Genomic DNA, 46,491 nt, shown 5'->3' with positions numbered 1-46,491 from the left:
CTGGGTGGTTGGCGGTGTGCATGCTGATGGCTGCCGGGCTGTGGTTCTTGGCCACGGTGACTGGTCGGCCCAGGCCCATCTCCAGCCCGGTACCGGCGCCGCCGCCACCGCAGAAGAAGTCCACCACTATCTCATCGTCCTGAGGGTCGAAGCCGAGGCCGTACTGGGTTTTGAAGTCGAGAGGGTTCTTTTTCTGAAATGCAGACATGGGCGGTCCTCGCCGGTGTGGCGTGATCGTTACCGTTGAATAGGGGAAGGCGCTGGCTGGCAGCGCGGGTCAGGCGTTGGCGAGCAACAGCAGCCCGGTGTCGTCCGGGTCGTCGCCGAGCATCAAGTCAGGCGCGCGTAGCTCTCGGCCGATGCGGAACTGGTCGAGTCTTCGCGCCACAAAATCCGACACAACGATTTCGTGGCGCGGAGCACTGAGGAAGTGGCGGGCCGCTTCAGGCCCTAATTCATGGATGCGGTGGATGAGCAGGGTCATGGCTTCGCCGTTTTCCTCGACGCTGGCCCAGGCCTTTATCTCGGCTAGTGCCTGTCTAGTCCCTGGTCGAACCTTCAAGCGCAGGTCTTCTTCCTGCAGGCGCTCGGCCTTGGCCCTGCGCTTCTCGTCACGCTGCTGCTGCGTCAGAGCCATCATCGCCTCCATTACGCACGAAGGCGGCGCCCGGCCCGATGTCGAGCAGGTCGCAAACCCGGTTGATGATCTTGAGCGCTGCGTCGAACACCTTGGCGTCGTCCGGCTCGCGGGCCAGGCGCTTCATGTTTGGCTGATGCTCCAAACAAACCTTGTCGACCAGGCGCCGGGCCAGCCTGCGCAGGTGATCGGCGCTGTCGTGCTCCCGTAGGCTCAGCGCGAAGGCCAGGGCCACATCATCAGGCCGGTACTGGCCGCCGCTGCGGGTGTTGTACAGCTTCTTGACCGGCCGATTCATCCAGGCCGGCAGGGTTACCACTCCAGAGGGTGCTTTCTGCATGTCTGTGCTCCGTGAGGCCGCTTGGCGGCAGGTGGAACTGTTCTTGCCGCCGACGCTGGCGGACCTGGTGCTTCAAACTGGACCGTCGCATCGCTTGCCCTCAACCTTCGGGTAATCGACGCCGAACAGATGGATGACCCGGCAGAACTTGCGGTCGGAAATGTTGAGCTTGGCCTTGGCCTGGGCGCGATTGAGGCCGGCGTCGCGAAGCTCGGCGATCTTGGCTGCGAGCGCTTTGTCCTCGGCAGGGTCTGCATAGGCCCTTTGCTTTTCGCCATGGAATCGGCGCGGGTCAGGCTTGAAGGCAAACCCTCCGTCCTGCGCTGCCCGGTAGAGCGTTGTCTGTGCCAACCCGGTTTCAGCCATGGCCTGGGCGTAGGTCATGGTCTTGGCCAGCTCTCGCAGTTCGGCAAGCTGCTTTTGGCGCTTCTGTGCCTTCTGGTTCAGTGGCTTGGGCTGTGCAGCGCGAACCTGTTCAATGTCACGGTGCGGCCTGTGTGGCACATACTGGTACCCGTCAAGCACGATGATGCTGCCTCCAGAGGCAAGGAAGGCCGCTTTTGCGGCCTCCAGGTCGATTGATGGGTTCATGCTGACCTCACTTGATGCGGATTGAGCTCTCGCCGCGCTCCAAATGCGCCCAGGCTGGCTCAGGAATCAGTTCGTGTTCGCAGTCTTCGCCGGCGGCCATGCGCTTGTGGACGGCTTCGTTGTGCTCGCGATCGGCCTTGAGCTTTGCGGCGATGGCGTTCTTATCCGGCGCGATCTTGGTCTGCACTGATGTCAGGTCGTCCGGCACCGCCTGCTCGTTGTCGACGATGACCCGCTCCTTGCCGGCGACCAGACTGATGGTGAAAAGCGGGCGCTTGATCGACTTGATGTTGGCTGCATCCATATTGCGCCGCAGGTAGTCGGTGATCGCCGTCACGCTGTTGGCCTTGATGCGCTTGAGTTCGTTGAGGCGGTCGATTTCCGCGTCGATCGCGCTGATGTCGCCCTCAATGTTCCGCCGCAGCATGACGATGTTGTCGGCCTTCACCTCGAACTCGCCCTGGATGCCTGCCATGGTGTCCTGAATGGCCTGCTTGAGGCCTTCGTCGTCGGTGTCGCACATGGCGGCCAGTTCGGCCATCTGGCCGGTGAGTGCGTAGAGCTGGGTCATGCTGCAGCCTCCTGCGGCTTGTCGGCTTCGAGGTTTTTCAGTTCAAGGGAGATTCGCGCGGCGCCTTTTTCGTCCTTGCGGCCGATGAGCTTGCGTACTGCGTGATCATGGATTTTCTTGCGCTCATGCGGCGTCACCGCATTCTGCATGGTCTCGATCGTGTCCTTGATGAAGTCCAGGCGCTCCTGCTGTTGGCGCTCGATCTCCGCCTGGCGGTCTTCGGCCTGCTCGATGGCCTGCTCGGCCTGCAGCTGCTGCACGTAGTTCACATCGTCGAACATGCCCAGGAACACATCGGCGCTGAAGCCAAGCATGGAGAGAGCTTTCTTGATGGCGTCGGTCAGCGATTTCTTCGGTGCCTCGCCATCAGTGGTGGTTCCGTACTTCGACTTGTAGAGGTACTGGGTGCAACCGTACTGCTCGATCTCGCCACGCTGGCCATCGAGCATGAACCAGAAGGTGATCTTGATCGTGTGGTTGAGCTCGAAGCCCAGGCTGACGCGCTTGTCGCCTTCGCCGCTGAACATCTCGGCGCCCTTGTCGAAGCGCTCCTCAACCACATTCCAGCCAAAGCCGATGCCGGCCGGCCCGAAGACCTCAGTGGCCTTCATGATCATCGCGGTGCCGTTCAGGCTTGTGATCTGCTGGCCGCCGACCTTGGCTTCTTTGGTGAATTGGGTGTTGGTCGTCTGGACCTTCTCCCAGATGCGCATGTTGGTAGTGGACATTGGAAAACCTCGCGCCAGGCCGGCGCCGTCAGTTGAAAGGGGAAATGCCGGGTCACCCAGGCACGGAGGTACGCTCCAGGCCCTGGCTGCGGTGGATGGTTGCGCGCTCTCGCCGCTTACGCTCCGGGTAGGTCCGGTTATCCCCTAAGGGCCCGCCGGGCTCGGGTGCGTGTGATTCAGATGTACTCGATCTCTTCCTCGTCCACGCTGATTGCGTAGGCGGGATAGAAGTCGCTCAACTCGTTGCGGCGCGCGGCGGCGATGGCTTCTTCACGAGTTGGGAATTTGGCGATGTTTTCGTTCTCATCAACGAGGTTGATGAAGTGGCCGTTGTTCTCGCGCAGGTCGATCAGGACAATCCAGGACATGCGAAACTCCCGCGCCATCCATGCGGTGGGCGCTGACGTGTTGGTTATTGGGTGATAGAGCCAGCCAGTGCGCTCAGAAGGAGCCAGCCGGTGCAGAAGGTGAGGGCGATGAAGGAGCCGCGAAGTGATGACCAACTAACGAATGGTTTCCAATCCATTGCGGATATCCTCTTCGATCATGGCGGCGTGACGAATAAGACCCTGCGCGACATGCTGCATTTCATCGGGAAGCAATAAGGCCTCTTCTCGAATGATCCGAGACTTCTCCTCCTGCCAAGCTCTGTGCGCATCGATAGCGGACCTGAATATGCCAAGGTGCTTGCTTTTACCATTTCCGATGCGAATCCTGGCTCGTAGAACCTTGGGATCACCTTTGAATGGGCTCACCCCCAGAGGCAGATCGCCACGCATCTTTGATGAAAATGTGAAGAGGCTATTTATTCTGCGAGGCACAAAGCAGCAGAAATCCGGCCCGTATACTCTATTGCCAGGAACAAGGATGTCCTTGTCTATCTCCCACTTCATGTCGTTTTGATCGCGAAAACCATACCCGTACTGCGAATTACACCAAGCTGCAAATTCTTGAAAGCATTCAAAGCCAAGCGTGCAACCTTGATAGCGAGGATTGTTTCTTTGCTGGGTACCGCGCTCATCGCATCGACCCTTAACCGCGTGCCATAGACGACCAGCAAGGCTGTAGTTGTCTTCCAAGAACTCCCCGTGATCAACCGTCCATGTATCGAGCCATAAGCCTTCAGGCGACATCCTGTCTGGTTGATCGCGAACGCTTATGCGAGGCCTTCTGATGCGAACTAGCTCCCCTGGTGCGTATTTTGGCTTGGTCATAAGCGCACCTCGTAGCCCAGCGTCCACTCGCCACACATCCACCAGCTGCGGGTGACAGCCTCTGGGTTCTCGATGAAGGCCTCGGCAGCGGCCTTCTTGGCGTCGAACAGGGTCGGACCCTTGAACAGCATCAGCACCCGGTCAGCCGGCATGGCCTGGGCCTCGGGCAGTTCGGCGATCTGCTCGTCGATTAGTGTTTGAACGATTGGCGTGGTCATGACGCCTCCTGCTTGCAGTAGCCAGCGTCGATCATTGCCTCGATAACAGCCCTGGCCGCTGATTGTCCCGGGATGTCCTGCTTGAACTGGTCAAGCGTTCTTGCAATGCGGGTGTGGGCGTTCCTGATCTTGTGCAAGCGCTCATCGGCTGCTATCTGTTCTGGGGTTCGGCGAGGGCGAATGCGCTTGGCTTCGTCTCTGTACATGGCAATCTTCTTGCCGCACTGGACCACGCAGAAGTCTTCTCTTCCTTCTGGGTCCTCGCCAACAGCAACGCAAACCCCGTTATGCCAAGCCTCGAAGTCCTCACAGGCAAATGAAGCTTCTACCAGGGTGCCAACTGGCGGAAGGCCTTCGCCATCCCATCGATCAGGTCGAGGGGTGATGTACTCGACCTGGCCGCGCGTATGGTTGTGCCTGGTGTCGCCAGTGCCGCCGCCCCATGGGTAAGGGCCACCTTCACGACCAACCACCGCATACTGATCGGCGTTGATCCAGACTTCGGTGAATCCTTGCCAGGAAATCAGGCCGTGGCCGTCTGCCCATTCAGGCGCCATGCGCCAGTCGATCTTGATCACGCGACCTCCTTGCGCCCATCAACGATCTTGTTGAGGCGCCCGCAGTAGTGGTTGAACTCTTCGATGGTGATGCGCTGGTCGGCCAGCATTTCGGTGAGGAGCTTCTGCACCATCACTTGCCAGCTCAGGTCGGTGCCGGGGTGTGCCAGGGCGTCGAGCTCTTCGTCGATCAGGACGTGCGGGCTTCTCATTGCGCGTCCTCGGCCTGGGCCAGCACTCCCTCTTTGGCGAAGGGCTTGAGCAGCGTGCGAGCGATTTCCTGCAGCATGGCCTCAGGGCTGGCGACGCTCATGATTTCGTCGGCCGCCGCCGCAGCATCGGTGCTGGACTTGCAGCGAGCGGCAAGTACCAGTCGACCGAGGACCGAGTTGCTGATTCCGGACAGCCCCAGCTGGCCCATCACGAACTCATCCACAGCCTGGGCGAAGCGTTCGAAGGTGACGCCCTGCTGCGGCCGAAGACGGCGCTCAAACACGAAGTCGCGGCGCGCCATCAGCTCAGCGATGCCGTCGTCGATCCAGCGTTCCTCGGGCGAGCTTTCACTCACCGCCGGAGGCATCCGGTTGTCGTACTCAAACTGTGCTGCTCGAAGTGCGCCCATGGCGTCCTCCTGGTGGTTGTGCGGCCGCATTGGTCAGGAGCCAGGCGCGGGTGACCAAACCCACCGTGAAAGGTGGCCTGGCGCCTGCCAATGCGGTCACTTTTGATTTAGGGGAATAGGTGGCTACCCGTGGCAAGTGAACTCGCCATGCAGCCTGGATCGCAGAGATCGAACAGCCTCTGTAGCTTTCTGAAGGTCGTCAAAGTCGCCAGCGCAATGGATGACGCCGCGAAGTTTCACCTGTGCGCGCCACTTTCCCAGACTTGATACCCACGACACGCCCTTTACGCCGCTGGTATTGGTATGCGCACGCTTGGTGTTGTGGCTGTTCTCGGATCCAGTGGCCTCGCGCAGATTCGCCCAAACATTGTTGTTTGGGTTTCTGTCGATGTGATCAACCTGGTCTGCAGGCCATACCCCAGTCATGTAGAACCATGCGAGGCGATGGGCTCGGTAGCCCTTCTTGTCGACCATGATGTAGATGCCTTTCTCGCCGCAGATATAACCGGCAGGCTTTCCAGCAACTCGGGTGCCTTTCGATTGGAGCCAGGTAAAGACCCCGCTTTCAGGGTCGTAAGCCAATAGCTCGCGCAGGCGCTCATGCGTCAGCATTTGCGTCTCCTTGAGTCGAAGTGAAGGGAAGGGGTGCAGGCGGTGAGCGCTACCTCACATGCATCTGGTCTGGCCGGGTAGGCCCCGGATTCGCCTGCGTGTACGTCGATTAATGTTTACTGCGATGAGCCTTAAGTTGCATAAGGCTCACGGTGATGCGCTTTAAATCGATGAAAACTGCATCGGGGTGTGATCTGGCCGGCGCTGATCTCCGGCGTGCTGGCTTGGAAGCGGAGCCATCCAGCTGCTCTAATCACGGCATTTCTGCCTGTGGCCGCTTGTGCCCAGTAAACAGCGCATCAGCCTGCGCATTCAGATCACACTCCGATGCAGCCTGCGATGGGGAGCAGGGCATCGGGCCGTTTTTCCGGCTGTCAGGGAATCAGTCGACGCCGATCTTCCCGCCGCCTGGCTTGGCGATGGTCTTCAGCATCTCGCGTTGCAGCTCGCCAATCGCCCAGGCTGCGGCCATAACTGCAACGTCTCGGCACATCGCGCCCTTAACGCTGAATCCTTCGACGCTGATGCCGTCTTTCGTGATGGTGACGCGCCCGGTCTTTGTGATCTTCATCTCATCATCGGTGCAGTACATGCTGCCCTCCAGGGCGGTTGATTTCCTGTCTGGCCCTGTCGCCAAGGCCAGCCAGTGAAATCAGTGGAAAACGACCGCGCCCCCGTCAGCCGCAACCTCGAAGGCAACTTTCCACTCTTGGTACTTTTCCCAGAAGTAGCCGCCAACGGCCTCGGCCTTCTCCGCGAAGTCGGCGTAGTCCTTGGCCAGCTTCGCGCTGACTACAGGGCCGATGGTGCCGTCGCAGTCCGAGAACAGGATCTGCTCGTAGAACGGGCCTTCACCTGCCTTGTTCGCACCTCCGAAGTAGGGGAAGCGTTTTTCGTATTCGTCGCTTGGGCTGGCATCCGGGGTGTAGCCGGCAAGCTTCGCCAGTTCATCGCGCCATGCGCTGTAGCGACCGTAGCCAGTGCTCAAGCCTGAGCCTTCCTCGCCAAGCTTGTAGGTCATGCCCTCTTTCAGGCCCTCGGCGCGGCCTGGGAAGTCCTTGTTGAAGTAGAAGTCGCGGTAGTTGTCGTAGTCGACCAGGTCGCCGTGTTCATCACGCTCGGCGTCAGGCGCCTCTACCAGTTTGCTGAATGCAGAAACGTCCAAGCCCATTTCGTGTTCCTCCAGTGGATTCCCAAAGCACCCGGTCGCCCAGGTGCTTCAGTGAATACGTGGTCTTGCTCGCTGCTCGCGCTGTGCCAGGCACCGACGCCCGTTCTGAGGGCATCCCGGCAGGGAGCGTTTGCAGCGCAACCCTTGGCCCGCTTGACGCTTTCAGTGAGGGAGCGCGCCGCATGGCTTCGAGCTGGCCAGTTCCAGAGCTGGCATGGGGATCGAATTTATTGCTCGCGCTGTACCGTTGCCGGGATCGATCCGCGAGGTTCCCATCAATGTGAAAGAGCGGCGGCCTGTGAGGGCCTCCCGAGGGGCTGTGTAGCGCCTCGATGGACAAAATATGCACCAGTGCAAATGGGGTGTCAATGCACTAGTGCATAAATTTTTCCATAGGGAATGAAAAGGCCCGCGCTTGGCGGGCCTCGATTGAATGGTTAGAGCGTCCTGCCCTGGCTTAGACGGGCTGACCGTTCCAGACGTAAAGCACGCGTGCCAGGATATGCGTGTCATCCACGCGAATATCCTCGGGATCATGGTGCTTGTTGTCGGAGATCATCTTGAAGCGGTCCTTACCTTTCTTCTGCAAGCGCTTCACGTAAAGCATCTCGTCGTGGGAGAAGAGGTAGATCCCGTCGCCCGTAAACTCACGAATGGTGATATCGACCAGGAGTGGATCGCGGTCCTTGATCGTGGGTGCCATAGACTGGCCCCATCCGGTGATCATCTTCAGGTGGTAGTGCTCTTTGAACGTTACACCCATTTCGCGAAGGTGGCGGGGGCTGACCCTAATGTCTTGCAGCATTTCTGGATAGTCGTGAGGGATCTGGCCGCCACCCATTGCTGCCCGGACGTCATAGTGAGCGATCCAGACCTCGTCGCCGACCTGGCCGGGCCTCGAAAAGTCCACGGTGACTACGTTGGACGAAGCCTGCTGCTCAGAAGATTTTTCCTCGATAGCGTCGGCGATCTTCTGTCGGGCGTCCGAAGACAGGCCTTTGCCATGCTTCGCCAGCATCTGCTTTACGATATCTGCGGTAGATAGAGTTTCACGTCGCTCCGCCTCTGGCTCACCTTCGCCCAGCGGCTCATACCCGCGTAACTGATCGGTGGTGACCCCAAAGAACTCGGCCAAAGGTCTGACCTGCTTGTCGGTCGGCTCCTTGATGCCTTTTGGGCCTTGGGGCTTGAGGATCCTGGAAATGGTCGACTGGCCGACGCTAGTGCGGCTCGACAGCTCAACCTGAGATATGCCGTTTGCGGCCATGAGTTGAGCGAGAATTTTGTCTATCGATTTATGCATAGGTGCAATGCTGCCTCCCGGCAGTGCATAGGGCAATACAGCTGAGCGTTGACAGATATGCACCAGTGCATGATTATGTGCATATCTACAAAGGAGGCAGCCATGAGCGCTACCGATCTTCCCAAAAAACTGGACGAGTTGCTTGGCTCAGGCATGACCTACAAGGCCATTGCAGAGCGCGCCAAGTGCGACGTATCGACGGTTTTCCGAATTCGCAACGGCCAGATCAGCAACCCCAGCTATGTAGCTGGTACCGCTATCGACCAAATGCACGCTGAGCTGGCCAAGAACGGCAAGCAAAGCCTCAAGAAATCTGCCGCTTAAACACTTTTCAATCACAAGGAAATCCCTGAATGCACCTGGACCCCGCCAACAAACGCAGCGAAGTGATCAAGTCGCGCTGGAAGCCTGAAGAGGTTCGAAAGCTGCGTATGGAAGCCCGTATGGCTGGCATGCAGCTGGCCACCTACGTGCACGAACTGGCCAACCTCGGCCGCCGCCTGGGCGCTGCTGATCTGCTCCGAGAAATGAACGGCGCTGGTGAGCAGGATAAAACGGCCTGAAGCCCCTATGGAGGGCCTATGCCTGAAACCACCTTCGAATTGCTGCCAATCGAGGTGAAGGCTGAGGTTCGACAGCTGGCTGCCGACCTTGGCTGGAGCCTGGATAGATCGACGGATGAGTACTTGGAAATGAGTCGCTCACTCGCGGTGCAGGAGCAATTGAGACAAATGCGACACAAGGCCCCCGTGTTGGGGCTGGTAGGGCACAAAAAGGGCCTCGATGTTCCCTGATTGTGGAAACACAGAGGCCCTCTTTCGGGCTTCTTACAAGCACAAAAAAGCCGGGATTGCGGCCCGGCTCTCTGCTTCACATAAAACTCTTGAGGTGAATTATGCATCTGCAGGAATCCAGTATACAAGCCCTATCGAATCTCGCGCCACAAAACGCGAAGTTCGATTTCGTGGCGCGCAATCAAATCGTCGCCATCGTCGACGGTGAGGCGGTGACCACCACCGGGACCATCGCTCACGAAACCGGTAATGAGCACGCCAGCGTGATTGCCTTGGTTCGCAAGTACCAGGCCGACTTCAGCGAATTCGGAGGGGTGCGATTCCAAATCGAACCCTTCGAGACTGCTGGCGGCATGCAATCCCGCGAGATCGCGCTGATGAACGAGCAGCAGGCGACCCTCCTGCTGACCTACATGCGTAACACGGCAATCGTCCGTGAGTTTAAGAAGCGCTTGGTGAAGGAGTTCTGGCGCCTGGCTAAATCCGTCCCGGCCCAGCCCGCCGACCTCAGCAAGCTGGAAATCCTCCAGATGGCCCTGGAGTCGGAGAAGGCCCGCGTCCTGCTCACCGTCCAGGTCGAGGCCCAGGCCAAGAAGATCGACCACCTGGAGAACCTGTTCAAGGAAGGCATGAGCCACGTCCAGTTCTGCAAGGGCCTCAATGGGGTCAACGTGATGCAGGTTGGTCACTTCCTTGAAGGCCGCAACTGGCTCTACAACGAGAGCAAGTCCGGTACCCGCTACCGCGTCGCCGCCTACGCCCGCGACAAGTACATGACCGAGCATCAGCAGACGATCGCCCCGCACGGGAAGGAGTCGTTCATCAGCTACACGCCGATCCTGCTGCGAAAGGGCGCCGCGCGCCTGTACGAGATGTACCTGGCCGGCGAGCTGCCCATGAAGAAGAACTGGGACGGCCTGCACACCCACGACAAGGCCGTGCGGGGTGCAGCATGACCGACATGGACGAAGTGAATATCGGTCTGCCGTATGAACTGGCAATGGCCGACGAAGAGTCGCGCCGCGAGTTCTACGCATCGGCACAGGCCATGCTTACGTACATCCAAAAGTATCGAGCCGATCACACCGCCTTGTGGTTTCGGTTCCTGGCCCTGGAGCGAGAGCGCGACAACTGGAAGGCTTATTCAGCCGACCAGAAAAAGAAGATCGATGTCCTGGCCAGCACTCATGTGCTCTACACCTGGCTGCGCAAGAAGTGCGACGAGACCAGTAACGACACTGTCGCGGTGTACATGAATATCGGGCACGACTGGGCAAAGGTCACCGACCTCGACCGCGATCTGCGCGCCATGATCGAGCAGGAGGAGCCATGAGCATCATCCGCGCACCTCGCCCCGAGGCCAATTTCTACATGCTCAACAAGTCGATCAGCGAGGACGGGCGCCTGAGCTGGGCTGCCCGTGGCCTTCTGGTCTTCCTGCTGGGCAAGCCTGACCACTGGGCTGTGTCCGTCACCCACCTGCGCAACGAGACTGCCAAGTCCTCGAAACCCACCGGGCGTGACGGCGTGTACGGACTGCTGCAAGAGCTGATCGCCGCCGGCTACGTCGAGCGTCGCCAGGACCGTGGCGAGTCCGGTTTGCTGGGCGAAACCCACTACGTCGTCTCGGAAACACCGCTTCCGGCTTTGCCGTATCCGGTTGAACCGCTTCCGGCTCAGCCGTATCCGGCAAATCCGACACTAGTAAGTATTGAAGGTAAGCAAGGACTGAAGGGAGTAAGGACTGACTCTCGCGAAGGCGAGCTGGTCGACTTCGAACGGTTCTGGTCGCTGTACCCGCGCAAGGTGAGCAAGGCCGACGCCAAGAAAGCCTGGGCGAAGCTCAAGGTCACTGCTGACCTGTTCGACCTGATGGCCAAAGCCCTGGCTGCCTGGACCGTATCGACCGACTGGACCAAGGACGGCGGCCAGTTTATCCCGCACGCATCCACCTGGCTGAACGGCAAGCGCTGGGAAGACGAGCTACCCAAGCCAGCAAATGGGAACCAATCCGCGGCCCGCCGCCAGAGCAACGAACCCGACTTCAATGACTCATCCTGGGCCGAAGGGCTGATGGTGCGCACATGAAATCAGCAAACCAACTGATGGCGACGATGCAGAACCTGCCGCCAGAGATGCACGGCGGGCCGGTGGTGGTCTCGCTTGAGACTGCTGAGGTGGTCAATGGCCTGTTCCGCCGCCTGCGTGGGATCTTCCCAGCCTGGCGCCAAGCCTGGCCATCCACTGAGGCTCTGGCGGCTGCCAAGGAGGAGTGGATCAAGGAGTTCGCCGCCGAGGGCATCCGCACCATCGAGCAGATTGAGTTCGGCATCGAGAAGTGCCGCAAGCTCAAGAAGCCTTTCGCACCGAGTGTGGGCGAGTTCATCGCCATGTGCCAGCCGACTCCTGAAGACTTCGGCATGCCGGCGCCGGCCGCTGCGTGGGTCGAGGCCCTACTGGGCGTCTACAGCCACGAGGGCGTGAAGATCGCCGCGGTGGCCACCGGCCTGTTCGACCTGCGCGCCGCACAGCAGAACGACAAAGGCCTGCAGGCGCGCTTCGACCGGGCCTACGACATCGTGCTGCGCCGAGCTAAGGAAGGCCAGCCACTGGACGGCAAGATCGCCACCGGCATCGGCCACGACAGCCAGAAGAGCCTGATTGAGTTGGCCGACGAGTACGCAAGCCAACGCCAGGCCCGCCTGCTGCACCTACAGCAGATCCCATCGAGCGCCGCCGCGTGCCGTGCACACCTGCTGGCCAAGTTGAACATCAAGCGCGCCGGGCAGCCGGCCGGGGAGGGCGTATGAGCCTGTTCCAGTGTTACGCCTGTGGATGCCGAGAGAACACTGCCACCAGCAATTTCTGGCTCCGCATGGAAGGGCAGTGGCGCGGTCTGCCAAGCCAGCCTTGGATGCTGTGCTCCGCATGCGATCCAAGCATCCACGAATGGCATGGCGAGTTCGATCGCCTGTACCTGCCGAAAGGCGAGTTCTGCACCAACGTCCAGGGAAACCTTGAACACATCGCGACCGGGAAATCGGTATCGGACTTTCTGGCCGGGGAGAAGCACTGATGGACACCAACAAGATGCGCGAGCAGTTCGAGGCGGCGCTGGTAAAGCAGGCGGCCGATGATGGTTTCGCGAAGCCATCCCTGCGCCGGAACAAGAACAACGGCGATTACGTCGACCCATTCGAACAGGCTGCATGGTGGGGCTGGAAGGCCTCCCGCGAAGCCGTGGTGGTGGAGCTGCCGGAAGGCCTGACTCTGAACCAGCTGAAATACGGATCTGTCACCGGCAAACCTGAGCATGAGCGCTGGCTCACCCGTCCGGGTGCTGTTCGGGCCATCGAGGCCCAGGGTCTGAAGGTGGCGCCATGAAGCGCGCTGTAGGCGTTATTGGTCTGTTGGTGTCTTGCGCCGCCGCTGGGCTGTTCTTTTCCCATGCGCATGCCTGGGGGCTGGTTTTTTTAGGGGCTGCGTACGCCAATCTCAAAATCATGCAGAGGGTCTGGCCATGACCATCAACCACACGAAGCTTAGGGCCCTCGCCGAGGGCGCGACTATAGGTGATTGGCGCTACGGGCCTGGTGATGGTGACGACGAAAACCCGATTGTCTTCGTTGATCTTCCAACATCCTCTGGCGTGGGCATCTCCATTCTGTTCGAGTCCGACTGGGCTACCGACACGGACGCTGCGTTCGTTGCCGAGGCCTCACCGCAGGTCGTCCTGAGTCTTCTAGCCGAGAACGAAAAGATGCGCAGCTTCCTGGCAGAAGTCAGCAGAACCTCTGGCGACAAGTGGGCCGTCATGGCCGCGCGCAACCTGCTGAAGGAGTTTGGCCGTGACTGAGTTCGCCATTCGCAGCAGCCAGGACCTCAACCGCCTGTACGGCGCCTTGCACGCCATCGACCTCACCAAGCCCAAGGTGGTGGTAATCAAGGACGAGAAGCGGCCCGACGTCTGCAATCGCAAGATGTGGGCAATGCTCCGCGACGTATCCCAGCAGGTGGAGTGGTACGGCCGCAAGCTCACCGACGAGGATTGGAAGCACATCTTCAGTGCGGCGGTGCAGAAGCAGGATGCGGTACCGGGCATCGACGGCGGCTTCGTCGTTCTAGGCGTATCGACCCGCAAGCAGTCGCAGAAGTGGTTCAGCGACCTGTTTGAAGTGATGCATGCCTTCGGCGCCGAGCACGGCGTTCGCTGGACCGAGCCGGATCGGTGGGGAGGGCAGTATTGATGGGCATCTCCAAGATCCTGAAAGTCGTCTGCGGCGGCACGCTCATAACGGCCCTGTCCGCGTACTCCGTCACCGCCCAGGTACACGGCGGCGTGGTGTTCATGCTGGCGGTTGCCATCTTTCTGGTTGGGTTCAGTGCAGGGGATGATTTCTGATGCTTGCCAAGGAGATCAAGCCGAAGAAGTGCAAGGCACCAGGTTGCGGCAAGCTCTTCAAGCCGACCATGACCACGCAGAAGGTGTGCAGCATCGCCTGTGCCAAGGCCATGGCCAAAGATCCGAAGCTGCAGAAGGTCGCGGCCAAGGCCATCACCAAGCAGGCCCGCCAGGACCTCCAGGAGCGCCGGGAGAAGCTGAAGACCCGCCGCGAGCACATGGCCGAGGCACAGACCGCGTTCAATGCCTACATCCGCGAGCGCGACGCCGGCCTGCCGTGCATCAGTTGCGACTCAAGCCCGAGCGACCACGACCTCATTACCGGCAGCCGCTGGGACGCCGGGCATTACCGGTCGGTGGGCGCCTGCCCGGAACTGCGCTTCGAGCCGCTCAACGTCCACCGGCAGTGCGTTAAGTGCAACCGGAACCTGTCGGGCAACGCGGTCGAGTACCGAATCCGTCTGGTGAAGCGCATCGGCGCCGACCAGGTTGAATGGCTCGAAGGGCCTCATAAGCCCCAGCGCCTGACCATCGAAGACCTGCAGGCCATCAAGGCCCTGTACAGGCAGAAGCTTAAAGACCTACGGAGGGCAGCAGCATGAACTGGACACCAATCGACAGCGCCCAGCTGCTGGCTCTGGGCATTTTCATCATCGCCGGCTACTGCGTAGTGCGTGGCATGGTTATCTCGTATCGCCGCAAGAAGGAGCAGGGACAGTGAAATATCAAAGCGTGTTGGCCGCGGTAGTGTGCGCCCTAGCGGCAGAGACCATGAGCGGCGTTGGTGGTGGCGACTTCGAGCCGAAGGTTCAGGCTTCGAAGCTGAAGGGGGAGATCACCGGGAAGGATGCGGCGATGCTGGTGGACTGCTGGGTGCACGCCCGCCTGCACAGCAAGCTGATCCCGCGGCACTGGAATGCATTGACGGCCAGGTTCTCCACCCACAAGGCCAAGAAGGTCGAGGCCATCGGGAAGCTGGTGCCGCTAATCGCCACCCAGGCGCCGAACCTGTTCCGGTACAAGGCGGTAACCGCCTGGGCTATCCCGCCAGTGAAGGGCGTGCAGGCCCAGTCGGGGCATGAGGTGGCCAGCCGGGCGGCCCGTGAGCGTGCTGAGTTCGACTCGCTGCATGCTGGCGTGGTCAAGCACCTGGACGGCGGCGAGATGCCAGAGGATGCCGGCCAGGCGCGCCGCGAGCAGTACGTGAAGCGCTCCACCGACATGATCGTGCTGCCAGCCGAGTTCTACGACATCAACACATGGGATGGCCAGGGCCTGAACCGGACTACGTATTGGCGCTGGAAGAAGGGCATCGAGAAGGTGCTCGACGAGATGGTGGCTGAGGCGCTGGCAGCGTCTGCCAAGATACTTCAGGAGGAAGGCGTTTTGATGGCAGATGCCGCTTGACAACTCTGCAACGGTGCAACAGAATTCTTGCATCCTGTCATTCCTGCGCGTGTTGAGGAGTGACACACAGAACCCGGCCATTGCGCCGGGTTTTTTATTGCACGAATAGGCCCTCAAGAGGCCCTGAATTCCCAAGGACAACCAATGGCCGAACCAGCAAGCACGACTGCCGGCGTCCTGCTGGTGAAGTACGGCGTGATTATTGGTGGCTTCGCAGGGGCGATCCTTTCCCTGACCTTCCTGCGAGGTCTCACCCGGGGCCAGGCTGTAGCGGCCTTCTTCACCGGCTTCGCATCTGCAATCTTCTGCACCCCGCTCGCCATCAGCTACTTCAACCTCGGTACGAGCGGAGAAACCCAATACGGCGTGGCCTTTCTGATAGGCCTTCTGGCAATGAACATCATCCCGGTGCTGAAGTCGCTTGTGGGGTCGTTCGGAGCCAAAGGAGCTACCTGATGAGCTCGACCCTGATTCAAGTCCTGATTGGCACAAACGCATTCCTGAGTGTGCTGGTGGTGATAGCGGCATGTGACTACCTGCGTCGCATCCGGCCCGTAGACCAGCCAATGCTCGCCACCGCGTTCTACCTGGTGGCCATCGGCGCGTTCGGTTCGTTCGTCCTGGCCATGAGTGGGCACGTTCCAACCCTGTATGGCGTGATCATGAAGCTCGGCATCGTTCTGTACGCGGTCGGCAGACGAGGTCATGTGTTCCAGCAAGGGTAGGGCGCGCCACAAAACGCAAGTACGCCATTTCGTGGCGCGGAGATGATCATGAGCAGACCAATGCCTCCGGCCGACCTGCTCGAATCTCCATGGCTCACCTTGCGCCCAGCGCCCGAAGTGTGGGAATGGATACAGGAACAGATCCTCGCCGACACCGGCAGCATTCACAACGAAGAGCATGCCCACCTCATCGACGCCAGCATCGGCGTCATGTGGGCGTCGTCCAGCTTCGCGAAGAAGGGTCGCAGCGTGCTTGGTCAAGCCGAGCAGCTGATGATCCGTGCCGGGGGATGGCAGAAGGCGCGGCAGGAGCAGCAGATCCGCGACTGGTTCGGCGAGGAGCCAGACTTCCTCATCACCCTGGCAGGCGACTACTGCGCCCAATGCAGCGAAGCCGAGTTCTGCGCCCTGGTCGAGCACGAGCTGTACCACATCGCGCATAAGCTCGATAAGTACGGTGCCCCAGCATTCGGCGAAGACGGCATGCCCAAGCTTGAGATGCGCGGCCATGACGTCGAAGAGTTCGTCGGAGTGGTTCGCCGGTATGGTCCGAGCCACGACGTACAGCAGCTGATCGACGCTGCAAGCCGGCCGCCCGAGGTGGCCAAGATCAACATTTCGAGGGCCTGTGGCACATGCCTGCTTAAGCTGGCGTGAAGTTTGACGGGCGCCTGACGGAACAAACCAACATGGCAACCCTGAACAACGAGGTGAAGGCGTTCATCGTTCAGGCCTTGGCCTGCTTCGATACGCCGTCACAGGTGGCTGAGTCAGTCAAACAGGAATTCGGGCTGGTGGTCACTCGCCAGTCAGTAGAGGCGTACGACCCAACCAAGAGGGCTTCACGCAATCTTGCTGCCCGCTGGGTGACCCTGTTCGAGGACACCCGCAAGCGCTTCCGAGAGGACTCGGCAGAGATACCGATCGCCAACCGGTCCTACCGCCTACGCATGCTAGATCGCATGGCTACCCGAGCCGAGGGCATGAAGAACATGGCCCTGGCCGCACAGCTCCTGGAGCAGGCCGCAAAAGAGTCCGGTGGGGCATACACCAACAAGCAGCAGGTGGACCTGAGTTCGTCGGATGGATCAATGACGCCGAAGGCGCCCCAGCAGGTGGATCAGGCGCTGGTATCTGCGCTGGTAGACAAGCTGGTGGACTGATGGCTATCAAACCTATCGAGTGGGACGCGCTGAGCCACGCTGAGCGCTCCGCCTTGATAGCGGCTGGCGAGCACAGCCCTCTTGCCTTCACGTCCTTGTGGTTCAACATCACCCAGGGCGACAGCTTCCGCACCAACTGGCATCACCACTACTTCGACTACGCCGCCCGCAAGATGCTTGCAGGTGAGGCGCAGAACATCATCGTGAACATCCCGCCGGGTGGCACCAAGACCGAGTTCTGGTCTGTCCACCTGCCGGTCTACACGATGGTGAAGCACCGCCGGGTGCGCATCCTCAACACCAGCTATTCCAAGAACCTGGTGGACGAGAACAGCCTGCGCAGCCGCGCGCTGGTCAAGTCCGCCGAGTTCCGCGAGTTCTACCCTCTCGAAATCGAGAAGGACAAGGTTGACGACTGGACACTGGCTCGGGACGGGAAGCGTATCCACCAGCTGTTCAGTCGCTCAAGCGGCGGCCAGATCACGGGTGTCCGTGGCGGCTACATGGGTGACGGCTACACCGGCCACATCCAGGCGGACGACTGGGACAAGATCGACGACCTGTTCAGCGAGGCGAAGCGGCGCAAGTCGCATACCCGCCTGGTGAACACCCTGCGCAGCCGGAAAGCACACAGCGGCACACCATTCGTTGCCATCCAGCAGCGCGGGCACATCGACGACTCGACCGCCTTCCTGCTTTCCGGCGGCATGGGTCTGAAGATTGACCTGCACATCAAGATCCCAGCCCTGGTCAACCAGGAATACATCGACAGCCTTCCCGATGGCATCCGCGAGCGCTGCATCAAGTGCGTGTGCGGATCAGAGCAGGTTGACGGCTACTGGTCGTACTGGCCGGCCAAGGAGAGCGTTCACGACCTGATCGCGCTCCGAACGGCCCACCCGTACACCTTCAGCAGCCAGTACATGCAGGACCCTGACACGCTCGACGGCGGGATATTCTCGGCTGATGACTTCCAGTACTACGGCGACGTTGACGCAGGCGCCGACCTGCCGGTGCCGGAGAAGTTTGACTATCGCTTCGTCACCGCTGACACCGCGCAGAAGACCAATACATGGAACGACTGGACGGTGTTCGGTGAGTGGGGTGTCGCTGAGGGACGCATCTACCGCCTAGGCCTGAAGCGCGGCCGGATGGATGCCAAGACCCTCAGGCGAGAGTTCGAGGCCTTCGTCAACGGATGCTGGGCCAAAAACGGACGCCAGAACGGAATTCTCCGCAAGGTCTACGTCGAGGACAAATCGAGCGGCACAGGTCTGATCCAAGAGATGGAAAAGCGCCTGCCCCTGAAGGTGACGCCAGTACCGCGTGAGCGCGACAAGCTGACCCGTGCGCTCGACGTGCAGGGCTTCCACGCTGCCAAGCTGGTGTGCCTGCCCTACGACGACCCCCAGAACTACGAATTCGTCTGCGAGGTTGCATCCTTCACCGCAGACGATAGCCACAAGTTCGACGACCAGACAGACGTGATGATCGATGCCCTGTCCGAGGTTTACATCAAAGGCAAGCGCTCGATACGCGAACTCCTCTGACCTATTGGTGACTACATGAGCAAAAAGGGCTTAGCGCCGGCCGACAAGAAGCTGGGCAAAGCCCTCGTGAAGGCCGCGAAGCAGTACGAGGCGACGATCAGGTCATCCTCGGATGGTCTGGTCAACGTGGTGTCAGGGCTTGGCACAGCAAAGGCCAAGCGCTCGCACAACCAGTTCCAGTACGCGTTCCTCAACGATTTCCAGCAGCTCGACGCGGCCTACCAGACTTCATGGCTGGCCCGGGCGATCGTCGATTACCCTGCCGAGGACATGACCCGCGAGTGGCGCACCCTCAAGTGCGACGACGCGGACGTTATTCGAGCCGAGGAAGACCGCCTGCAGCTGCCGGCGATGGTCAGCGAGGCCACCAGCTGGGCCAGGCTGTACGGCGGCGCTGGCATCCTGATGCTGACCAACCAGCCACTGGACAAGCCGCTTCGGCCTGACCGGATCAAGAAAGGCGACCTGTACCGCCTGCTGGTGGTCGATCGCTTCGACATGACCGCGATGGACCTGAATCAGACCAACATCCTGGCCGCCAACTACTTGCAGCCTGAGTTCTACACCATCTCCGCAGGCGCCCAGCAGATCCACTGGACGCACTTTGCCAGGTTCGCCGGGGCCAAGCTGCCGCGCCGCCAGCGTGCACAGACGCAAGGCTGGGGCGACTCGGAGCTGCGCAAGTGTCTGGACGACGTGATGGACATCGTCGCGAGCAAGGACGGCATTGCCGAGCTGCTGCAAGAGGCGAACGTCGACATCATCACCCGCGAAGGCCTCTCTGATGAGATGGCCAGCGACCAGGACGACGCGATTACCAAGCGCTACGCCCTGTTCAGCATGATGAAGTCCAGCATCAACATGGCGCTGCTGGATGGCGATGAGAAGTACGACCGCAAGACCCTGGAGCTATCCGGGGTTGCCCCGGTGCTCGACTTGCTCATGACCTGGATCAGCGGCGCCGCCGGCATCCCAGTGACCCGCCTGTTCGGCGAGTCGGCCAAGGGTCTGGGCAATAACGGCGAAGGCGACGACACCAATTATTACAACCACCTCTCCTCGAGGCGGATGACGCAGATCGACCCAGGCCTGCGGCAGATGGACGAAGTGCTGGTGCGATCGGCCACTGGACGCTGGATTGATGACTTCAACTACGTCTGGAACCCGTTCAAGCAGCCTGACATCGTCCAGATTGCCCAGGCGAACAAGGCCAAGGCCGAGACCGACATCCTCTACAAGGACGGCGGCATCGTTACCACCAGCCAGATTCAGCGGCGCCTGCAGGCCGAAGAGCTCTACCAGTTCGATGATGACAAGATCGCCGCACTGGAGGAGAACGAAGACCTGGATATGTTCAACGAGCCGGTGGAAGGCGAAGACGATAAGGATGCCTGACCATGGACATGATCGGCATCCAGTACAACGCCAAGCTGCAGCGCCTGGTGAAGCAGGTAAAGGCCGACATCTCCAAGGAGATCATGCCGCTGGTTCGCCAGCTGGCCCCGGAGTACACCCAGGACTCGTTGGTCACCACTGACGCCTGGTCCGACCTGATCACCAACGCCATGAGCTTCCTGTTCGCCAAGTGGCAGAACGAGAGGGTCAGCGCAGGCGCCCAGCGCATCGCCGGGGAATTCGTTCAGGCCTCGCTGAAGAAGTCCGAGCGGGACATGAAGAAGTCGGTCGGCATCGACGTATTCAGCGGATCGAAGCAGATGCAGGACTACCTGCACGCCTCTGCACAGCAGAATGCCCAGCTCATTAAGTCCATTCCGGCCAAGTACCTCGAAGAGGTGCAAACGCTGGTGATGGCCAACATGCGCGCCGGCATGCGGCCTGGCTACATCGAGAAGGCGCTGACCGAGCAGTACGGCATCACGCAGCGGAGGGCCAGGGTCATTGCCAGGGACCAGACCGGGAAGATCCAGGGAGAGCTGGCCGAGAAGCAGCAGCAGGACGCCGGCTTCGAGTACTTCCAGTGGATCGACTCGGAAGACCGCCGCGTTCGGCACAGCCACCGCGAGATCGCCGACAAGGTCACCGCCTACGGTAAGGGCGTGTACCGGTGGGACAGCCTGCCGCTGAACGACAAGGGCGTCCCGATCAAGCCCGGTTCCGATTACCAGTGCAGATGCATCGCCCGCCCTGTCAGCGCGCGCGAGGTCAAGGCCAACCAAGACGCCGGGAAGACCAATCCAGGCGTGTACCGATAACCCACTCCAAGGCGAGGCCGCCACATGAAGTGCACGGTTTTTGACCGGGCTGGGTACCGCATTACCCAAAGGGAATACACCGACGAGGGCTTCCTCAAGGTGCCAGGCCGGGTGGCCAGGACCGGGATTCAGGAATACCTGGCCCGCGAGCTGGGCCTAGACGGCGACCCGAACCGCATCGTTCGCGTCTACCGGCCGCCGGAAGAGGTGTTCGCCCAGGCGTCACTCGACACCTACGACGCCAGCGACATCACCAACGACCACCCCAAGGAACTGGTCACCGCCCTGACCTACAAGGGCGTCGCGGTTGGCGTGGTTCGCGGCGCTGGCCGGCCCGACGGCGACTTCGTGGTCTGCGACCTGATCGTCAAAGACCAGAAGACCATCAGCGACATCAACGCCGGTAAGTGCGAGATCTCTGCCGGCTACACCGCAATTTACGAGCACTCGCCGGGCGTCACCACTGACGGCCAGCCATACGACTACATCCAGCGCGACATCCGGATCAACCACGTCGCCATCGTAGATAGAGCGCGGGCAGGTGCCAACGCTCGAGTTTTCGACCACACCCCAGGAGGCAACACGATGCCTGTTTTTATCACCACCGATAGCGGGCGCAACGTTGATGTTGCTGATCCTGCGAACGCCCAGGTAGTCGCCGACTCGTTCGACCGACTGCTGAAGCGGGCCACCGATGCCGAAGCCAAGGCTGGGCAGGCACAGGAAACCGCCGACAAGGCCCAGGCCGCAGCTGATTCAGCCGCCGAGAAGCTGGAGGAGGCCCGCAAGGCCTCAGGCGACGAGGCCATTGCCGCGCGCGTGAAGGCCATCAGCGCAACCCAGGAGCTGGCCCGCAAGGTTGCCGGCGACGGCTTCACCTGCGACAGCCTGGATGTGACCGAGATCAAGCGCGCTGCGCTGGTCGTGGCCCGCCCGAAAGTCGCCTGGGGTGACAAGTCGGCCGCTTACATCGAAGCCGCTTTCGACGCTGAGTCCGAGAAGGATGAGGAAGAGGAAGGCGACAAGGGCGACAAGAAGCCGACCGGCGATGCCGCGGTACTCCTCGCCCAGCTTGCTCAGCTCGCCAAGGACGGCGCCACCCCGGTGCAGACCGGCGATGCCAAGCCGAGCGCCTACCAGCAGCACAAGAAAAACCTCGCCAACGCTCACAAGCCTAAGGGGGCCTGATCATGCCAGTCATTGGTGGCAACGCAATCAACCACGGCGTCGCGTACGCAGGCATGGTCGCCGACGGCGAACTGTCCAACGCCGTATCCAAAGTCAACAAGGGCACCGCGAACATCGCATTCGGCCTGGGGGTTGTGAGCGACGGTGACGATGGCGCCAAGCTCCCGGTCGCAGCATCGACCGCGGCCCAGTTCATCGGGGTCGTGAAGCGCGAACTGAACCCCGCCTACCAGTCTACCGAGGTATTCGGCGCCGTCGCCAAGCGCGACATGTCCGTCGAGACCGTAGCGCCGATCTGGGTAACCGCCCGAGTGGCCGTGGCCAAGGATGACCCGGTGTATCTGGTCGTCGGCGACGGTACCGGCACCAACCAGGGCCAGTTCTCCAATGTGGTCGGCGCCGCCGCCACCCTGGCAGTGCTGATCCCCAATGCCAAATGGGTCAGCTCGGCGTCTGCCGGCGCCCTGGCAAAAATCTCTCTGAAAGTCGGGGGCTAACCGATCATGAAGCTCAAGAAAATCGTCGTAGCCATCGACGCCGCCATCGCGTATCAGGTAGGTCGCGACATGGAGCAGGTCGCGTTCAACGACGGCCTGCCAACCGTCGACGACGGCCTGGCGTTTTACATCAGCCAGCTGGCCAGCCTGGAGTCTCGTATCTACGAGGCGAAGTACGCGGCCATCAACTACGCCGAGCTGATCCCGGTGCATACCGAGCTGCCGGAGTGGGCGGACAGCTGGGACTACATCAGCTACGACGCCGTCACCATCGGCAAATTCATCGGCTCCAGCGCCGACGACCTGCCGAACGTGGCTCTGTCCGCCAACAAGTCGTCCGTACCGATCGGCTACGCCGGCAACATGTACGACTACAGCCTGGATGAGCTGCGCAAGTCGCAGCAGCTGCGCATCCCTCTGGATACCACCAAGGCCCGAGCGGCCTTCCGCGGTGCCCAGGAACACACCCAGCGCGTCGCGTACTTCGGCGATGCGACGCGCGGCATGACCGGCGCATTCAACAACCCGAACCTGGCCCTGTCGAACTCGACCCTGAACTGGTTCGACCCTGCCACCACCGGCATGCAGATCGTTGAAGACATCGACGACTTCCTGGGTGATGTCTGGACCAACTCGGCCACCGTTCACGTGCCGAACGTCCTGGTGCTGGACTCGGCGCGCTGGCGCCGCATCAACAGCATGCCGATGTCGAAGGAGCTGCCGAACACCACTGTTCTGCAGTACCTGAAGGAAAACAACGTCTACACCGGCCTGACTGGCCAGCCGCTGCGCGTTGAACAGCGCCTGCAGCTGTCCGCCGCCCAGCTGGCAGCCAATGGCGTGTCCAACGGCAACAAGGACCGCATGATGGCCTACGAGCTGAACGACGAGAACCTGGGCATGCAGGTGCCGATCCCGTGGCGCTCCCTGGCTCCGCAGATGTGGAACCTGAGCGTTCGCGTCCCCTGCGAGTACAAGATCAGCGGCGTTGAATTCCGCTATCCGTTCTCCGGCGCGTACCGCGACCACGTTTAAACCTTCACCTAGCCGCCTAAGCCCTGCTTGGGGTGGCGGCCGGGACAACCAGGCGAGGATATGACATGTACCTGAAGAACGAAGCAGCACGGCTGATCACCATCAAGCACGTGGTAGACGGCGAGCTGACCAGCTACCAGGTTCTGCCGGGCGAAAACCCAGCGGTAGAGGTGCCCGACGCGGCAGGCAAGATCGATTTCGTCAAGGCTCTGCTCGAAAGCGGCGACCTGCGTCGCGTAGGCGCAGATGAACTGGGCGACGAAGACGACACCGACGACATCGACGCACTGCGCGAGCAAGCAGGCCGGGCCGGCGTGAAGGTCAACAAGACCTGGGGCGCAGCGCGCCTGCGTGAAGAAATCGCCAAGGCCACTGCCGAGTAATACCCGGGCGCCTGCCGCCCACTCATTCAAGGTGCACGCATGGACATCACCCCGGAAATCATCGCAGCGTTCCGGGAGCTCATGCCCGCGTTCGCCGATACCACGAAATGGCCTGACAGCCTGATCACCACCGCGCTCTGCGAGGCCGACACCGAGACCGGTTCATGCCGGTGGGGCGCGTTCGAGCTGGCCTGCGGCAACTTCAAGTGGCGCGGCATGGCCTACTTCGCCGCTCACTGGCTAGCCACCAACTACGGCACGCTTGGGGCTACTGCGCCCCCGTCGTCCGATGCCAGGCTTAACGTGGCACAGAAGTCGGTGGGTGATGAGTCCATTGGGTACCGGGTCGCGGCAATGATGGACGCCGGTAACGACTGGCTCACCTACACCAACTACGGCCAACAGTTCTACCGGCTGAAGAAGCGCGCTGGGATGGGCGCCAAGGCGGTCTGATGCTGAACCTTGACCTCATTGGCTTCCAAGAGTTGGAAGATCAGCTATCGAAGGAGCTGGCCACGCTGCGCTCCGACAAGATCGTCACCGTTGGCATCCATGAGGAGGCCGGCAATGTCGAGTCAGGCGACATCACCATGGCCGGGCTGGGCGCGACCCACGAGTTCGGTGCTGAGGTGAAGCACCCCGGCGGCACGTCCTATGGGTACGCCACGAAGGCTGCCGCTGACCGAGACGAGGTGAGATTCCTCAAGACCGGCACCGGCTACATGCAGCTTGGGGTGACCCAGCCGCACAACATCACTATCCCGGCCAGGCCATGGCTTGAGCCAGGGGTTCAGCAGGCAACCCCGCTGATCCTTGAGGCGATCGAGGCCGGCATCAATTCTGATCAGCCAATGGACCAGATTCTGGAAACGGTCGGCGTGATCGCGGCTGGCGAGGTGAAAGTCTACATGACCCAGTTGCGTACGCCGCCCAATGCCGCATCCACGATCCGCAAGAAAGGCAGCGATAACCCGCTGATCGATACCGGAGCCATGCGCGCCTCGGTAACACACAAAGTGTCCGCAGAGCCTATGTCGGAGGGCCTGGAATGAGCCTTTCAATGCAGGGGCACATCGACGGCGTGTTCGTCAGCGTGCCGGCCACGCGCACCGTAACCGGTGGCGCATGGGTTGAAGGAATCTGGACGCCCGGCGCCCCAGTGACTTCGCCCTACGTCGTTAACATCCAGCCGGCCACTGACCGCGAGGTGGATTTCATCCGCCATGGCGGAGAGCGCATCGTGGATGCCAGGCGCATCTATGTGAACGAGGGCGACATGCAGCTGATCGACCAGACCGGAACCTGGGAATTCCTGGGGCAGCAGTGGAAGGCCGTTAAGGTGGATAACCGCTACTGGCGCAACTACTGCAAGGTCATCGTCAGCCGCATCGATGATCAAAGCGGTGGCCCGGCATGACCAATGAAGAGCTCTTCGCCAAGCTGCGACCAATCGTGATGCTGGCAACCGGCGTGCCTGAGTGCATCCTGGCGGACCAGCCAGGCCCCGGCAGCATGCCGGCACCCGAAGGTGCATACGCAACCATCACCCCACGGCAATCAGTGAGCGAACGAGGTCAGGCCAACATCATCACTCGGGATGTGCCGGGCGACCAGGTGGAGGTCGACGTCCGGGCGCAGATCATGTGTGCCGCCAGCGTGAACTTCTACCGCGGCGAGGCCCTGATGTTCGCCGAAAGACTGAAGCAGGCCAACAAGCGACCGGATGTGAGTGTGATGCTGTTCAAGGCCAAGATCGGCTGGAATGGTGCGGACGCCGTCAACAACCTGACCAGCCTTCAGTCGGCCAACTTCGAGCAGCGCGCCCAGATCACCCTCCGCCTGATGTACGAGGCCAGCAGTCTGCCGGTCGTGAACAACATCCTCAGCGCCACCGTTGCGCTGGAAAACGAAAGCGCCGAAGTCATCGAGACCTTCACCGTGAGCGTTGACCCAACATAACCCCATGGAGCCAGCACAGTGAGCTATCCAGCATCCAACATCATCCGGGTGAATGCCCGGATCAGCCCGGCAGGCTTGGGCACAGCGAACTTTGCCAGCGCCATGCTGTTCGCCCCTGAAACCGAACTGCCGGCCGGGTTCACTCCGAACACCTACCGTTCCTACTTCAGCCTGACGTCGCTGGCTGAGGACTTCGCAGACACTACCGAGACTTATAAGGCAGCCCAGCGCTGGCTCGGCGGCGTTCCGGCCACCCGCGAGATCAAGGTGTGGGGCACGGCAACCGCCGACGCCAGCCGCGCTGCGACGCTGAACAAGGCGCGCAATATGGTCTGGTGGTACTGGACCATGTGGACCGCCCCTGTGCTGGCTGTCAAAGCCGATGCGCTGGCGATCGCCCAGTGGTGTGAAGACAACACCAGCATGTTCATCGACAACCAGACGGGCGCTTCGGCAACGGAGATCCGCGACCCGGCCGATGTCGACGATATCGCCACCCAGCTGACTGCCGCCGGCTTCCGTCATGCCTACACTGCTGCGCACGCCTCCGACGCCTACGCAGGCTCGGCCCTGGCCAAGCATTTCGCTGCAGTGAACTACAGCGCCGACCGCTCGACTATCACTGGCGAGTTCAAGAAGTCGCCGGGTGTTGTGGCAGAAGATCTGACCGATACCGCCTACACGGCGATGCAGAGCGAGACCAAGAAGGCCGTCTTCTACACCGTCGTGGACAACCAAGGCTCCGTTGACTCGGGGCGCTGGATCAACACGCTGACGCACAGCTCCTACGGCGAGTACATCGACGATGTCATCAACCTGGATGCCTGCATCAACTTCCTCACCACGTCGCTGTACAACACCCTCGGTGGCCAGGTCACCAAGTTGGCTCAGACCCCGGTAGGTCAGGCAGTGCTCATCGGCGCGGCGCGCGCGACCATGCGGCAGTTCATCAACAACGGCTACCTGGGCCCGCGCAACTACATCGACCCGGACGACGGCCTGGAGAAATACACCTCTGGCTTCGAGATTCTGACCAAGCCAGAGGACATCCTCGACTTGTCTGATGCCGACCGTAACGCCCGCAAGTCGGCACCGCTGCGCATCCGCCTGTTCCGTGCCGGCGCCATCCACATTGTCGATGTCGACCTCGACGTCTATTGATAGGTGACCTGAATGAGCCTGAGCAACTTTTCGACAGACCTGTTCGTTGTCACCGTCAACGGCCGACAGATCCAGGACTGGGGCGAGACTGCCACCCCTTACACCGACGCGCCAATCGACGCCAAGAGCCAGCTTCGCCGCGGCCAGGGCGGGAATGCGGTGCGCCTGGATCGCATCAACCCAGGGCGCGAGGTGAACATCTACCTCAACCCGGGCTCCCCAGACTCTGCCTACATGCAGGGGCTGTTCAACTCGAACGCCAACGTGACAGTAGCGCTGACCCAGATCGGCACGCTGGAGACGGCGCTGGGCTCCGAAGGCGTCATCGTCAACGATGGCCAGCGTGGGCGCGGCGGCTCCAGCATCACCGACGACCAATTCACCATGCAGTTCAACATCTGGGAAGCCACCCGGGGGTAATGGATGAGCGTTAAGGCTTTCACCGTAGGCGGCGCCCAGTACAACGCCGCCATGGCCAGTGCCGTAGATCAGGATCGACTTCTGTCGCTCCTCTCCGCAGGCCTGATCGAGCGTTCCATGACCGCCGCCTCCATCGGAAAGGACCTGGACGATTCGGTCTTGGTCCCGATGTTCATGGCCATGCCTCAGGCGGCCAAGACCCAGGCGGCCAACATGCTAATGGCGCGAGTGGTGCTGAACGGCACTACTCAGGCAGTCACCGCTGCCGACTTCGGCGGGAAAATGGTGCAGTACAACCAGCTCCTGGCTGAGCTGCTGCGCTGGAATCTCGGCGATTTTTTCGACTGGCTGCGCGTCGCCCACGCCGAAGAAAGGGATCCTCTGGCGGACGGCGAAGCGCAGTAAATTGGTTCTTGATGCGGCCATGCGTGGGCATCGTTGGGGTCTGCCCACCGCTCTGCACCTGGGCCAATCTGGTCGACGGAACGCTATCGCTTGCTGATGTCGAGCGCTTCCACCAGGCGATGGACGAGATCCTAGCCGCCCATGAAGAGAGGAACCGCTGATGTCGGTTAAAACGCTGAAGTCGTTCCTCATCGGGATTGGCTATGACACTCGCGGGCTTGAGGCCGGCGAGAAGAAGATTTCCAGCAGCCTGCAAGGGCTGAAGGGGCGGGCGCTGCAGATATCCGGCGCCCTCGTCGGCGCGTTCAGCGCAGGTGCGGCAAGCATCGCGGCAACCGCTTCAAGCGTAGACCGGCTTGCTGCATCAACGCAGAACCTGCGGACTTCGACCAACGCCGTATACAACTACGGCAACGCGATCCGATTGATGGGTGGCGAGGCCAGCGAGGCGCTTGAGGCGATCACCCGCTTCGAGGAGATCCAGAACAACCTTCGCCTGAAGGGTGACGCTGGCCCTGTGGGCGACCTGGCCACTGCCGGAATTGACGTCAGTTCGCTTTACCAGACCAACACTGGCGAGGAGTTCATGCGGGCCCTGTCCGACATGATTCCGAGGCTGGATGAAGGGCAACGGGCCCAGGTCCAGAGCGCTCTCGGGCTATCGGATTCCACATTCCGTGCGCTATCTGGCGGTGCAGAGCAGTTGGATAACCTCGCCAAGAAGGCAAACGGCCTGGCCGGCGATATCGACGGGCTTGCTGACAACAGTCGGAAACTGCGCGAGAGCTCGGCAGAGCTTGGCCTGACCATTGAAGGTGTCCGCAATGAGCTTGCCGATAAGTTCTTGCCCAGCCTGATCGGGGCGAGCAACTGGCTGAATAAGCTGATCGAGAACAACCGCGAAGGAATCTCGAAGGCGATCGACTATGCAGCAGAGAACGATGGCGCTACCGCCGCGCTTGGCTTGTCTGCTGGGGCGTCGCTGGCAGGTGCCGCTGCATCCAAGATCGGCCTCACCGCTATCGGCGGTGCGGCCGGCTCTGCTGGCACGCTTGGCCTTGCCACAGTGGGTGGCGCCGTCGGCGCAAGCGAATTGAGCGAGTACCTGAACGGGAAGTTGCCCGGCTACGGCCAGGCGTCTCGCGAGTTCGACGATTGGCTGAAAGACATCACCGGCCTGAAGACGATCAAAAGCCCGCTGCAGCTGATCAACGATGTGTTCGCCCCTGGCGATTCCGGGATGGGTGTCGAGCGATCGGTAGAGGACAGCGTTCCTGCCATTGACCGCGACGCGCGCGAAGAGGACAGGCAGGCCAACGCTGATGCCTTGGCCGGCGCCCTCAGCAAGACGCCAGTGAAGGTGCAGAACAACGTCGACATGACGATCCAGCTCGACGGCCAGGCGCTCGAAAGCAAAATCACGCAGGTGAACGAACGCCAGAACTACGAGACGCTGAGCGACCTGGCAACCACGACGGAGCGATAGCCTTGAGTATCGTCAACATCTTCACCCGCCAGGCGCCGACCATTGCCGGCTATTCCTTCGACGCAGTGCTTGAGGATTCCCTTGATGTGTCTGTGACGGTGACATCGTTCCCAATCGAATCTGGGGTCAGGATCTCGGACCACCGGATCCTGAATCCATTCAAGTGGACGATGACCGGCGCTATCAGCAACAACCCAGTGAAGACCCAGCTTACCGATTTCGTTGGCGGGGCATTATCGAACCTCTCGGATAACCCGTTCGTGTCAGCGGTGTCCGGTCTTTCTGCGGGCTGGCTGGCCGGCAGCGACGAGACCAGGGGCAGCAGCACGCTTTCTTTCCTGATCTGGCTGATGCAATCGTCCGACCCGTTCGACATCGATGCTGGCGACATCACCCTCAAGAACATGGCGATCACGCGCATTTCCAGAACGAAAGAGCCGCGCAACGAGAACGGTCTTGAGTTCGTGGTGGAGTTGCAGGAGATCATTGAGTTGGACCGCATAGCCCGGGGTACGCAGTGTTCAGTGTCTCAGCTGCGCGACGGTGACCCCTCACAGAGCGCTTTGGCGCGCGCTGTAAGCAAGGGCCAGGCGATAGCAAAAGAGGCCTCTGACAGCATCTCCCAGGCCGTGAACAACATCCTTGATGGAGTCGTGTGATGAACGTTATCCCGCTTCGGGCCGGAGCAGCCAACGCGCACCAGCGGTTTTCAGTTCAGCTTGGGGATAGCCTCATTGACTTCGAGGTCGATTTCATCTCCTACCTCGATGATCCGGCCTGGTCTATGAACCTGCTGCGCGACGGCAGTCGCATTGTTTCAGGGGCCATGCTGGAGCCTGGCAGTGATGTGATCCAGAGCTATCGGGCTGGGATTGGGCAGCTGGTGTTCACCGGCAGCGACGTAACCCTCGACAACCTCGGGATCGACAACTACCTGGTCTGGGTACCTCCTCTGGTGAGCGCATGAGAGAGCGAGCATGGTCCGTTGACATCAACGGGCAGCCCTACATTACCGATCAGGTCGGGCCAAGGCAGTTCCGCTGTGTGTTCGATATCGATATCTCGCCTGGTGATGCGATCTCGTTCGCCGACATTCGGCTGTACAACATCAATAAAGAGTCGGCGATAGCGCAGGGCTCGAGCATTGTTTTTCGCGCCGGATACACAGATAACATCGACGCTGTGTTCACCGGCTACGTGACAAATGTGCTGAGAGAGCGCGAGCCAGGCGCGCCGGAAATCACCACGCGACTGATCTGCAGGTCAGGCCAGCCGGCGGTTGATCGCGCGTCTGCGCAGATATCGTTCGGTGTCGGAACCAGGATCGAGGAGGTTCTGCGAGCCTTGGCCCGGGCGTGGCCACTGCCAATCGAGATCGACAACAGCCAATTCGCTGATGCGATGCCGCTTGCGTCAGGCCTGGTGATTGATGGCGACATCCCATCTGCCTTCACGGACCTGTCCTACGCCTACAAGTTTGACTGGATGCAGGACCGCGGTCGGATCGTCATCACCAAGCCAAATCAGCCTCGCACAGCAAGCCCGGTAAAAGTAGACCAGCTCAGCGGGATGATCGGCATTCCAGAGATATCCCGGGGCCCGGATGGCCTTGGAGTGTTTGTCTCTGTGCAGCTGAATCCTTCCATGCGCATCAACGGCAAGATCAATGTGGAGAGCGAATTCGCCACGTTCAACACCGGTAATCTCTATGTTTCGGAGATCAGCGGGGATGCCAGCGCCAACGGCGAATACAACGTCTTTGCCCTGAAGCACTCTGGCGATTCGCACGGCGACGTGTGGAAGACCGAGATCGACGGGTTGCGCGCCGGCACCACGCCGCCGCTGACACAGTCCTCCACACCTGAGAACGGGAAACTGATCTGGGGCGCCAGGGTTGACCAGGCATTCCGGGTGAAGACCCGGGAGATTGCCGGGCGGCAGTCGATCGACCCTAACTGGCTAATGGCCGTAATGGGATTCGAGACTGGCTACACATTCAGCCCGGCGGCTCGAAACCCGGGCAGTTCGGCAACAGGCCTTATCCAGTTCATCGAGGCAACAGCGGTCGGACTGGGCACCACCACGGCGCAGCTTGCACGCATGACAGCGGTGCGCCAGCTCGACTACGTCGAGTCCTACTACCAGACCTATTCCGGACGCATCCGCAACCTCGGGGATGCTTACCTGGCCGTCCTGTGGCCGATCGCGGTAGGGCGTCCTGATTCCTATGTGATGTGGGAGCGAGACACCGGCCAATACCAGCGCGAGTACGCGGCCAACTCCGGCCTGGACGTGAACAGGGACGGGAAGATTACCCGAGGCGAGGCAGTTGCCTCAGTGAATACCGCCTACATGCGAGGTCAGCAGTTCGTCCGCTGATTTCGCGCGATAACGCACCGAGATCAGAGGTTCGCATGCTTAGAACAGAGGGCCGGGCCAAGCAGGCCAAGATGCTGCGCGATGCCTTTCGAGAGGTGATGAAAGGCGTGTGCACATCCATCCCGGGGCATGTACTCACGTTCGACGGGAAGACCCAACTGGCTCAAGTCCAGGTCGGGGTGATGCGGGTGGACATCAACGGCGCGGAGTTCACGGTCCCGCCAATCATCGAGGTTCCGGTTCACTTCCCGGGCGGTGACTACTGCGTCGAGTACCAGATCGATCCAGGATGCGAGGGCGACATCCTGTTCTCCCAGCGCTGCATCGACGGATGGGTGCAGAGCGGGGGAATTGCCTCGAACCCGGTTGGCCGCTTCCACAACATGCAGGACGCGATGTTCCTACCTGGGTTCAGGTCCAAGCCGAACGCCCTTCCAGGCTTCCAGAACAACGGGGTCCGCCTGCGAAACCAGGCGGGAACCCAGTTCGTCTGGCTGAAGAACGACAACACCATCCTGATGCAGAACGGCGCCGGCTCATTCGAGATGAAGGCTGACGGTACTTTCCTGATCAATGGCCTGACCATCACCCCGGATGGCGACGTGATCACGGCGACCGGGATTTCACTCAACAATCACAGAACCTCTGAAGTTACTAGGGGCAACCAGATTTCGGGAGTTCCAGTCATATGACCGTGCGCAGGCTGGACGAAAACGGCGACATCGTGACCCGTGGCCAGCAGTTCCTCACGGGGCGAGAAGAGATTGCCCAAACCATTTTGACCAGGCTTCGGCTCTACCTTGGCGAGTACTTCCGCGATATCACTGACGGAACCCCGTGGTACGAGCAGATCCTCGGCAAGTTCGTCAACTTGTCTACCGCCGAGGCCGCGCTGCGGGCACGTATCGCGAACACGCCTGGCGTCGTGAGGCTCACCAAGTTCCAGGCCGATTTCGACAACACCACACGCAAATACACCGTAACCGCTGGGGCTCTCACTGAGTTCGGCCAGGTAGAGGTAACACTTGATGGCTAGCCTTACCACGACCGGCTATGTGCTGCAGACGCAAAACGACTGGTTCGCCCAAGAACGACAGTTCTACCTGGATATCGACCCGCTCTGGAACCTCGACCCATCTACTCCTGACGGCCTGAAGATTGCTCACGACGCGGAGATTTTCTATTCCCTCGACGAGACCCTGCAGCGGGCCTACAACTCGAAAGACCCGAACAAGGCCAAGGGCTTGGACCTGGACATCGTCTGCTCGCTGACCGGCACAACCCGGTCTGAGGGATCCAAGTCAAACGTGTCGCTGTCGCTGACCGGCACACCCATGACGGTAATCCCGAAGGGGAACCGGTTTGAGTCATCGGTCACCGGCAGCAGGTGGGAAACCGATCAGGCCGTCACGCTCGACACTGGCGGATCTGCAACGGTGAATGCCACCTGCACCGTGGTCGGCCCAACAGCCGCAGACCCTGACACGATCACCCGCATCGTCGACGTCATAGGTGGCCTGGCCACCGTCAACAACCCTGCGCCAGCGGTGGAGGGCACGGACGCCCAGCGGGACGAGCAGCTTCGAGTTACCCGGGCAGCAGCCGTGGGCAGGCCTGGGAGCAACCAGGTCGACTCGATGATTGGAGAGCTCTACGCGGTCGACAGTGTCCGTCGCGTCAAGCTCTACGAGAACGACACGAATAGCTCGGCCGTAAGCGCAGATAATCCGTACGGCCTTCCGGCCCACTCCATCGCGCCAATCATCGATGGCGGAGCCGATGAGGACGTGGCCATGGCCATTTACCTCAAGAAGAACCCTGGGGTTCTGCTGTTTCAAGCGGGTGATCCGTTCGAGGTCAATGTCCAGTCGCCGAGGTACCCGGACAACTACAAGCTCATCAGGGCCAGCCGGCCGGTCTACGTCGACGCGATCCTGGTGGTAGAGGTGAAAAACGACGGCACCCTGCCGGTTGATGCTGGCCAGCTGATCACCAACGCAGTCATGGAGTTCGCTGAGGGTGACCTGATTCCGGCCGACGTGGGGTTCAAGATAACCGGCTTCGGCATCGGTGAGACGGTGCCGTTCAGCACCATGTTCACCCCCATCAACCAGGTTATCGGCCAGTACGGCAACAGCTACGTGACCAGCCTTACCCTCAACGGATCGTCCGCAAACCTGCCCATCGCCTACAACGAGATGTCTCGATGGTCGGCGGCGAACATCACTGTGACGATAGTCTGACCAGGCGGTGACGAATGACGCTCTTCAACCGCGAGTACTTCGAGGCCGGCTATGTTGAGCCTGGCTATGTGGAAGACAGTTCGGTCTCCCTGAACCGGATTTATGCGCAATACCGCAACAAGCCAAAGGCCGTGGCCTGGTACGAGATCGCGATCGAAATGGGCGCGCAGATCGATACCGCCGCCGAGGCTGTGCGCAACAGCTACTTCATCGACACGGCAACAGGCGATGCACTGGACACCATCGGCCGAATCGTCGTGGCGCCCAGGAGCTACATCGGCACGCTGCCAATGAACCCTGGCCAGTTCGCCTTGCTGGACGGTTCTGAGTTCGGCGATGAAGAGGCTGTGTTCAGTGCGCTGACCATTGACCAGGACGCCCAGCTTTCTGACGAACTCTACCGCCTGGTCATCAAGGCGAAGATCGTCAAGAACAACAGCCAGGCGACCATCGACGACATCCTCGCGAGCATGAATTTCCTGCTCCCAAACGCCATTGCCCTGCGCATCGTCGACAACGAGGACATGTCGTTCAGCATCGAATTCTACGGCGGCATCACCCCGCTCGAACGGTTCGCACTTCTCAATGACCTGCTGGTGCCAAAGCCCCAGGGAGTCCGCTTCAGCGGCTTCATGGAGGGTATCGACATGGTGGAATTTGGGAATACCGAAGATCAGTTCGGGGACAGCTACGCCCAATTTGTTGGATTTACAGGAGGATAACAATGGCTCTCAAGCTGAACGAGCGGTACCCAGGCCGGTTCGATAACCCGTCCGGGCTATACCCGCAAGGGTCATTCAAGAATCGGAGCGCCCCAGACGTTTTCGACGGCTCCTACCTGGAAAAGGACTGGGCGAACGACAAGGAAGGCCTGTTTCAGTCGCTGCTGGTCTCCGCCGGTATTACGCCAAACGGCGACGTGGATGCTGTTGGTTCTTCGCAGTATTTCAACGCACTACTCCAGCTGATTGCGACTGAATCGCGAACCTTCCCGGGGCAGATCATCTGGGTTGCCGGCGATACCGCGCCAGACGGAACACTGAAGGCTAACTTCGCCGCAGTGAGCCGAACGGTCTACTCCAGGCTCTTCGCCGCCATCGGCACGCGCTACGGCGCCGGCAATGGAACCACCACCTTCAACCTGCCAGAGATGCGCGGTGAGTTCCCGCGCGGCTGGGATGATGGACGTGGTATCGACACCGGTCGAATCCTTGGCAGCTCGCAGGCCGCCTCTGCTCTCAGCTACTACGCCAATGGCAATGCGAGCGCTGCTGTGGCGACGCCAATGATCAATGGGGACGGGTCTTCTTCCTCAAGCACAGGCGTTGGCGGGTTCAGATATGAAACGACAACTCGCCCGGCGCAGGCGATCGAAACCTTCAACAGCGTCAGACCGCGAAATATCGCCCTGATGGCGTGCATCGTCTACTGAGGTCCGCATGGAAAACAAAGCACCCAAGATTTACAACTATCACGGCGTGACGCGTGAGTACATCGGGGAATCTGTCGCCGACGCCGACCCTCTTGACGTTGGTGCATGGCTCATTCCAGGAAACGCCTGTCTTGATTCGCCCCCGGCATCGAAGAAGGGCCACGTGGTCCGCAGGTCCGATGATGGATGGGAGGTGGTTGAGGATAACAGGGGCGCTATTTACAGCACCGAAGATGGTGCTGTATCGGCTCTCAATGATCTCGGCCCGATTCCAGACGGCTACACCTCGAAACAGCCACCGAGCCAGAGTCACACGTGGAGCGGCACATCCTGGCGCCTGAGCAAAGAGCTTGAGAATGCCGCCCTCACCAAAGAAGCAACCGCCACCCGGGCGAAGCTGTTGGTCGATGCGGCGGTGCGCATGGGTCCGCTGCAGGATGCCGTCGATATTGGCGAGGCCAGCGACGCAGAGAAGGATCTGCTGGTGGCCTGGAAGCGCTACCGGGTCTACCTGAACCGGATTGAGCTTCAAGAGGGCTTCCCGAAGACCATCGTGTGGCCACAGAGCCCTGACGAAGAGATCTAAAATGGCACTCACTTACCGGGTTAGAAATGGCGCCCCTTTGACCTGGGCGCAAGTGGACGAGAACTTCCGGACACTGGACACAGATAAAGTGTCCGTTCGGCCTGGGTTTGATCTCTCCCAAGAAAACTTCACTCCGACGTATAAGCTGGCGCTGGACAACCTGCCGAGCAATCTCGAGTTCCGGCTGGAGCAAGCCGAAGATAACGCAGCGCAAGCCGCAATTGACGCCACTGCCGCCAACCAGAAGGCCAGCATTGTGGTTGCGCCGGACGAGGCCGATAAGGGCCCTGGTGCTATTCCGTATGACCAGTCCTTGGGATATCCAGGCTGGAGCCTTGGCGCAGCGGTGAAGGCTGCGGCCCAGGGTACGCAAGTGCTTTCCGTTCTGGCGGGTAGTGACGGGTCCACCAAGGTTGGATTCATCCAATCCGGTCTCGGCGTTGTGGCCAGAAATATTCAAGACCGGATGCGGGAGCGAGTCAGCGTAAAGGACTTCGCCGGCGTAGTTGGGGATGGCATTCACGACGATACCGCAGGCATCCAGGCAGCAATCAACGATGGCAGGCCTTTGGATTTCGGTGGCACGGAGAATGTGTATCGGATCACTGCTGACCTCATCCCCAAGAACGGGGGGCGTTATTATGGGTATGGCGCAACGATCTTTCAGGAGTCGATTGGCGAAGAGGCATTTGCCTGCACCGTGCTTACCGACGCCAAGTTCTATGGGCTTACCCTGGTTGGTGCAAGTCCAGACCCTCTGATCACGGATGGTACAAACCGTGCCTTCGAGCTTTTCGCGCCGAAGGATGTGGTTATCGAACTGTGCACCATGAAAAACTGGGGCTCAGCAGGGGTATTCCTGACTGGCGGAGGCGGTGCAGCATACGGTCCTACCAACTGCAAGGTGCTCTACTGTCTTATCGAGAACTGCAACGACGGCATATTCATATATGTCGGCGGGGCTGGAAACGAGATCACTGGAAATACAATCCGTAGGTCTGGCAGGACGGGTATTTTCATTGATGATGTATCGTTCTCGTCAGGTGGTACACCAGTAATATCCACTATGTTGGATGTCTGTAACAACATTATTGAGTCTTATGGTGGTTTTGCTGAGGCTGCAGGCATTACATCTGGCGCCATTCGACGAGTAAATATTTCCAAGAACATAATCGGCCCGGGAAATGGTGCCGGGATTTCCCTTTTTGCAGGGGGGGCAGAGGCTGACCCTCCAACGACCACCAATGCCCTGCTGGTAGACTTCAACCAGATCTACCGTCCAAGTAAGCAGGCGATTGTTCTGGTAGGAGTTCAGTACAGCCAGGTTGTCCATAACATGTGCTGGGAGCCATGCTATGGTGCAACCGGCAACAACAGCGCGATAGAGCTGCAAGCAATGACGCGCGCTGGCACTACTGTGGGCTCCGACAAGAACATCATTGAAAGCAACACCGTCGTTCGTGGCGCTGGTGATGTAGATAACGGCGTGCGCTTGCAAGCGAACTGCTCGAACAACCGAGTCCGGCTGAATATCATCGAGGGCGCGACATCCAAGGGCGTTCTTGACGAAGGGGCAGGCAACAAGGTCAGCCAGAACGAAGGGTTCAAAACCGAAAACTCTGGCACCGCGAGCATCACCACAGGAACCACCTTCGTGGACGTAACTCACGGCCTTGATTACACGCCGGCTGTTCAGGACATCACGATCACCCTGAATTCTTCGCTGGGCTCTGCCACGTATTGGCTGATATCTGGAGCGCCTACGGCCACAACCTTCAGGATCGCGCTGAACGCCAACCCTGGCGCTACAGTCAATCTGGCCTGGTCCGTCAGAAAAAACTAGGGCGCCGTCTGGCGCCCTTTGTCACTTCGATTGTGCAATCCATGATCCAATCAGGACTTTCGCTTCCTTGACTTCCTCTGCTGTAACCCTCTCCTGGAACTCGTCCTTGGACTCAGAGCCAGGATTCTGATTTGGGTCAGATGTCTCGGCGTTGTACAAGTGCTCTACGTGAGCGGCAAGACTCTTTTTGCAAGCGACAATCACGCTGTTGGCGAGATCGTTGGAGGCCGCTTTGTACTTCTGCTTATCAAACTCTTGGACCAGGCATTTGGAGTAAGCATCGCTGGCGCCGTCTGTCAGGGCTGCGGTGTCGCTGGCATGTGCAGATATTGCCAAGGCAGAAAGCAGGATCGCAGATAGGTGCTTCATTTCGTCCGTCCGTAGGTTGAGTGCGCGAATGATAGCACCTATCTGCACTTTTTAAGGCTGGGCGTACGCTCTCCAGCGATTGGCGGTTTCTGGGAAGATTTCTTTGCCAGTGATGGAGTACAGGCCCATCAGTTGTGAGATGTGCAGGGAATGATACCGAGCTGCCACGTGAGGCATGCGCGGCTGCAGGTATGGTAGCTGCGAGTTGGTGATATAGCTGAGGTCGTAGGCTGAGAACGTGCCTATGTCGTAATAAGGCAGAAGGTGCTCAAGCGTGTCGACGCCGTCATTGAAGAGCTTCCCGGCCTGTCTGGAGTCGGTGACCTTCCACCAGTCGTAGAGACCGAACAGAGTGAAGACGTAGCCGTTCAGCGTGTAGGCGTTCGGCTCGGCCGGGTATTCTAGGAAGAACGCGCGTCCTGCCAGCGATTTGTCGAGGAACCTAAGATCGGACATTGGGCCTTCAGGATATTTGACCTGGAGGAATGCCAACGCCTTTTCGCCGTACTCCAGCCACTTCTTGTCGCCTGTCAGCTTGTAAGCGCGAGAGTAAACGCTGAGGGCCATGCCTTGGTCCATGCCGGAAGTCCAGCCGACCTTATAGTACTGGCCCATGGAATAATGACGGAAGGTGAAGGGGTAGCGCAGAGCACCATCCTTGTCCTGCAGCTCGGCGAGCTTGTTGGAAATGGAAAGGAACTTTGCCTTGTCCTCGCCAGCAAGCATGCGACCATGCGCGGCCAAGGCTGCGATAGCGACGGTACCTGGGCCGTAGTAAAACTTCCCGCCCTGCATAACCATCGGGGCGCCTTGCTCGTCGATCTTCATGTTCGGGCCGTCACGATGGATCATCGTTTTGCCGTAGTTCATGTAGTCGCCGCCGGCTACGTACTCCTGGGCTTTCTCATCAGGGTTGAACTTGCTCTTGACGTATAGCGCCTTTTCTTTAGTGCCGACCGCTCGGATCTCATCCGTCAGCTTGTGCTCAGGCCAGTGCTCTGGCTCGCCACATGCAGATATGAGGAGGGTTGAAAAAAGTAAGGCGTGCTTGAGTCGCATGACATCTCGTCCGTGTTAATGAGGCGCGGATGGTATGGCACATGGCCATTTTGATCAATGCCGATATAAGGCATTGCCGCATTTGGAAATATTTCTGAGCAATCAAAAGCGGTTCGCCGAGAAACTGCTGAAGATCTCTCCCAACACCCGCCCAGTAGCGGGAATTTTTTTGCCTGGAGAAACCCATGGCCAGACTCACCGAATCCCAGGCCGGAGGCGCGAACGTGCTCCGGTTTCTGGATCTCATCGCCTTTTCAGAGGGCACCTCGACGGTCAAGGCGAGCGACGACGGTTACAACGTGCTGTACGGCAAAGGCCTGTTTCAAGGCTATGCCGATCACCCTCGGCGCAAGCTGACCTTCCCAATCAACGGCAAGCCGGTCACCAGCACCGCTGCCGGGCGGTACCAGCTGCTCGAGCGTTACTGGGATGCGTACCGGGTCAGCCTGCGCCTGTCTGGCGGATTCACGCCGGAGAACCAGGACCGTATCGCGCTGCAGCAGATTCGCGAGCGCCGTGCGCTGGACGACATCAAGGCTTGCCGCATCCAGCAGGCGATCGCCAAGTGCTCGAACATCTGGGCAAGTTTCCCGGGCAACACCTATGGGCAGAACCCGCACCGCCTGGACAAGCTGCTCGGGCGCTGGGTGGAGCTCGGCGGGGCGCTGGCATGACCTGGCTCGGCGCGGTACCGGCCTGGTGCTGGTGGCTTATCGCCCTCGTGCTGATTGCTGGCGGTCAGCAGTACCGGGTGGCGGTTGCTCAGGGCGATACCGAGGCGGCGCGTCGCGAGATGGCCGACTACCGCCTGGCGGTGACCGAGCGCGATCGGCGCGCCGCCGCCCAGGCCAGAACAGAAGAACAGCACCGCCAAGCCATGGCGGACGAGGAGGGTGAGAGTGCACGACAGAAACTGGAACTGGCCCAAGGCCGCGCCGCTGCTGCTGAGTCTGCTGCTGGCGGGCTGCGCGGGGAAATCGCCCGACTGCGCGCCGGCCACAGAGCCACCTGCGATACCATCGCTACCCAGCAGCGCCAGACAGGAACCTCTGCCGTCGTGGTGCTCGGGGGATTGCTTGAAGACGCTGACCGAATGGCGGGCAGCTGCGCAGCAGCGCTTGAGCGAAGCCGAATAGCTGGGCTGGCGTGCGAGTCGATCTATAATGGGCTCTCCATCAAAGGGAGAGATACCAGTGAGCGGCAGTTACGGTAACCAGAAACCCGGAGAGTTCTTGCCCGGGATCATCATGCCTCCAGAAATCCATGGCCTGCTGCGCAAGCGGGTCACGGAGATCGAGGTCAGCGGCACGGCGGTCAATTGCCTGATCGCCCAGGCCAGGGCCGAGAGCCTGATCGAGGCGCTGGAGGTGCTGAAGGCGATCCCGGCCGATGCCATCGAGCGGCTGTACCTGGTGATCGTGCATTCGGCAGAGGCCCGGCTGTCCGAGCTTGGTGGTTAGCTATATAAAGGAAGGGAATCGGTCGGCAGAACGCTAGTAGAGGGGGGGCAGGAGGCGTGGGACAAAACTGGGACATTGAATGTCCCAAATGATGATGAATCAAGATGCAGGAAAATGACGCTAAACCCAATAAATACAGTGGCTTGAGCGATTTCCCCTAGCAAAATAGCAGGTTCGTACCGGATTGCAAATCCGTCTACGCCGGTTCGATTCCGACCTCGGCCTCCACCATTCGAAAGCCCCGCAGATTAACGTCTGCGGGGTTTTTCTTTGGGCGATAGAAAACCCTATCGTTTCCGCATCATTGGGTACCGTTTCCGCATCGGGCCTTTACTTGGTCGGGCTGACAACCTCGCCGACGCGCCGATACACCCGCTATGTGATCTCCTCCTTCGAGTGGCCGAGCAGCCTGCTCGCATGGCTGATGTCCTCGATTTCGGAAGCAGCCTTCGGTCGGATATCGCGGAACTGAAACTGGGCGATTCGGTTGGCGAGGTCTGGCTTTTTCTCGACTTCAGCTTTCACCCTGGCCGCCTCTCGTGCGTCTGACCACCGGTTGCGCAGCATCGGCCAGCTCATGCGCTTGCCGTGCTCGTTGAGGATGAAGAACGGCGACAGGTGCTCGCTGGTCCTGCGCATGATTCGCTCGAGCAGCTGGCCCAGACTGTTCTTCACCCCGTCCACTTCCAAGACGATCCTCAATCTCTTGCCGGTCTTGCCTTGGCTGACCATCAGGTAGATCCCCTCCACATCGTCCTTCCGCATGGACAGTACGTCCGATGGCCGCTGGCCAATCAGGTTAGGCCAAGTCCATCGCATCCTTCAGCTCCGGTGGAGCCTCCTCGTACACCGCCTGCCACACTGTTTCGTTGGCGTAGAAGTCGCGCGGTTTCTCCTTGTTCTTCCTTACGCCCAGGCACGGGTTCTCCCGGGTGGTAAGCCCCCATTCCCTCGCCGTGTTGAAGACGTGGGAGAGCAGGGCGATCTCCCTGTTTGCCCTGGTCTTCGCCGACCGCGAGTCGCGGTACTGCGCGATCATGGCCGGGGTGATGGCGTCGATCGGCGCCGAGTCGAACACATTGCGCAGCTGCTTGAGCTCGTAGATGTTGTCCTTCTGTGTCCTGACGGCCTTGCCTGGGATGATCTTCAGCAGGTACTCGTCGAAGATCCCCTTCATCGTGGTCAGTTCTTTCGGCACCGACTTGGCCTCCAGCTCCGCCCACTTCAGCTTGGCCTTCATCAAGTCATTGCCGAGGAAGATGTCCTTGCCCGACTTGTCTCTGTAGTACAGGGCCTCCCACACCTTGCCATTGGCTTTTTGTCTCTTGCGGCGATACATACCTGGTGGCAGGTCGCGATTCTCGGTCTTCCTTGGGCGCATTTCACTTCACTCGGGAAAAATCAGGGGTCCAGGCGGGTGCTGGTGGAGGGGCTGCTACGACCGGCACGGTGTCGATCACCACGCCGCTGAGCTTCTGGCGGGCGTACTGGCGGCCAACCAGTGGCCGGCCGCCGCGGCTCTCTACGAAGTGCCAGCCTTTTTCTGTGAGCCAGCGACGCTGCCACGCCCGGGGTTTGTAGCCGGTGATCGCCACCAGCTCTTCGTCCGAAAGGATCTCGGTTTCCATGGGATGGTCTCCACGCCGCCGGTGGCGGCAGGTTGGTGGTCAGTCGCAGCTGCTGGAGCTGGATCCGCTGTCGCTGGAACTGCTGCTGTCGCTCGACGAGTAGCTGCTGGCGCTGTCGAAGCTGCCGTAGTCCCGGTTGGAGCAGGTACTGCTCGAGCGTGCCGGCTCGTAGCTGTCCGCCAGGTGGGTGGGATACATGGGGCTGACCGGGCTCATAGGGTTGAGCGGGTCTAGCATCGGGTCTTGTCGGCCAGATGCGGGGGTGTGGCCGCGGGCATACCCGGTCGGGCCGAGCGCGGCGCGTTGTGCCGGCTTCTTCTTGCGCTTGAACAGGCGGGCCAAGAAATTGAACATGAGTCTCTCCATGCCCCCGCATGTCGGCGGGCTTGAGTAATAAAGGGAGGGGTTAGGCTTTGTACTGCTGGCGGATGCGGCGGGCGATGTCGCGAAGCTCCCAGTCCATCTCAAACATCTCGTTGTTGTCCCTGCGAGAGATGACCCCGGACCTAGTGACGTTGCGGCCGCCGAGGATTCGAGCGGCCAGGAGGATAAGAGCCGATTCGAGCTGGCGCCTGAGCCAGCCTTTGTGCGGGATCATCGCGGCCCCCTGTAGATCAGGTAGGCGAGGGCGATCATTGCGCCACCTGCTTGCGGTAGCCGGCGTCGTAGAGCCTGAGGCCCATATTGATCTGCCCGGGTGTTGGGGATTCATGCCCGGCATCAAGGCACATTTGTCGCGCAGCACGCTGGCGTTCTTCCGCCGCCCGTTGTTCAGGAGAACTGAGCGGCCGAAATTCGTACTCACTAAGGTGGCCGCAGTTTTCTTCGCCGCCCTCGCGGTAGGTGACCAGGAACAGTTGCGCGCCCATGGCGGTGATGGTCACCTCTTGGAATCCAGGCCGAGCCCAGTATTCCGTGGAGCGCTTGTGCTTCATTTCTATCTTTTGGCCTATTGGCGGAAGGCCTTCGCCATCCCAGCGCGCTGGCCGCGGCGTGATGTACTGGATCTGGCCCTGCGTGAAATTGTGCCGGTGATCGCCGGTACCGCCACCGTATGGATAGACGCGATCCTCGGCGCCGACCACGGCGTACTGGTCCATGTTGATCCACACCTCGGTAATGCCGTGGTGGGCGACCAGGCCGTGACCGTCTGCCCACTCAGGCGCCTTGCTCCAGTCGATCTTGCTCACAGCTGATACCTCTCATCAATCCAGCGCCCAGGCGCCAGTGCGGGTGTAGGTTCGGGTTGTGTTTCGTGCGGGGAGAGCTGGCGCTGGTTGCCGGCCTGCAGCTGGCTGTCGGGGATGCAACTCAGGCCGCCCGAGTAGGACCAGCACGTCACTGCACGCTGGTCGTCGTGAAACACCTGGAACACGTAGGGCATGCCTCGTGTTTCGCGTGGGTCTGCGCTGGCGCCGGTGGCCAGCAGCAGGAAGCAGAGGGCGAGTCGGGTCATGGCTGTTGCACCTTTTCGAAGTGGAAGACGACCTCGGCACCGGTCTCGGCGATCAGGCCGTAGGCTTTGGCCAAGCGGTAGATGGGGTGGTACTGGTTGAGGCTGTTGACGTGGCCGGCGAGCCAGCGGCGCCAGTCCTCCAGTTGCATGCGGGATTTGCTCAGGTTGCAGGGCGCACAAGCCGGCATCATGTTGGCCAGGTTGTGGTTTTGCAGTTGTTCGGCCACCCGGTCATCAGGCAGGCGAATCACCGGAGCTAAGTGGTCGGCGTGCCACCGCTCGCCCAAGTCGTTGCCGCAATAGGCGCAGCGGCCGCCGTACTTCAGGCGAACCTGCTCGCGCTCGGCTTTCTTCAGGCGCATGGTCATTTGCGCAGTCCCTCGTCCGGGGCCAGCCCGTAACGCCGGCACAGCGCTTGGGCTACGCCTGAACCGCAGACAAAGGCGTCCATCATGAGCACCCAGCGCGGGGTCTTCTGCCTGCTGGTTCCGCTGACGCACCTGACCGCAGTGCCGATGAGGTCATCTTCCGTGTATTCGCACCCCGCCAGCGTGATGGTGCGGCTCTGGCCCTTGAGTCGTTCAATTTCTGCCTGCAGCTCGGCAACCTGGCCGTGCTCGCATTCGTCGCTTTGGTCGTCGATCAGTTTGAGGCCCACCATTTCGTCGTCGCGCCAACCACCGTAATCGTGGTCGTACCGCTCGCAGCAGAAGCCTTCGTCGCCGTCGCGGGTCGGGATCGTGTAGCTGTCGAAAGGGTCGCCATAGGTCGGCACCATCCCGCCATCGGGATGCTCGATCCACATGAAGAACTTGCGGCCTGTTATCGGGCATTCGTCCGGGCACCACCGTGCCGCCGTTTGTGCGCTGGGCATACGGATTCCTTGGCCGCCATATCGCGGCAGTGAATAGAGGAGAGAGGGGTTACAGCTGGGTGGAGTACAAATGTGCTCCGGTCAGGATTTGGCGCCGGCCAGTTCGGTCTTGCCGCCGCACGCATCGCACGCGCGGTCAGTTGGTTGCTCCACCTGGCATGCTTGGCACGACCAGGTCGGCGAGCTTGGTCCTGCGCTGGCGGATAGGGCGTCAGCGATTCGGCGGAGTTCGTAGGCCGCATCCTTCAGCCTGGCGTCTGCTGTGTCGACAGCCTTGTCCACTCGGGCCCGGCTCATTTTCTTGTCTTCGTCCTGCAGGTCTTGCAGGGCGAATAGCGGTGCGCTGATCAGGTGAGCAGCCATCCGGATCAGCTTGCCTGAGTTGTCGCGCAGCAGCGCATCCCGCTCGGCCAATTGGGCGCGCTGATTCGAGATCCGCAGGCTTTGCCGCATGATCTGATCATCCGAATACTTGATGACCTCGCGCAGTTGCTCAGCCTCGCCCCTATCGGTCATCGGTCCCAGGCCAACAATCGGCAGCCCAGTCGCCGCCGCATCCCGCTCTGCCTCTTCTTTGGTCCACCAGAAGGCAGTACCAACCATCCACGCTATCGGCTCGGCTTGGGGCTGGGGGGCTGGCTGCCCGGTGACGTGCGCCTGGATGGCCGCCCAGGTCGGTTCGTACTCTGGCCAGTCGCTTTCTATGACCAGGCACTCACGCTGCGGCAGGTGAGCCTGGAGGTGAAAAAGCGGATCAACCAAGGCGCTCCGGTATGCCACCGGCACTTTCGCCAGGTCGCTGCGCTTGACGACGATGTACCGGTCTTCGCGGTGGAAGGGCACGCTGACCATCTCTGTGTTGCTGGATCGGTTTTCTGTGGGCATGGGAACGTCTGTCCATTCAGGATGGGGCAGCCGTATGGCTGCCCCGGCTTAGGAGGGGTTACGCGAAGTGCCAAAAGCCGTAGTAGTGGGCGATGGCTGCGAGGATGAGAGCAAGGACGAACCCTGCGCCAAGGGAGCTGTTTAGCTCCTGCTCGTGATACTCTTTACAGCGATTACAGATCTTGCTAGGCATAGCTATTCCTCTACGGGTCATGGAGTCAGGTAATGACTCACATGCATTGATAGTGGGAAGCGAGTGCCCCTTTTCCGGCTGTTTCAGGCTACCGTTCGTCGGGTTTCTGTTTTTTAGGCTGCCATGGACCTGACAGCGCGCCATGGATCGTTTGCTCGCGCCAGGGCCGCCATAGGCGGCGGGCTGACGCTGTTGCCGCACATGTGCACCTGCTCGGTCTTGGTGAAGGGCTTGCCGTCAGCACCCTTGTCGATGATGTAGCTGGCCGGGAAGCCCTGGGCGCGGTAGAGCTCGTGCGGCTGCAACATGCGAAGGCAGATATCTACGATCACATAGGGCGTTCCCTTCACGAAGACGGTGACCAGGCCCAGGCGGTCCTTGGTGGTAACCGTCGGTGCCGGTGCGTCGCAGGCGCTGATGTTCTCCGTGCCGTAGTAGCTGATCAGGAACGCTGCTACCCGCAGGGCGCCTTCCTCATGCTCTGGCGACAGTGTGTACTCGACCAAGGCATGGTGCTCGGCGCCCGCGGTCATGGTCGGTACGGGCTCATCAACGGCTCGGCCTACGCAGTTTCGCCGGAGCGTGGCCAGGCTGGCCGTTACCAAGCGCTGCTGGCTGCCGGTGTTGGTGACCGTGGTCAGCGGCTCGTCCGCTCCCTTCGCTGGCGTGGTGTTGAACCCGCCGTTGGCCTGCTCGATGAAGGCTGTCACCAGCGCCCGGTGGCTCTGCGTC

The 46,491-nt window shown here is 60.5% G+C and carries 73 protein-coding genes and 2 pseudogenes; 47 read left to right on the top strand and 28 right to left on the bottom strand.

What is annotated here, in order from left to right; all coding sequences use genetic code 11:
• From OO258_RS26430 to OO258_RS26355, 16 genes and pseudogenes are all read right to left on the bottom strand, one after another.
• Window positions 1–208, bottom strand: a pseudogene (locus tag OO258_RS26430) (DNA methyltransferase); the annotation flags it as partial.
• 69 nt (window positions 209–277) lie between these two features.
• On the bottom strand, window positions 278–637 hold the full coding sequence (locus OO258_RS26425) for a hypothetical protein (RefSeq protein WP_266034644.1): 360 nt from the start codon (window positions 635–637) through the stop codon (window positions 278–280).
• Complete coding sequence (locus OO258_RS26420; RefSeq protein ID WP_266034643.1) at window positions 612–977, bottom strand: hypothetical protein; 366 nt, start codon at window positions 975–977, stop codon at window positions 612–614. Before OO258_RS26420 ends, OO258_RS26425 begins: the two co-directional genes overlap by 26 nt.
• 72 nt (window positions 978–1,049) lie before the next feature.
• Window positions 1,050–1,568 (bottom strand): hypothetical protein, encoded by a 519-nt coding sequence (locus OO258_RS26415; protein ID WP_266034642.1) that lies wholly within the window; start codon window positions 1,566–1,568, stop codon window positions 1,050–1,052.
• 7 nt (window positions 1,569–1,575) lie between these two features.
• Window positions 1,576–2,139, bottom strand: a complete 564-nt coding sequence (locus tag OO258_RS26410) for a siphovirus Gp157 family protein (protein WP_266034640.1) — start codon at window positions 2,137–2,139, stop codon at window positions 1,576–1,578.
• Window positions 2,136–2,867, bottom strand: a complete 732-nt coding sequence (locus tag OO258_RS26405; RefSeq protein WP_266034637.1) for a hypothetical protein — start codon at window positions 2,865–2,867, stop codon at window positions 2,136–2,138. Before OO258_RS26405 ends, OO258_RS26410 begins: the two co-directional genes overlap by 4 nt.
• A 176-nt stretch (window positions 2,868–3,043) precedes the next feature.
• Window positions 3,044–3,235: a hypothetical protein gene (locus OO258_RS26400; RefSeq protein ID WP_266034635.1), complete on the bottom strand. Its 192-nt coding sequence runs from the start codon at window positions 3,233–3,235 to the stop codon at window positions 3,044–3,046.
• Window positions 3,236–3,370: 135 nt separating this feature from the next.
• A complete protein-coding gene (locus tag OO258_RS26395) occupies window positions 3,371–4,081 on the bottom strand; it encodes a hypothetical protein (protein WP_266034632.1) in 711 nt (236 codons plus the stop codon).
• Window positions 4,078–4,299, bottom strand: coding sequence for a hypothetical protein (locus OO258_RS26390; RefSeq protein WP_266034629.1), 222 nt, complete (start codon window positions 4,297–4,299; stop codon window positions 4,078–4,080). Before OO258_RS26390 ends, OO258_RS26395 begins: the two co-directional genes overlap by 4 nt.
• On the bottom strand, window positions 4,296–4,877 hold the full coding sequence (locus tag OO258_RS26385; RefSeq protein WP_266034626.1) for a hypothetical protein: 582 nt from the start codon (window positions 4,875–4,877) through the stop codon (window positions 4,296–4,298). The genes OO258_RS26390 and OO258_RS26385 overlap by 4 nt, the downstream gene beginning before the upstream one ends.
• Entirely contained in the window at window positions 4,874–5,068 is a 195-nt protein-coding gene (locus tag OO258_RS26380; protein ID WP_266034623.1) for a hypothetical protein, read from the bottom strand. The genes OO258_RS26385 and OO258_RS26380 overlap by 4 nt, the downstream gene beginning before the upstream one ends.
• Window positions 5,065–5,478: a hypothetical protein gene (locus OO258_RS26375; RefSeq protein WP_266034620.1), complete on the bottom strand. Its 414-nt coding sequence runs from the start codon at window positions 5,476–5,478 to the stop codon at window positions 5,065–5,067. The genes OO258_RS26380 and OO258_RS26375 overlap by 4 nt, the downstream gene beginning before the upstream one ends.
• Before the next feature lie 123 nt (window positions 5,479–5,601).
• The gene (locus OO258_RS26370) at window positions 5,602–6,090 is read right to left on the bottom strand and encodes an HNH endonuclease (protein ID WP_059395566.1); all 489 of its coding nucleotides are present in this window, start codon (window positions 6,088–6,090) and stop codon (window positions 5,602–5,604) included.
• A 382-nt stretch (window positions 6,091–6,472) separates the two neighbouring features.
• On the bottom strand, window positions 6,473–6,682 hold the full coding sequence (locus OO258_RS26365) for a hypothetical protein (RefSeq protein ID WP_266034616.1): 210 nt from the start codon (window positions 6,680–6,682) through the stop codon (window positions 6,473–6,475).
• Between the two features lie 60 nt (window positions 6,683–6,742).
• On the bottom strand, window positions 6,743–7,261 hold the full coding sequence (locus OO258_RS26360) for a hypothetical protein (RefSeq protein ID WP_266034613.1): 519 nt from the start codon (window positions 7,259–7,261) through the stop codon (window positions 6,743–6,745).
• 457 nt (window positions 7,262–7,718) lie between these two features.
• Window positions 7,719–8,564 carry a LexA family transcriptional regulator gene (locus OO258_RS26355; protein ID WP_266034610.1) on the bottom strand — a complete coding sequence of 282 codons (846 nt, stop codon included), beginning with the start codon at window positions 8,562–8,564 and terminating at the stop codon, window positions 7,719–7,721.
• Between the two features lie 102 nt (window positions 8,565–8,666).
• Between OO258_RS26355 and OO258_RS26350 the strand changes: the two genes are divergently transcribed.
• The 44 genes from OO258_RS26350 to OO258_RS26135 all read left to right on the top strand — a co-directional run bounded on the left by OO258_RS26350 (window position 8,667) and on the right by OO258_RS26135 (window position 37,835).
• Entirely contained in the window at window positions 8,667–8,888 is a 222-nt protein-coding gene (locus OO258_RS26350; protein ID WP_059395662.1) for a hypothetical protein, read from the top strand.
• 29 nt (window positions 8,889–8,917) lie between these two features.
• Window positions 8,918–9,127, top strand: a complete 210-nt coding sequence (locus OO258_RS26345; protein WP_014859732.1) for a hypothetical protein — start codon at window positions 8,918–8,920, stop codon at window positions 9,125–9,127.
• A gap of 18 nt (window positions 9,128–9,145) precedes the next feature.
• Window positions 9,146–9,358, top strand: a complete 213-nt coding sequence (locus OO258_RS26340; RefSeq protein ID WP_014859733.1) for a hypothetical protein — start codon at window positions 9,146–9,148, stop codon at window positions 9,356–9,358.
• 101 nt (window positions 9,359–9,459) lie between these two features.
• On the top strand, window positions 9,460–10,314 hold the full coding sequence (locus OO258_RS26335) for a Rha family transcriptional regulator (RefSeq protein WP_266034602.1): 855 nt from the start codon (window positions 9,460–9,462) through the stop codon (window positions 10,312–10,314).
• Window positions 10,311–10,691 (top strand): hypothetical protein, encoded by a 381-nt coding sequence (locus OO258_RS26330; RefSeq protein WP_266034600.1) that lies wholly within the window; start codon window positions 10,311–10,313, stop codon window positions 10,689–10,691. The genes OO258_RS26335 and OO258_RS26330 overlap by 4 nt, the downstream gene beginning before the upstream one ends.
• Window positions 10,688–11,446: a hypothetical protein gene (locus OO258_RS26325; protein WP_266034599.1), complete on the top strand. Its 759-nt coding sequence runs from the start codon at window positions 10,688–10,690 to the stop codon at window positions 11,444–11,446. Before OO258_RS26330 ends, OO258_RS26325 begins: the two co-directional genes overlap by 4 nt.
• Entirely contained in the window at window positions 11,443–12,168 is a 726-nt protein-coding gene (locus OO258_RS26320; protein WP_266034598.1) for a replication protein P, read from the top strand. The genes OO258_RS26325 and OO258_RS26320 overlap by 4 nt, the downstream gene beginning before the upstream one ends.
• On the top strand, window positions 12,165–12,434 hold the full coding sequence (locus OO258_RS26315) for a hypothetical protein (protein WP_266034595.1): 270 nt from the start codon (window positions 12,165–12,167) through the stop codon (window positions 12,432–12,434). The genes OO258_RS26320 and OO258_RS26315 overlap by 4 nt, the downstream gene beginning before the upstream one ends.
• Complete coding sequence (locus OO258_RS26310; protein WP_266034592.1) at window positions 12,434–12,742, top strand: hypothetical protein; 309 nt, start codon at window positions 12,434–12,436, stop codon at window positions 12,740–12,742. The genes OO258_RS26315 and OO258_RS26310 overlap by 1 nt, the downstream gene beginning before the upstream one ends.
• Before the next feature lie 136 nt (window positions 12,743–12,878).
• Window positions 12,879–13,214, top strand: a complete 336-nt coding sequence (locus OO258_RS26305; protein ID WP_266034587.1) for an ead/Ea22-like family protein — start codon at window positions 12,879–12,881, stop codon at window positions 13,212–13,214.
• Window positions 13,207–13,605, top strand: coding sequence for a recombination protein NinB (locus OO258_RS26300; RefSeq protein ID WP_060537476.1), 399 nt, complete (start codon window positions 13,207–13,209; stop codon window positions 13,603–13,605). Before OO258_RS26305 ends, OO258_RS26300 begins: the two co-directional genes overlap by 8 nt.
• Complete coding sequence (locus tag OO258_RS26295) at window positions 13,605–13,760, top strand: hypothetical protein (RefSeq protein ID WP_266034581.1); 156 nt, start codon at window positions 13,605–13,607, stop codon at window positions 13,758–13,760. The genes OO258_RS26300 and OO258_RS26295 overlap by 1 nt, the downstream gene beginning before the upstream one ends.
• On the top strand, window positions 13,760–14,362 hold the full coding sequence (locus OO258_RS26290; RefSeq protein ID WP_266034578.1) for a recombination protein NinG: 603 nt from the start codon (window positions 13,760–13,762) through the stop codon (window positions 14,360–14,362). Before OO258_RS26295 ends, OO258_RS26290 begins: the two co-directional genes overlap by 1 nt.
• The gene (locus tag OO258_RS26285; protein WP_266034343.1) at window positions 14,359–14,481 is read left to right on the top strand and encodes a hypothetical protein; all 123 of its coding nucleotides are present in this window, start codon (window positions 14,359–14,361) and stop codon (window positions 14,479–14,481) included. Before OO258_RS26290 ends, OO258_RS26285 begins: the two co-directional genes overlap by 4 nt.
• Window positions 14,478–15,167: a hypothetical protein gene (locus OO258_RS26280; RefSeq protein WP_266034575.1), complete on the top strand. Its 690-nt coding sequence runs from the start codon at window positions 14,478–14,480 to the stop codon at window positions 15,165–15,167. Before OO258_RS26285 ends, OO258_RS26280 begins: the two co-directional genes overlap by 4 nt.
• Before the next feature lie 144 nt (window positions 15,168–15,311).
• Window positions 15,312–15,623, top strand: coding sequence for a hypothetical protein (locus OO258_RS26275; RefSeq protein WP_012053006.1), 312 nt, complete (start codon window positions 15,312–15,314; stop codon window positions 15,621–15,623).
• A complete protein-coding gene (locus OO258_RS26270) occupies window positions 15,623–15,892 on the top strand; it encodes a hypothetical protein (protein ID WP_266034572.1) in 270 nt (89 codons plus the stop codon). The genes OO258_RS26275 and OO258_RS26270 overlap by 1 nt, the downstream gene beginning before the upstream one ends.
• Before the next feature lie 48 nt (window positions 15,893–15,940).
• On the top strand, window positions 15,941–16,549 hold the full coding sequence (locus tag OO258_RS26265; protein WP_266034569.1) for a putative metallopeptidase: 609 nt from the start codon (window positions 15,941–15,943) through the stop codon (window positions 16,547–16,549).
• Between the two features lie 32 nt (window positions 16,550–16,581).
• Window positions 16,582–17,055, top strand: coding sequence for a DUF2280 domain-containing protein (locus tag OO258_RS26260; protein WP_266034566.1), 474 nt, complete (start codon window positions 16,582–16,584; stop codon window positions 17,053–17,055).
• Complete coding sequence (gene terL, locus OO258_RS26255) at window positions 17,055–18,605, top strand: phage terminase large subunit (RefSeq protein ID WP_266034563.1); 1,551 nt, start codon at window positions 17,055–17,057, stop codon at window positions 18,603–18,605. The genes OO258_RS26260 and terL overlap by 1 nt, the downstream gene beginning before the upstream one ends.
• A 15-nt stretch (window positions 18,606–18,620) precedes the next feature.
• Window positions 18,621–20,000: a DUF1073 domain-containing protein gene (locus OO258_RS26250; RefSeq protein WP_266034560.1), complete on the top strand. Its 1,380-nt coding sequence runs from the start codon at window positions 18,621–18,623 to the stop codon at window positions 19,998–20,000.
• Window positions 20,001–20,002: 2 nt separating this feature from the next.
• On the top strand, window positions 20,003–20,818 hold the full coding sequence (locus OO258_RS26245) for a phage minor head protein (RefSeq protein ID WP_266034558.1): 816 nt from the start codon (window positions 20,003–20,005) through the stop codon (window positions 20,816–20,818).
• Window positions 20,819–20,842: 24 nt separating this feature from the next.
• Complete coding sequence (locus OO258_RS26240; protein ID WP_266034555.1) at window positions 20,843–22,006, top strand: DUF2213 domain-containing protein; 1,164 nt, start codon at window positions 20,843–20,845, stop codon at window positions 22,004–22,006.
• A gap of 2 nt (window positions 22,007–22,008) precedes the next feature.
• Entirely contained in the window at window positions 22,009–22,503 is a 495-nt protein-coding gene (locus OO258_RS26235; RefSeq protein ID WP_266034552.1) for a hypothetical protein, read from the top strand.
• Between the two features lie 6 nt (window positions 22,504–22,509).
• Window positions 22,510–23,538, top strand: a complete 1,029-nt coding sequence (locus OO258_RS26230; RefSeq protein WP_266034549.1) for a DUF2184 domain-containing protein — start codon at window positions 22,510–22,512, stop codon at window positions 23,536–23,538.
• 65 nt (window positions 23,539–23,603) lie between these two features.
• Window positions 23,604–23,921, top strand: coding sequence for a hypothetical protein (locus OO258_RS26225; RefSeq protein WP_266034546.1), 318 nt, complete (start codon window positions 23,604–23,606; stop codon window positions 23,919–23,921).
• Window positions 23,922–23,960: 39 nt separating this feature from the next.
• Window positions 23,961–24,374: a DUF4054 domain-containing protein gene (locus OO258_RS26220; RefSeq protein WP_266034543.1), complete on the top strand. Its 414-nt coding sequence runs from the start codon at window positions 23,961–23,963 to the stop codon at window positions 24,372–24,374.
• The gene (locus OO258_RS26215) at window positions 24,374–24,973 is read left to right on the top strand and encodes a hypothetical protein (protein WP_266034541.1); all 600 of its coding nucleotides are present in this window, start codon (window positions 24,374–24,376) and stop codon (window positions 24,971–24,973) included. The genes OO258_RS26220 and OO258_RS26215 overlap by 1 nt, the downstream gene beginning before the upstream one ends.
• Window positions 24,970–25,338, top strand: a complete 369-nt coding sequence (locus tag OO258_RS26210; protein ID WP_266034538.1) for a hypothetical protein — start codon at window positions 24,970–24,972, stop codon at window positions 25,336–25,338. The genes OO258_RS26215 and OO258_RS26210 overlap by 4 nt, the downstream gene beginning before the upstream one ends.
• Complete coding sequence (locus OO258_RS26205; protein ID WP_266034535.1) at window positions 25,335–25,880, top strand: LIC_12616 family protein; 546 nt, start codon at window positions 25,335–25,337, stop codon at window positions 25,878–25,880. Before OO258_RS26210 ends, OO258_RS26205 begins: the two co-directional genes overlap by 4 nt.
• Before the next feature lie 18 nt (window positions 25,881–25,898).
• A complete protein-coding gene (locus OO258_RS26200; RefSeq protein WP_266034532.1) occupies window positions 25,899–27,041 on the top strand; it encodes a DUF3383 family protein in 1,143 nt (380 codons plus the stop codon).
• A 12-nt stretch (window positions 27,042–27,053) separates the two neighbouring features.
• Window positions 27,054–27,461 carry a hypothetical protein gene (locus OO258_RS26195; protein WP_266034529.1) on the top strand — a complete coding sequence of 136 codons (408 nt, stop codon included), beginning with the start codon at window positions 27,054–27,056 and terminating at the stop codon, window positions 27,459–27,461.
• A gap of 3 nt (window positions 27,462–27,464) precedes the next feature.
• Entirely contained in the window at window positions 27,465–27,866 is a 402-nt protein-coding gene (locus OO258_RS26190) for a hypothetical protein (RefSeq protein WP_266034526.1), read from the top strand.
• Between the two features lie 160 nt (window positions 27,867–28,026).
• On the top strand, window positions 28,027–29,352 hold the full coding sequence (locus OO258_RS26185) for a hypothetical protein (RefSeq protein ID WP_266034524.1): 1,326 nt from the start codon (window positions 28,027–28,029) through the stop codon (window positions 29,350–29,352).
• Window positions 29,353–29,354: 2 nt separating this feature from the next.
• Window positions 29,355–30,011 (top strand): phage baseplate protein, encoded by a 657-nt coding sequence (locus OO258_RS26180; RefSeq protein ID WP_266034521.1) that lies wholly within the window; start codon window positions 29,355–29,357, stop codon window positions 30,009–30,011.
• Complete coding sequence (locus OO258_RS26175; protein WP_135350835.1) at window positions 30,011–30,319, top strand: phage baseplate plug family protein; 309 nt, start codon at window positions 30,011–30,013, stop codon at window positions 30,317–30,319. Before OO258_RS26180 ends, OO258_RS26175 begins: the two co-directional genes overlap by 1 nt.
• Window positions 30,316–31,731 carry a baseplate hub protein gene (locus OO258_RS26170; protein ID WP_266034514.1) on the top strand — a complete coding sequence of 472 codons (1,416 nt, stop codon included), beginning with the start codon at window positions 30,316–30,318 and terminating at the stop codon, window positions 31,729–31,731. Before OO258_RS26175 ends, OO258_RS26170 begins: the two co-directional genes overlap by 4 nt.
• Before the next feature lie 71 nt (window positions 31,732–31,802).
• Window positions 31,803–32,423, top strand: coding sequence for a Gp138 family membrane-puncturing spike protein (locus OO258_RS26165; RefSeq protein WP_266034512.1), 621 nt, complete (start codon window positions 31,803–31,805; stop codon window positions 32,421–32,423).
• The gene (locus OO258_RS26160; protein ID WP_266034510.1) at window positions 32,420–32,767 is read left to right on the top strand and encodes a hypothetical protein; all 348 of its coding nucleotides are present in this window, start codon (window positions 32,420–32,422) and stop codon (window positions 32,765–32,767) included. The genes OO258_RS26165 and OO258_RS26160 overlap by 4 nt, the downstream gene beginning before the upstream one ends.
• The gene (locus OO258_RS26155; RefSeq protein WP_266034507.1) at window positions 32,760–33,974 is read left to right on the top strand and encodes a baseplate J/gp47 family protein; all 1,215 of its coding nucleotides are present in this window, start codon (window positions 32,760–32,762) and stop codon (window positions 33,972–33,974) included. Before OO258_RS26160 ends, OO258_RS26155 begins: the two co-directional genes overlap by 8 nt.
• Window positions 33,975–33,988: 14 nt before the next feature.
• Window positions 33,989–34,696 (top strand): DUF2612 domain-containing protein, encoded by a 708-nt coding sequence (locus OO258_RS26150; protein WP_266034504.1) that lies wholly within the window; start codon window positions 33,989–33,991, stop codon window positions 34,694–34,696.
• Window positions 34,697–34,698: 2 nt separating this feature from the next.
• Entirely contained in the window at window positions 34,699–35,406 is a 708-nt protein-coding gene (locus OO258_RS27795; protein WP_416309231.1) for a phage tail protein, read from the top strand.
• A 7-nt stretch (window positions 35,407–35,413) separates the two neighbouring features.
• Window positions 35,414–35,992, top strand: coding sequence for a tail fiber assembly protein (locus OO258_RS26140; RefSeq protein ID WP_266034501.1), 579 nt, complete (start codon window positions 35,414–35,416; stop codon window positions 35,990–35,992).
• Between the two features lies 1 nt (window position 35,993).
• Window positions 35,994–37,835: a right-handed parallel beta-helix repeat-containing protein gene (locus OO258_RS26135; RefSeq protein WP_266034497.1), complete on the top strand. Its 1,842-nt coding sequence runs from the start codon at window positions 35,994–35,996 to the stop codon at window positions 37,833–37,835.
• A 21-nt stretch (window positions 37,836–37,856) separates the two neighbouring features.
• On the opposite strand, the gene OO258_RS26130 is transcribed toward OO258_RS26135, so the two are convergent.
• Window positions 37,857–38,204, bottom strand: a complete 348-nt coding sequence (locus OO258_RS26130; RefSeq protein ID WP_266034494.1) for a hypothetical protein — start codon at window positions 38,202–38,204, stop codon at window positions 37,857–37,859.
• A gap of 51 nt (window positions 38,205–38,255) precedes the next feature.
• Entirely contained in the window at window positions 38,256–39,263 is a 1,008-nt protein-coding gene (locus OO258_RS26125) for a D-glucuronyl C5-epimerase family protein (RefSeq protein ID WP_266034492.1), read from the bottom strand.
• 185 nt (window positions 39,264–39,448) lie between these two features.
• Here OO258_RS26125 and OO258_RS26120 point away from each other — a divergent pair, with 185 nt between their 5' ends.
• The 3 genes from OO258_RS26120 to OO258_RS26110 are packed head-to-tail and all read left to right on the top strand — an operon-like array spanning window position 39,449 to window position 40,723.
• Window positions 39,449–39,937, top strand: coding sequence for a glycoside hydrolase family 104 protein (locus OO258_RS26120; protein WP_266034489.1), 489 nt, complete (start codon window positions 39,449–39,451; stop codon window positions 39,935–39,937).
• The gene (locus tag OO258_RS26115; RefSeq protein ID WP_266034487.1) at window positions 39,934–40,476 is read left to right on the top strand and encodes a DUF2514 family protein; all 543 of its coding nucleotides are present in this window, start codon (window positions 39,934–39,936) and stop codon (window positions 40,474–40,476) included. The genes OO258_RS26120 and OO258_RS26115 overlap by 4 nt, the downstream gene beginning before the upstream one ends.
• Window positions 40,477–40,510: 34 nt before the next feature.
• Window positions 40,511–40,723: a hypothetical protein gene (locus tag OO258_RS26110; RefSeq protein ID WP_266034645.1), complete on the top strand. Its 213-nt coding sequence runs from the start codon at window positions 40,511–40,513 to the stop codon at window positions 40,721–40,723.
• 375 nt (window positions 40,724–41,098) lie between these two features.
• On the opposite strand, the pseudogene OO258_RS26105 reads toward OO258_RS26110, so the two are convergent.
• The 10 genes and pseudogenes from OO258_RS26105 to OO258_RS26060 all read right to left on the bottom strand — a co-directional run.
• Window positions 41,099–42,104: pseudogene (locus OO258_RS26105) on the bottom strand (tyrosine-type recombinase/integrase).
• A 1-nt stretch (window position 42,105) separates the two neighbouring features.
• On the bottom strand, window positions 42,106–42,351 hold the full coding sequence (locus OO258_RS26100; protein ID WP_016498907.1) for a DUF4224 domain-containing protein: 246 nt from the start codon (window positions 42,349–42,351) through the stop codon (window positions 42,106–42,108).
• 39 nt (window positions 42,352–42,390) lie between these two features.
• A complete protein-coding gene (locus tag OO258_RS26095) occupies window positions 42,391–42,705 on the bottom strand; it encodes a hypothetical protein (protein ID WP_266034482.1) in 315 nt (104 codons plus the stop codon).
• A 52-nt stretch (window positions 42,706–42,757) separates the two neighbouring features.
• Window positions 42,758–42,949, bottom strand: coding sequence for a hypothetical protein (locus OO258_RS26090; protein WP_266034479.1), 192 nt, complete (start codon window positions 42,947–42,949; stop codon window positions 42,758–42,760).
• Between the two features lie 34 nt (window positions 42,950–42,983).
• Window positions 42,984–43,541 (bottom strand): hypothetical protein, encoded by a 558-nt coding sequence (locus OO258_RS26085; protein ID WP_266034477.1) that lies wholly within the window; start codon window positions 43,539–43,541, stop codon window positions 42,984–42,986.
• Window positions 43,538–43,807 carry a hypothetical protein gene (locus OO258_RS26080; protein WP_266034474.1) on the bottom strand — a complete coding sequence of 90 codons (270 nt, stop codon included), beginning with the start codon at window positions 43,805–43,807 and terminating at the stop codon, window positions 43,538–43,540. Before OO258_RS26080 ends, OO258_RS26085 begins: the two co-directional genes overlap by 4 nt.
• Window positions 43,804–44,169 (bottom strand): HNH endonuclease, encoded by a 366-nt coding sequence (locus tag OO258_RS26075; RefSeq protein WP_070384490.1) that lies wholly within the window; start codon window positions 44,167–44,169, stop codon window positions 43,804–43,806. Before OO258_RS26075 ends, OO258_RS26080 begins: the two co-directional genes overlap by 4 nt.
• A 2-nt stretch (window positions 44,170–44,171) precedes the next feature.
• Entirely contained in the window at window positions 44,172–44,681 is a 510-nt protein-coding gene (locus OO258_RS26070; protein ID WP_266034467.1) for a hypothetical protein, read from the bottom strand.
• A gap of 81 nt (window positions 44,682–44,762) precedes the next feature.
• Window positions 44,763–45,566: a hypothetical protein gene (locus tag OO258_RS26065; RefSeq protein WP_266034464.1), complete on the bottom strand. Its 804-nt coding sequence runs from the start codon at window positions 45,564–45,566 to the stop codon at window positions 44,763–44,765.
• A gap of 306 nt (window positions 45,567–45,872) precedes the next feature.
• A partial coding sequence (locus tag OO258_RS26060) for a DNA cytosine methyltransferase (protein ID WP_266034461.1) occupies window positions 45,873–46,491 on the bottom strand: 619 nt, incomplete at its 5' end.

The organism is Pseudomonas sp. DCB_BI (assembly GCF_026240995.1).
In the GTDB taxonomy this organism is placed as follows: domain Bacteria; phylum Pseudomonadota; class Gammaproteobacteria; order Pseudomonadales; family Pseudomonadaceae; genus Aquipseudomonas.
The sequence above is the reverse complement of the archived record's forward strand: the minus strand, read 5'-3'. Positions and strand labels throughout refer to the sequence as shown.

Coding starts and splice junctions, on each gene's coding strand:
- OO258_RS26285 (WP_266034343.1), top strand. CDS start 14,359: ATGAACTGGACACCAATCGACAGCGCCCAGCTGCTGGCTCTGGGCATT.
- OO258_RS26070 (WP_266034467.1), bottom strand. CDS start 44,681: ATGCCCAGCGCACAAACGGCGGCACGGTGGTGCCCGGACGAATGCCCG.
- OO258_RS26395 (WP_266034632.1), bottom strand. CDS start 4,081: ATGACCAAGCCAAAATACGCACCAGGGGAGCTAGTTCGCATCAGAAGG.
- OO258_RS26260 (WP_266034566.1), top strand. CDS start 16,582: ATGGCAACCCTGAACAACGAGGTGAAGGCGTTCATCGTTCAGGCCTTG.
- OO258_RS26410 (WP_266034640.1), bottom strand. CDS start 2,139: ATGACCCAGCTCTACGCACTCACCGGCCAGATGGCCGAACTGGCCGCC.
- OO258_RS26355 (WP_266034610.1), bottom strand. CDS start 8,564: ATGCATAAATCGATAGACAAAATTCTCGCTCAACTCATGGCCGCAAAC.
- OO258_RS26345 (WP_014859732.1), top strand. CDS start 8,918: ATGCACCTGGACCCCGCCAACAAACGCAGCGAAGTGATCAAGTCGCGC.
- OO258_RS26415 (WP_266034642.1), bottom strand. CDS start 1,568: ATGAACCCATCAATCGACCTGGAGGCCGCAAAAGCGGCCTTCCTTGCC.
- OO258_RS26135 (WP_266034497.1), top strand. CDS start 35,994: ATGGCACTCACTTACCGGGTTAGAAATGGCGCCCCTTTGACCTGGGCG.
- OO258_RS26380 (WP_266034623.1), bottom strand. CDS start 5,068: ATGAGAAGCCCGCACGTCCTGATCGACGAAGAGCTCGACGCCCTGGCA.
- OO258_RS26090 (WP_266034479.1), bottom strand. CDS start 42,949: ATGATCCCGCACAAAGGCTGGCTCAGGCGCCAGCTCGAATCGGCTCTT.
- OO258_RS26275 (WP_012053006.1), top strand. CDS start 15,312: ATGGCCGAACCAGCAAGCACGACTGCCGGCGTCCTGCTGGTGAAGTAC.
- OO258_RS26425 (WP_266034644.1), bottom strand. CDS start 637: ATGGCTCTGACGCAGCAGCAGCGTGACGAGAAGCGCAGGGCCAAGGCC.
- OO258_RS26340 (WP_014859733.1), top strand. CDS start 9,146: ATGCCTGAAACCACCTTCGAATTGCTGCCAATCGAGGTGAAGGCTGAG.
- OO258_RS26400 (WP_266034635.1), bottom strand. CDS start 3,235: ATGTCCTGGATTGTCCTGATCGACCTGCGCGAGAACAACGGCCACTTC.
- OO258_RS26335 (WP_266034602.1), top strand. CDS start 9,460: ATGCATCTGCAGGAATCCAGTATACAAGCCCTATCGAATCTCGCGCCA.
- OO258_RS26330 (WP_266034600.1), top strand. CDS start 10,311: ATGACCGACATGGACGAAGTGAATATCGGTCTGCCGTATGAACTGGCA.
- OO258_RS26210 (WP_266034538.1), top strand. CDS start 24,970: ATGAGCCTTTCAATGCAGGGGCACATCGACGGCGTGTTCGTCAGCGTG.
- OO258_RS26310 (WP_266034592.1), top strand. CDS start 12,434: ATGGACACCAACAAGATGCGCGAGCAGTTCGAGGCGGCGCTGGTAAAG.
- OO258_RS26190 (WP_266034526.1), top strand. CDS start 27,465: ATGAGCGTTAAGGCTTTCACCGTAGGCGGCGCCCAGTACAACGCCGCC.
- OO258_RS26290 (WP_266034578.1), top strand. CDS start 13,760: ATGCTTGCCAAGGAGATCAAGCCGAAGAAGTGCAAGGCACCAGGTTGC.
- OO258_RS26175 (WP_135350835.1), top strand. CDS start 30,011: ATGAACGTTATCCCGCTTCGGGCCGGAGCAGCCAACGCGCACCAGCGG.
- OO258_RS26170 (WP_266034514.1), top strand. CDS start 30,316: ATGAGAGAGCGAGCATGGTCCGTTGACATCAACGGGCAGCCCTACATT.
- OO258_RS26080 (WP_266034474.1), bottom strand. CDS start 43,807: ATGACCCGACTCGCCCTCTGCTTCCTGCTGCTGGCCACCGGCGCCAGC.
- OO258_RS26125 (WP_266034492.1), bottom strand. CDS start 39,263: ATGCGACTCAAGCACGCCTTACTTTTTTCAACCCTCCTCATATCTGCA.
- OO258_RS26065 (WP_266034464.1), bottom strand. CDS start 45,566: ATGCCCACAGAAAACCGATCCAGCAACACAGAGATGGTCAGCGTGCCC.
- OO258_RS26250 (WP_266034560.1), top strand. CDS start 18,621: ATGAGCAAAAAGGGCTTAGCGCCGGCCGACAAGAAGCTGGGCAAAGCC.
- OO258_RS26075 (WP_070384490.1), bottom strand. CDS start 44,169: ATGCGCCTGAAGAAAGCCGAGCGCGAGCAGGTTCGCCTGAAGTACGGC.
- OO258_RS26225 (WP_266034546.1), top strand. CDS start 23,604: ATGTACCTGAAGAACGAAGCAGCACGGCTGATCACCATCAAGCACGTG.
- OO258_RS26375 (WP_266034620.1), bottom strand. CDS start 5,478: ATGGGCGCACTTCGAGCAGCACAGTTTGAGTACGACAACCGGATGCCT.
- OO258_RS26245 (WP_266034558.1), top strand. CDS start 20,003: ATGGACATGATCGGCATCCAGTACAACGCCAAGCTGCAGCGCCTGGTG.
- OO258_RS26270 (WP_266034572.1), top strand. CDS start 15,623: ATGAGCTCGACCCTGATTCAAGTCCTGATTGGCACAAACGCATTCCTG.
- OO258_RS26420 (WP_266034643.1), bottom strand. CDS start 977: ATGCAGAAAGCACCCTCTGGAGTGGTAACCCTGCCGGCCTGGATGAAT.
- OO258_RS26305 (WP_266034587.1), top strand. CDS start 12,879: ATGACCATCAACCACACGAAGCTTAGGGCCCTCGCCGAGGGCGCGACT.
- OO258_RS26130 (WP_266034494.1), bottom strand. CDS start 38,204: ATGAAGCACCTATCTGCGATCCTGCTTTCTGCCTTGGCAATATCTGCA.
- OO258_RS26325 (WP_266034599.1), top strand. CDS start 10,688: ATGAGCATCATCCGCGCACCTCGCCCCGAGGCCAATTTCTACATGCTC.
- OO258_RS26115 (WP_266034487.1), top strand. CDS start 39,934: ATGACCTGGCTCGGCGCGGTACCGGCCTGGTGCTGGTGGCTTATCGCC.
- OO258_RS27795 (WP_416309231.1), top strand. CDS start 34,699: ATGGCTCTCAAGCTGAACGAGCGGTACCCAGGCCGGTTCGATAACCCG.
- OO258_RS26160 (WP_266034510.1), top strand. CDS start 32,420: ATGACCGTGCGCAGGCTGGACGAAAACGGCGACATCGTGACCCGTGGC.
- OO258_RS26155 (WP_266034507.1), top strand. CDS start 32,760: ATGGCTAGCCTTACCACGACCGGCTATGTGCTGCAGACGCAAAACGAC.
- OO258_RS26140 (WP_266034501.1), top strand. CDS start 35,414: ATGGAAAACAAAGCACCCAAGATTTACAACTATCACGGCGTGACGCGT.
- OO258_RS26205 (WP_266034535.1), top strand. CDS start 25,335: ATGACCAATGAAGAGCTCTTCGCCAAGCTGCGACCAATCGTGATGCTG.
- OO258_RS26185 (WP_266034524.1), top strand. CDS start 28,027: ATGTCGGTTAAAACGCTGAAGTCGTTCCTCATCGGGATTGGCTATGAC.
- OO258_RS26405 (WP_266034637.1), bottom strand. CDS start 2,867: ATGTCCACTACCAACATGCGCATCTGGGAGAAGGTCCAGACGACCAAC.
- OO258_RS26100 (WP_016498907.1), bottom strand. CDS start 42,351: ATGGAAACCGAGATCCTTTCGGACGAAGAGCTGGTGGCGATCACCGGC.
- OO258_RS26230 (WP_266034549.1), top strand. CDS start 22,510: ATGAAGCTCAAGAAAATCGTCGTAGCCATCGACGCCGCCATCGCGTAT.
- OO258_RS26150 (WP_266034504.1), top strand. CDS start 33,989: ATGACGCTCTTCAACCGCGAGTACTTCGAGGCCGGCTATGTTGAGCCT.
- terL (WP_266034563.1), top strand. CDS start 17,055: ATGGCTATCAAACCTATCGAGTGGGACGCGCTGAGCCACGCTGAGCGC.
- OO258_RS26265 (WP_266034569.1), top strand. CDS start 15,941: ATGAGCAGACCAATGCCTCCGGCCGACCTGCTCGAATCTCCATGGCTC.
- OO258_RS26110 (WP_266034645.1), top strand. CDS start 40,511: ATGCCTCCAGAAATCCATGGCCTGCTGCGCAAGCGGGTCACGGAGATC.
- OO258_RS26240 (WP_266034555.1), top strand. CDS start 20,843: ATGAAGTGCACGGTTTTTGACCGGGCTGGGTACCGCATTACCCAAAGG.
- OO258_RS26390 (WP_266034629.1), bottom strand. CDS start 4,299: ATGACCACGCCAATCGTTCAAACACTAATCGACGAGCAGATCGCCGAA.
- OO258_RS26165 (WP_266034512.1), top strand. CDS start 31,803: ATGCTGCGCGATGCCTTTCGAGAGGTGATGAAAGGCGTGTGCACATCC.
- OO258_RS26120 (WP_266034489.1), top strand. CDS start 39,449: ATGGCCAGACTCACCGAATCCCAGGCCGGAGGCGCGAACGTGCTCCGG.
- OO258_RS26320 (WP_266034598.1), top strand. CDS start 11,443: ATGAAATCAGCAAACCAACTGATGGCGACGATGCAGAACCTGCCGCCA.
- OO258_RS26220 (WP_266034543.1), top strand. CDS start 23,961: ATGGACATCACCCCGGAAATCATCGCAGCGTTCCGGGAGCTCATGCCC.
- OO258_RS26215 (WP_266034541.1), top strand. CDS start 24,374: ATGCTGAACCTTGACCTCATTGGCTTCCAAGAGTTGGAAGATCAGCTA.
- OO258_RS26365 (WP_266034616.1), bottom strand. CDS start 6,682: ATGTACTGCACCGATGATGAGATGAAGATCACAAAGACCGGGCGCGTC.
- OO258_RS26195 (WP_266034529.1), top strand. CDS start 27,054: ATGAGCCTGAGCAACTTTTCGACAGACCTGTTCGTTGTCACCGTCAAC.
- OO258_RS26370 (WP_059395566.1), bottom strand. CDS start 6,090: ATGCTGACGCATGAGCGCCTGCGCGAGCTATTGGCTTACGACCCTGAA.
- OO258_RS26315 (WP_266034595.1), top strand. CDS start 12,165: ATGAGCCTGTTCCAGTGTTACGCCTGTGGATGCCGAGAGAACACTGCC.
- OO258_RS26235 (WP_266034552.1), top strand. CDS start 22,009: ATGCCAGTCATTGGTGGCAACGCAATCAACCACGGCGTCGCGTACGCA.
- OO258_RS26360 (WP_266034613.1), bottom strand. CDS start 7,261: ATGGGCTTGGACGTTTCTGCATTCAGCAAACTGGTAGAGGCGCCTGAC.
- OO258_RS26095 (WP_266034482.1), bottom strand. CDS start 42,705: ATGTTCAATTTCTTGGCCCGCCTGTTCAAGCGCAAGAAGAAGCCGGCA.
- OO258_RS26295 (WP_266034581.1), top strand. CDS start 13,605: ATGGGCATCTCCAAGATCCTGAAAGTCGTCTGCGGCGGCACGCTCATA.
- OO258_RS26350 (WP_059395662.1), top strand. CDS start 8,667: ATGAGCGCTACCGATCTTCCCAAAAAACTGGACGAGTTGCTTGGCTCA.